Raw genomic sequence first — 56323 nt, 5'->3', positions numbered from 1 at the left:
GCTTTAGCCCGCTCGTGGGCAGTGCGATGCTTGCACCAGAATCCGAGAAAACCTCGAGCTGACCCCTGCGCGTTATGAAATAGCTGAAGAACAGGATCAAAGCGATAGCAGCGAATGTGATCCTGACAGGGTCTTGCGGCGTAGCGATAGTGCCTAGTGCGGCCAGACCGGCGAACACTAGTAGTAAGGGATAGGTTCTGGTAGTCACGGCACATCCGGACACTTTGGACAGCATGATCGACTTGTAAACCTGACCGCGCCCCACCTTCCCTTCGTATTTGACTCGGAAGTTTGTGAGGGTTAGTGCGCCGTCGTCCGAGGTCATCACGCAACGCTCGTCAGGCAGTAGGGTTGATTGAATCTGTGCCATATCTGTCCTCCAAGCTGGATCACACGTAGAAAGTGTAGTTGCAGCTTTGGTTGTGGCGTTGCCCCTTCGTGCGGGCACATGGGAATTTGAATGCGGGACGCCACCCATCTAATGATGACGCTGGCGAGGGGGCGCCGCTGTTGGCGCTGGGGTGCGGGATGATCAGGAAGCGCTTAACGCATGATCCGTCTACAAAAAGCTTGCGCACCACGGATACATGCGCCTTCCCGTGGCACAATCCCGCTCCCCTTTGTAGAGGGCTTTTTGTAGCAGGCCGTTGATTCGCAAGGATTTTTTGAGAGATTGAAAATCCTTGTGTCGGTGGTTCGATTCCGCCCCAGGCCACCAAACAAAAGCCCTTGATTTGCAAGAATCAAGGGCTTTTTCAATTCCGTGCCGCCAAAGCAGGGTCGCACCCTGCATTGCAGGTGCTGCATGCTGAAGTCCTGCGTTGCCTTGGTGCTGGCTGCCGCCTGCACCGCGCACCGCATTCCTTGTTGTCTCTCCCCACGTTCCCATGCCCCTTCTGCAGGACACCACCCTTGGTATCGACTTTGGCACTTCCAACTCTGCGATGGCGGTGCGCCAAGGCGCGGGGCCGTCGCGGATGGTGGCGCTGGAGGGCGACGCACACACACTGCCCACGGCGCTGTTCTTCAACGCCGAAGACCAGCGCACTCACTTCGGGCGCGATGCAGTGGCGCAATACCTGGCTGGCACGGAAGGGCGATTGATGCGCTCGCTCAAGAGTCTGCTGGGCAGTGCGCTGCTGCAGGACAAGACGGCGGTGCACAACCAGTTGATCAGCTACCAGGACATCATCGGCCTCTTCTTGCGGATGCTGGCGCAAAAGGCCCGCGACGAACTGGGTGGCATGCCCGGGCGGGTGGTGATGGGGCGGCCGGTGCATTTTGTGGATGGTGATGCCGAGCGCGATCAGCAGGCTGAGGATGCGCTGCGCCAGGCCGCGCTGTCTGCAGGATTCGAGAACGTGAGCTTCCAGTTCGAGCCCATTGCGGCCGCGCTGGACTACGAGCAGCGCATCGACCGGGAGTCGCTGGTGCTGGTGGTGGACATTGGTGGCGGCACCTCGGACTTCACCGTGGTGCGCCTGGGGCCCGAGCGCATGGCTCGCGCCGACCGCAGCAGCGATGTGCTGGCCACTACCGGCGTGCACATCGGCGGCACGGACTTTGACCGGCGCCTGAGTCTGGACCTGCTCATGCCGCTGCTGGGCTTTCGCCACATCGGCCCGTCGGGGCGGGAGGTGCCCAGCCGGGTGTTTTTTGACCTCTCGACCTGGCACCTGATCCAGTGGCTGTATTCGCCGCGCGCACTGCGCGACGCGCAAAATCTGCGCACCGACTATGCCGATGCCGCGCTGCACGCGAGGTTGATGCGAGTGCTCCATGAGCGGCTGGGCCACCGCCTGGCCAATACGGTAGAGCAGGCCAAGATCGCCGCTTCGCTGGCCGATGCCGAGGCGCCCATGTCCCTCGACTGGGTAGAGTCAGGGCTCAGCGCCTCCGTCACGCCGCCCGGGCTGGCGCAGTCCTTGGCGCAGCCGCTGGAACAGGTCGTGGCTTGCGCAGGTGACTGCCTGCAGCTTGCGGGCCTTGGCGATGGGAGTGTGGACGCGATCTACCTGACCGGGGGCTCGTCGGCGCTGCGGCCACTGCGCCGGGCGCTGCGCACGGCCTTCCCGGCAACCCCGCAAGTGGAGGGTGATCTGTTTGGCGGGGTGGCTGCGGGCCTGGCGGTTTCGCGGTAGTCACGCATCTTGGATTGCTAGCAATTGAATAGCGTTTGGGGCATGCTGCACTAGCGCTATCGCCCGAAAACATCGCAAACACCGCCCAGCAACATCTGGCGTCAGTCCTGCGGTCCGTCCTCGCGCTTCCACTCCAGCGCGGTGTCGTACAGCACGTTGCGCGACGCGCCCGTGATCTCGGCGGCCAGGCGCACGGCGGTCTTCAGGGGCAGTTCGGCCAGCAACAGGCGCAGCACGCGGTGGCTGTCGCCTGCGTCGCTGACCACAGGCACCGGGTGCAGCAGCACCACAAATTCGCCGCGGGAGCGCTGGGGCGACCCATCCAGCCAAGCGGTCAGCGCCTGTGCGGGCTGGGTGGTGACTTCTTCAAACTGTTTGGTCAGCTCGCGCGCCAGGGTGACGGGGCGCTCGCCCAATACGGCCAGGGCCTGGGCCAACTCGCCAATCCGGTGGGGGGCTTCGAGCAGCACCACGCAGCGGGGCTCATGGGCCAGGTTCTGCGCAATCACGTTCGCGCGCTCTGCGTTCTTGACGGGCAGAAAACCTGCAAACACAAAGCCGCCATGCTCGGTGCTGTGGGCCACGGCACCGGCCACGCTCAATGCGGTGGTAATGCTGCTGGCACCCGGCAGCGGCACGGCGCGCAAGCCTGCTGCCTGCACCGCTGCCACCAGGCGCGCCCCAGGGTCGCTCACGCCGGGTGTGCCTGCGTCGCTCACATAGGCCACGCGCTGTCCCTGCTGCAGCCGGTGCACCACATTCTGTGCAGCTTCGGCCTCGTTGTGCTGGTGCACAGCCAGCAACTGGCTGGCGCTCTTGTCGATGCCGTAGGCGCGCAGCATCGACTGCGTATGGCGTGTGTCTTCGCAAGCCACCGTATCCACCAGTTGCAGCACATGCAGTGCGCGCAGGGTGATGTCGGCCAGGTTGCCGATGGGTGTGGCCACCACGTACAGTGCGCCCTGCGGATAATGCTGCGCAGCGGCGGCGTCGTGCGCCGCACCCTGGGCTGAAGCGAAAGATGCGCTCAATGAATTTCCTTGGAAAAAAACCACCCGTCGTTGCCACCCCAGGGGCTGCCGAAAATGCCACCACGCGTGAGCGGGGCAACGCTGCCGAGGACCAGGCCCTGGCCCATCTGCAGGCGGCGGGCCTGCAACTGGCGGTGCGCAATTATCGGACGCCCGGGCGCGGCGGGGGCGAGATTGATCTGGTGATGCGGGACCGGGACGGCACCCTGGTGTTTGTGGAGGTTCGCAGTCGCGCGCGCAGCGGTTTTGGCGGCGCAGGTGCCAGCATCAGCGCCACCAAGCAGCAGCGCATCATCTTCGCTGCGCGGCACTACCTAATGCGCTTGCCGTCGCCACCGCCCTGCCGTTTTGACGTGGTGCTTGTGGAGGAGGGGGTGCAGTGGCTCAAGGCGGCGTTCGATGCGCAGTAGCGGCGGGCGCCATATTAGTCGCCAGCGCAATGCAGGTGGCTACCCTTTGCTACAAAAGCTGTAACACGCGGCGGGTATCATCGGGCCCTCATGCTTGAGCAACGCATCCAACAGCATTTCATCGACAGCGCCGACCTGAAGTACCAGGCCGCGCAAACCCTGAGCCATCCCATCGCCGCAGCCGTACAGGCAGTGCTGGCCTGCGTGACCAGCGGCGGCAAGGTGCTGGCCTGTGGCAACGGTCCGTCTGCCGCCGAGGCGCAACAGTTCGCCGCGTTTTGCGTGGCCGGCTTTGAGCGCGAACGCCCCGAGCTGGCCGCGCTGGCCCTCACGTCGGACAGCACCCTGCTCACGGCGGCTGCAGGCAGCAACGATGCCACCCAGCAGTTTGCGCGCCAGGTGCGTGCCCTGGGCCAGGCGGGCGATGTGCTGCTGGCCCTGACGGTGCACGGAAACGACCCCAACCTGCTGGCTGCCGCCGAAGCCGCGCACGAGCGCGACATGACCGTGGTGGTGCTTGCAGGCCGCACCGGTGGCAAGCTGGCCGCCATGCTGCGGGAGACCGACGTCTTGATCAGCGTGCCCCACGACCGTGCGGCGCGCGTGCGCGAAGTCCATACGCTGGTACTGCACTGCCTGAGCGACGGCGTGGACGCACAGTTACTTGGTGAACAGGAGATCCCACTATGAACCCGACAACCCTGAATCGCACCCGCCGCGTGGTGGGTACAGCCCTGGCGGCTGCCGCGCTGGCCGCCGCACTATCGGCTTGCGCGCCCCTGATCGTCGGCGGCGCCGTGGTCGGCGGCGTGATGGCGGTGGACCGCCGCACGGCTGGCACCCAGATCGAAGACGAGGGCATCGAGCTGCGCGCGGCCAACCGCATTCGCGAAGCCCTGGGCGACCGGGCCCATGTCAACGTGACCAGCTACAACCGCCAGGCTCTGCTGACCGGTGAAGTCGCTACGGCCCAGGACCGCCAGGCGGTGGAGCAGATGGTGTCGCAGGTGGAGAACGTGCGCTCCGTGGTCAACGATCTGGCCGTGATGCCCAGCTCTACGCTGAGCCAGCGGTCCACGGACACCTTCATCACTGGCAAGGTTCGCGCGAGCCTGGTGGACGCGCAGGACATTTCGGCCAACTCCTTCAAGGTGGTGACTGAGCGCAATATCGTCTACCTGATGGGCCGCGTCTCGCAGCGCGAGGCCAACCGCGCCACGGACATCGCCCGTGGCGTGAGCGACGTGCGCAAGGTGGTGCGTGTGTTCGAGATCGTTTCGGAGGAAGAGCTGCGCCGCATCGCGCCGCAGCCTGCGCCGGTCACCACGGACACCAAGCCGGCCGGCGGCTGAGGACAGGGTTCAGCCCAGAGGGGCCAAGTCCCAGACCACAGCGCGTGGTCTGGGACTTTTTTCTTGCAGCGCAGCGCTGGAGCTCCGCTGCGCTGCCACACGTCGCCGGCGTTGCACCCGGGGGTGAGGCTGTGACGACGCCTGCTTCGCCCGACCGCCGGGTCTGCCCTTTGTCAGGGTAGACACCGCAGGCGGCTGAGGGGGTTACTTCAAGCGCTGAATCAGGCTGGACGTATCCCAGCGGTTGCCGCCCATCTTCTGCACATCGGCATAGAACTGGTCCACCAGCGCTGTTACCGGCACGCGTGATCCGTTGCGCTTGGCTTCGTCCAGCACCAGGCCCAGGTCCTTGCGCATCCAGTCTACGGCAAAACCAAAGTCGAACTTGCCGTCCACCATGGTCTTGCCACGGTTGTCCATCTGCCAGCTCTGGGCCGCGCCCTTGCCGATCACCTCCAGCACCTGCTTCATGTCCAGCCCGGCGTTCTGGCCAAACGCCACGGCTTCCGACAGGGCCTGCACCAGCCCGGCGATGCAGATCTGGTTGACCATCTTGGCCAACTGGCCCGAGCCGCTGGCACCCAGCAGCGTGAAGGCGCGGGAGAACGCCATGGCCACGGGCTGGACGGCCTCGAAGGCTGCGGCATCGCCACCGCACATCACGGTCAGCAGGCCGTTCTGAGCGCCTGCCTGGCCGCCGGACACGGGCGCATCCACAAACTGCAGGCCGAGCGCCTGGGCGGCCGCATACAGCTCGCGCGCCACCTCGGCCGACGCCGTGGTGTGGTCCACAAAAATCGCACCGGGCTTCATGCCTGCAAAGGCGCCGTCCGCGCCCAGCGTGACCGAACGCAGGTCATCGTCATTGCCCACGCAGCAGAACACGATGTCGGCGCCTGCAGCCGCCTCGCGGGGCGTGGCTGCATGTTGGGGGGCCTTGGTGCCCGCGTACTCTGCGCACCAAGCGACCGATTTGGTCGCGGTCCGGTTGTACACGGTGACTTCATGACCGGCCAGCGCCAGGTGGCCTGCCATGGGGTAGCCCATCACGCCCAGGCCCAGAAAGGCGACTTTGCGGGAAGGGGTGGTGTCGTAGTTGCGGGGGTTAGTGCTTGGCATGGTGTGACGGCAAGATGATGCAAAAGTATGCGTGAAAACGAAAACCCGCCCAGGAGGGCGGGTGAAGCAGGGCAAAGGTGTGTGGGCCTGGCTCTGGAGTCACACAATCGCGAAATGCTCGGTGCCCTGGGCCAGGTCGGGCGACTTGGCGCGCTGGCTGTTGAGCTTGATCTGCAGGCGCAGGTCGTTGAGCGAGTCGGCATTGCGCAGCGCGTCTTCGTAGCTGATGACGTTGGCCTCGTAGGCGTCGAACAGCGCCTGGTCGAAGGTTTGCATGCCCAGGTTGCGGCTTTTCTTCATGATCTCCTTGATCTCGGAGACCTCGCCCTTGAAGATCAGGTCGGAGATCAGCGGGGTGTTGAGCATCACTTCCACCGCAGCGGCACGGCCCTTGCCGTCCTGCTTGGGGATCAGACGCTGCGAAACCATGGCGCGCAGGTTGAGCGACAGGTCCATCAACAACTGGGCGCGGCGCTCTTCGGGGAAGAAGTTGATGATCCGGTCCAGCGCCTGGTTGGCGCTGTTGGCGTGCAGCGTGGCCAAGCACAAGTGCCCGGTTTCTGCAAACGCCACCGCATGTTCCATGGTCTCGCGGTCGCGGATTTCGCCCATCAGGATCACCTCGGGCGCTTGGCGCAGCGTGTTCTTCAGGGCTGCTTCCCAGCTGTCGGTATCCAGGCCCACTTCGCGCTGCGTCACCACGCAGTTCTTGTGCGGGTGCACGAATTCAATGGGGTCTTCCACCGTGATGATGTGGCCGAACGAGTTCTCATTGCGCCAGTCCACCATGGCGGCCAGCGTGGTGGACTTGCCCGAGCCCGTGGCACCCACCAGGATGCACAGGCCGCGTTTGGTCATCGTCACTTCCTTGAGCACCTGCGGCACACCCAGGCCGTCGATGGTGGGCAGTGTGAGCGGAATGGTCCGCAACACCATGCCGACCTTGCCCTGCTGGATGAAGGCGTTGACGCGGAAACGCCCGATGCCAGCGGGCGAAATGGCGAAGTTGCACTCCTTGGTGCGCTCGAAGTCGGCCACTTGCTTGTCGCTCATGATGGCGCGCGCCAGCGTGAGCGTGTGGTTGGGCGTGAGGGGCTGCGGTGACACCTTGGTCACCTTGCCATCGACCTTGATGGCGGGCGGAAACTCTGCCGTGATGAACAAGTCGCTGCCATTGCGGCTCACCATCAGCTTGAGCAGGTCATTGATGAATTTACTGGCCTGATCGCGTTCCATCAGAAGTTCTCCCGGGGGTGGTCGTCTGCCGGACGATCTTGGGTCGAGGATAGGTGCATCATTTCTGGTTATCGCTCAGGCGCGCACTCACCACGCGCAGGCGCAGCGACAGCTTGCGCGCCAGCAGTGCAATCAGACTGGCAGCCAGCTGCGGGTCCTTGGTCATCATGTCGTCCATGGCCTCGGCGGAGAGCACGGCGATCTCGCAATCGGTCAGTGTGGTGCAGGCCGAAAAGCGAATGCCGCTGTCCAGCAGCGACATCTCGCCCAGGATGTCCCCCGGGCGTGTCTCGGCCAGGCGCAGTTGTTCGCCCCAGGGCTGCACGCGGTCCACGGCGATGGTGCCGGTGAGCAGCACCACCATGAAGTTGCCGTACTCGTCCTGGCGGATCACGTCGCGGTTGGAGGGGATGGCCGCAAACTCAAAAAAGCGCTCCATGCGCTCCACGGCGTCCTTGTCCAGGTGCGCCATGTATTTGTCCTTGGCCCACAGGCCTTGCAGCAGCTTGCCGCCCCGGCTGGTGGGCAGGCGCTTGGCGCCCACTTCCACAGCACGAGCCTCCCAGGGCACCAGCATGGAGTCGTCCACACCCTGGCCCGCAAATGCCGTGGAAAACAGCACGGAGTCCGTGTGGTCGTCCGATGATTTGCCGCTGCGGGTTTTCAATTTCAGAAGGCTCAAAATGCCTTTCATATCGCGCTCCGGTATGCGGCGCCTGCGGGGGCCACAAGTTCGTTCATGGGGGTGTGCTGTCGGGGGCTCAGCCGGGGAAGTTCTCGGGGATCTTGGCCTTGCTGCGTGCTTCAGCCGGGCTGATGATGTTGCGGCGCACGAGGTCCGTCAGGTTCTGGTCCAGCGTCTGCATGCCCACGCTGTTGCTGGTCTGGATGGTGGAATACATCTGCGCCACCTTGGCCTCGCGGATCAGGTTGCGGATGGCGCTGGTGCCCAGCATGATCTCGTGCGCAGCCACGCGGCCAGAGCCGTCCTTGGTCTTGCACAGCGTCTGCGAGATCACGGCCTGCAGCGATTCGGACAACATCGCACGGACCATTTCCTTTTCTTCGGCCGGGAACACGTCGATGATCCGGTCGATGGTCTTGGCGGCGCTCGATGTGTGCAGCGTGCCGAACACCAAGTGGCCCGTTTCCGCAGCCGTCATGGCCAGACGGATGGTTTCCAGGTCGCGCATTTCGCCCACCAGGATGGCGTCCGGGTCTTCACGCAGTGCGGACTTCAGGGCCGCCGCGAACGACAGCGTCATCGGGCCGACTTCGCGCTGGTTGATCAGGCACTTCTTGGACTCGTGCACGAATTCGATCGGGTCTTCCACCGTGAGGATGTGGCCGTATTCGGATTCGTTGAGGTAGTTGACCATGGCGGCCAACGTGGTGGACTTGCCCGAGCCCGTGGGGCCGGTCACCAGCACCAGGCCCCGTGGCTTCAAGGCCAGGTCGCCAAAGATCTTGGGGGCGTTGAGCTGCTCCAGCGTCAGGATCTTGCTCGGAATCGTCCGGAACACGGCGGCCGCGCCCCGGTTCTGGTTGAAGGCGTTGACGCGGAAACGGGCCAGGCCTTCGATCTCGAACGAAAAGTCCACCTCCAGGAACTCTTCATACGTCTTGCGCTGCGCGTCGCTCATGATGTCGTACACCATGGCGTGCACCGTCTTGTGGTCCAGCGCATCCACGTTGATGCGCCGCACGTCGCCGTGGACCCGGATCATGGGCGGTAGACCGGCGGAGAGGTGCAGGTCGGAGGCCTTGTTCTTCACGCTGAACGCGAGCAATTGGGTAATGTCCACGGAGTCCCTCTATCGTTTGGTACGCTTGCCAAACATTATGACCACGATTGCTAACAACCTCCAACAGGTTATGGGCCGGATCGCCCAGGCGTGCCGGGCTGCCGGGCGCGACCCGGGCCAGGTGGGCCTGCTGGCCGTTTCCAAGACCTTTGGCGCCGATGCGGTGCTGGAGGCGGTGGCCGCAGGCCAGCGCGCCTTTGGCGAGAACTACATCCAGGAGGGCGTGGACAAGATTGCCGCCGTGCGTGCTGCCTTGCCCGGCGTGGCGCTGCAGTGGCATTGCATCGGCCCCATCCAGAGCAACAAGACCCGCCTGGTGGCCGAGCACTTTGACTGGGTGCATACGGTGGACCGGCTCAAGATCGCCGAGCGCCTGTCGGCCCAGCGGCCCGATCACCTGCCGCCGCTGCAGATATGTATCCAGGTCAACATTGACGGCGGGCCCACCAAGTCGGGCGTGGCTCCAGCCGAAGTCCTGGACTTGGTGCGCGCTGTCGCAAAACTGCCACGCCTGGTGGTACGGGGGCTCATGAGCATTCCGGACCATGCTCCCGAATTTGAAGCGCAACTGGCAATCCACGCTAGCGCCAGAAGGCTTTTCGACGAGATATCGGCGGTGGAAGAGCCAGGCCTTGGGCAGTTCGACACCCTGTCCCTGGGCATGACGGCCGATCTGGAGGCCGCCATCCAGGCAGGCAGCACCCTGGTGCGCGTGGGCACCGGCATCTTCGGCGGGCGGACTTACTCCGCCTGACGGTCGGGGCGCATCAGCCAGCGAAGCGCGCCACGCAATCCAGCGCCGCTGTCACGTCCGCCTCGCTCACATCCAGGTGCGTCACCCAGCGCAGCCGCGTGGCGCCGCCATACAGGCTGCTGGTCACGCGCACGCCGTGCTGCGCCAGCCAGGCGGTGAAGGCGGTTGCCACATCGGCATGCAGGTCGGTGAACAGGATGTTGGTCTGCCAGGGAAGCACCGTGATGCGGCCCTGCAGCACAGGGTGGCTGCGGTTGGCTTCGGCCAGCCCTTGGGCCAGCCGGTCCAGGCGGGCGTGGTCCTCCGCCAGGCGCCGCACATGGTGCTGCAGCGCATAGTGGCCCGCAGCGGCCAGCACTCCGGCCTGGCGCATGCCACCGCCCAAGATCTTGCGGGTGCGGCGCGCCTGCCGGATGAAGTCGCGCGAGCCCAGCACCAGCGAGCCCACGGGTGCACCCAGGCCCTTGCTCAGGCACAGCGACGCGGAATCAAAGTGGCTGCACAGCGCGCGCGCTTCGTCGTACACATCGGTGCCGTTGCGCGCGGCATTGGCCGTGGCGGCGTTGAACATGCGTGCGCCGTCCAGGTGCATGGCCAGCCCCCGGCTGCGCGCCAGCTGTGCCACCTCGGCGATGTAGGCGGGCGGCAGCACCTGGCCGCCGGTGGTGTTCTCCAGCACCACCAGCCGGGTACGCGCAAAGTGCGGGTCGTCCGGTTTGATGGCGGCCGCGATGTCGGCCAGGCGCAGCGTGCCGTCGGGCTGGGTCTCGACGGGCTGTGGCTGGATGGACCCTAGCACTGCCATGCCACCAGCCTCCCAGCGGTAGGTGTGCCAGCTCTGGCCCACGATGGCCTCGTCGCCGCGCTGGCAGTGGCCCCACAGCGCGATCAGGTTGGTCTGCGTGCCCGAGGGGGCGAACAATGCAGCCTCAAAACCCAGCAGATCGGCCGCATGCTCTTGCAGTGCGTTCACCGAAGGGTCGTCGGCAAAGACATCGTCGCCCAGCGGGGCCTTGAACATGGCCTCGCGCATGGCGGGCGTGGGCTGGGTGACGGTGTCGCTGCGAAAGTCGGGCATGGGCGCGGTCCTTGTGGGTCGGGTCAACGAATGCAATGACCGGCCATGGTAGCGGCGGCCCGTGGCGAATGCCGCTGTGGGGGTAACGGCGCGCTTCAGCGCCGTGGCGTCAAGGCCGGGTCATCTTGCAGTCCGTACCTTGCGCCAACTCATTGCCCGTGTAGGCCGCATCGGTCCTGAAGCCGTAGTTCGTTCCTTCCCAGCCGACCTTCACCGCCTTGCCGTCCACCGGCGCGATGGTGTTGACCACCTGGGGCAGCAGCAGCTGGTGGTCTTCGCCGCGCATGCGCACGGGGCCCACCACCGAGTCGATGGTCAGGTCTTCCAGCGCACGGGCTACCTTCACCGGGTCGGTGGACTGGGCCTTGTTGATGGCGGCGGCGAGGAAGCGCGGCGTCATCTCGATGCGCGGCGCGAGGAAGTCCTTGCCCGTCTTGGCCTTGTAGGTCTTGGCCAGCGCGTCCACCTTGGGGGTGTCGGCCTGGCCGGGGTGCCATTCGGCCACCCAGGTCAGCTGGCCCTGCTTGGCCTGCGACACGGCCAGCACCGTGCCGGGGATGGAGCCCGCGCTGTGGTTGAAGTAGCGCAGGTTGTAGCCCGCGTCGCCCGCCGCCTTGAGCAGCAGCGTCATGTCCTGCCCCCAGTTGCCGCTGATGACCGAATCGGCCTCGCTGCTCTTGACCTTGGCGAGGTAGGGCGCGAAGTCCTTCACGCGGCCGATGGGGTGCAGTGCCTCACCCACAAACTGGATGTCGGGCCGCGCCAGGCCCACCATCTCGCGGCCATAGTGCGCCCACTGCTTGCCGTGGGCGTAGTCCTGGTTGAGCAGGTACACCTTCTTGATGTCCGGCTGCTTCTTGATGTAGTTGGCAATCGCCTTCATCTTCATGGCCGTGTTGGCCTCGAACTGGAAGTGCCAGAAGTTGCAGGCCTTGCCCGTCAGCTCGGGGTCGATGGAGGAGTGGTTCAGCACCAGGATCTCCTTGCCCGGGTTGCGCTGGTTGTGGCGCGCTGCCGCCTGCACCAGCGCCGTGACCACGGAGGAGCCCGAGCCGCCCGTCACGATGGCCTTGGCTCCCTGGTCAATGGCGGCCTGCAGCGCGCTCTGGCTCTCCTGCGCCGAGAGCTTGCTGTCGAACTGCAGCAGCTGCAGCTTGGTGCCCTTGAGCACGCCGCCCTTGGCGTTGATGTCCTCGATGGCGTACTGCGTGTGGGTGAGCATCAGCTCACCCACGTTGGCGAACGGGCCCGACAGCGGGTCGATGTAGGCGACCTTGAAGGTCTCCTGCGCGCTGGCTGCTGTGCCGATCAGCAGGGCCGCCGCGGCGGCCAGGGGGGTGAGGAACACGGTTTTCATGGGTTTTGTCTCCGGTGGTTGTCGTTTTGGTGAAGGGGCGTAGCGCAGCTGCTGGCGTCAGGCTGGGTTGCGCTTGCGGGTTCGCCGCAGCCCCAGCACACGCCAGGCCAGTTGCGCCAGCTCCTGCGCCACCTCGTCCTGTGACAGGCGGCCGTCAGGGCGGTACCAGTTGTAGAGAAAGCCGGGCAGGCTGCAGGCGGCCAGCGCGGTGATCTTGGTGTCGTTGAACTCGAACATGCCGTCGTCGCGGCCCATTTCGAGCAGCGCGCACAGCCGGTCGTAGAAGTGGTTCGCCAGGTCCTTTTGCGCCGCCAGGTACTCGGGCCGGTACACCTGCGGCTCGCGGTACGGGAAGAAGGCCGAGGGGTGGTGCTCCAGCGTGGCGCGGATCAGCCGCTCGATGCCTTCCGTCACCTTCACATGGGCAGGCCGGTCATCGTCCGCCGCAAAGTCCATCGCGGTGAAACACGCCACGGCAGGCGCCCACGACAGCGTCTCGAAGATCTCCTGCTTGTTGCGAAAGTAGTAGTACACAAAGGGCTTGGTCACGCCCAGCTGCTGCACGATCTGCTCAATGGTGGTGTTGGCGTAGCCCTGCGCATCGAACAGCGCCTCGGCCGCGCGCAAGATGCGTTCGCGCTTTTCGTCCGACCCGGCCGTGGCGGCCTTCTGGCGGCCGCTGGCCTGCACGGGGGGCTGCTGGTTCATTGGTGTCCTTTGCGCGACGTTCGATTTATACCCATGGGTAGCATTGTTCTACCGAGCGGTATATATTGGCAAGACGCTGGCGGGTGAGGGCGCTCAGAGAAAACCCTGAGTGGCCGCCAAGAACCAGCGATTCCAGACACCTCGGAGACAACGCCATGCCTTATGCCGCACCGCAGCTGCCGCTGCACGAACACCTGCGCCGCCACGCGCGCGAAACGCCCGACCGCATCGCCTACCTCTGGTACGGCCAGCCCCTCAACTGGGCGCAGCTTGATGCGGCCAGTGATGCATTTGCCGCGCGCCTGCAGGCGCTGGGTGTGGCCAAGGGCGAGCCCGTGGCGCTGTTCATGAACAACTGCCCGCAGTACGTGATGGCGCACTACGGCATCCAGAAGATCGGTGCCATCGTCTGCCCCTGTGGGCCGCTGAACAAGGAGCACGAGCTGGAATACCAGCTCACCGACCTGCAGGCGCGCGTGATCGTCGCGGCCGATGTGCTGCTGCCTGTGGTGGACAAGGTGCGCGCCAAGACGGCGCTGCAGCATGTGTTTGTGGTGCGTTATGCCGAGCTGCTGCCCGAGAGCGCGCCCAGCATCGACGTGCCCGCCGAGCTGCTGGCAATGCGCGCAGCCATGGCGCCTGCTCCCGCGGGCTGCGAAGATTTTCTGGCGGCCACGCGCACAGGCGCTCGGCCAGCGCCCGTCGCGCTGTCGATGGACGACATCTCGCTCATGACCTACACCTCGGGCACCACCGGGTTGCCGAAGGGCGCGATGCTGAGCTACGGCAACGCCACGTTCAAGACCGCTGCATCGGCCGACTGCAACGGCATGACGCCGCACGAAACGCTGTTGGCCGTGGCGCCGCTGTACCACATCGCCGGCATGGTGATGGGCGTGAACCTGCCCGTCTACACCGGCGCCACGGCCGTGCTGCTGTACCGCTTTGACCCACTGGGCGTGGCCCAGGCGCTGGAGCGCCACCGCGTGACCTGGTGGTACAGCATCGCGCCCATGAATGGCGCGCTCATGCAGGTGCCCGGCGCACACGAGATGGACTGGAGCGCGCTGCGCCGCAACCCGGTCACCAGCTTTGGCATCACCTTTACCGAGGCGTTGGCCCAGCAGTGGCAGCAGTTCGCGCCGAATTGCATCTCGCACGAGGCGGCCTACGGGCTGTCCGAAACCCACACGGTGGACACCGCCATGCCTGTGGACGCCATCCGCTGGGGCACCCAGGGCAAGCCCGTGCCGGGCAACACCCTGCGCATCGTCGACCCCGACACCGGCGCGCCCCTGCCCACCGGCGAGGTGGGCGAGATCACCATCCACGGCCCCGGCAACTTCCAGGGGTACTGGAACAAGCCCGAGGCCACGGCCAAGACCCTGCGGGACGGCTGGGTCTACACCGGCGACATGGGCAAGATCGATGCGGACGGCTATGTCACCTTCATCGGCCGCTTCAAGGAAATGATCAAGGTCTCGGGCTACAGCGTGTTCCCCGAAGAGGTCGAGACCCTGCTCATCAAGCACCCCGCCGTGGCCCAGGCCGCCGTGATTGGCGTGCCCGATGCGGAAAAGGGTGAGGTGGTGCGCGCCTTCATCGTCAAGAAGCCCGGCCAGGAGGTGGACGCCGCCAGTCTGGTGGCCTGGTGCCGCGAGAACATGGCGCCCTACAAAGCCCCGCGCGAAGTGCGCTTCATCGATGCGCTGCCCGCCACCGGCGCTGGCAAAGTGCTGCGCCGCCTGCTTCGGGATGCATGAAACACCCCCTGAGTCGCCTGCGGCGCCTTCCCCCTCTCTCTACGCGCTTCGCGCTAGGGAGGGGGACGCTCCAACCGCGGCGGGGCGGCCCTTGCGCGGGAGTCCTGGTGTGGGCCCCGTCAGTTGCAAGCGCAGTTCTATGAGTCCATCAACTAGAAACAATGGCCGCCAGCGCTTATCAGTCAAGCGCTAAAAGCTAAAAAAAAGAATCAAAACCATGACCTTGCCCCTCTTCGCCAAAGTCCTGATCGCCAACCGGGGAGAGATCGCACTGCGCACTGTGCGCGCCCTGCACGACCTGGGCATTGCCAGCGTGGCCGTGTATGCCGACGATGACGCCACCAGCCCCCATGTCCACGTAGCCAGTGCGGCCGTGGCGCTGGGCGCCACCGGCCCGGCGGCGTACCTGGACGGTGCGCGCCTCATCGCCATTGCGAAGGCGCAGGGCTGCGACGCCGTGCACCCGGGCTACGGCTTCTTGAGCGAGCGCGCCGACTTTGCCCGCGCCTGCGCCGAGGCGGGGCTGCGCTTCATCGGCCCCACGCCTGCGCAGCTCGCGCTGTTCGGCGACAAGGCGCAGGCCCGTGCGCTGGCGCAGCAGCAGGGCGTGCCGCTCATGCCCGGCACGCAGACGGCGGTGACGCTGCAGGAGGCGCAGGCCTTCTTCGCGCAGCACGCCCATGCCGGCATCGTCATCAAGGCCATCGGCGGTGGCGGCGGGCGCGGCATGCGCGCGGTGGCGTCGGCCGATGACTTGCCCGCTGCCTACGCGCGCTGCCGCAGCGAGGCGCAGGCCGCCTTTGGTGTGGACGGCGTGTACGTGGAGCGCCTGATGGGCAACGCCCGCCACATCGAGGTGCAGGTGCTGGGCGACGGGCGCGAGGTGATCGCGCTGGGCGAGCGCGAGTGCACGCTGCAGCGGCGCTTTCAGAAGGTGGTGGAGATCTCGCCCAGCCCCTCGCTGCCCGCGCCGCTGCGCGAACGCATCACCACCGCCGCGCTGTCCATGGCGCGGGCCGTGGCCTACGAGGGCCTGGGCACCTTCGAGTTTCTGGTGGATCTGGCCTCGAACGACCTGCCGTTTGTGTTCATCGAATGCAACCCACGCCTGCAGGTGGAGCACACCATCACCGAAGAAGTGACCGGCGTGGATCTGGTGCAGGCGCAGATCGCGCTGGCCGCAGGCCGCACGCTGCAGGACATCGGCCTCGACCCCGCCGCACCGCCCGCCGTGTTGGGCTTTGCCGTGCAGTGGCGCATCAACGCCGAGACGCTGGATGCGCAGGGCGGCGCCACCCCCGGCAGCGGCACACTCAGCCGCTTTGATCTGCCCACAGGCCCCGGCGTGCGCGTGGACACGCACGGCGCAGCGGGCGCCACGCCATCGCCGCACTACGACACGCTGCTGGCCAAACTCATCGTGCACACGCGCAGCCCGCACTTTGCGGATGCGCTGCGCCGCTCGCAGCGCGCTCTGGCCGAGTGCCGCATCGAGGGCGTGGCCACCAACCTGGCGCTGCTGCAGGCCCTGGCCGCACGGCCCGAAATGGAAAGCCAGCATGTGCACACACGCTGGCTGGAGTCGGTGTTGCCAGACCTTCTGATCGCTATTAAAAATATAGTTGCTGCGGCAAGTTCGACTAGCGCTAGCGGCCAAAAAGACTCATATTCCTCAGTGCCTGCACCTGAAGGCGCAGTGCTCGCCCCCATGCCCGCCCGCCTGGTGCAGCTGAGCGTGGCCGAAGGCGACGTGGTCGCTGCCGGCGCCGAGCTGGCCTTGCTCGAAGCCATGAAGATGGAGCATGTGCTGCTGGCCCCGCACGCAGGCCGCGTGGGCGCGCTGCTGGCCGTGGCCGGTGGCTACGTCGCGCAGGGGCAGCCGCTGCTGGTGCTGGACGCGGTGGATGATGCTGCCGATGTCGAAGTGCAGGGCAGCGCTGCGCACGACCCCGACCACATCCGTGCCGACCTGCAACGTGTGATCGACCGCCACGCCTTCACGCTCGACGCCGCGCGCCCCGACGCCATGGCCAAGCGCCACGCCCAAGGCGGCCGCTCCGCGCGCGAGAACATTGCCGACCTGTGCGACGACGGCAGCTTCATCGAATATGGTGCCCTCGCCATCGCCGCGCAAACGCGCCGCCGCAGCAAGGAAGACCTCATCGCCAACACGCCCGCCGACGGCATGGTTACGGGCATCGGCGGCATCAATGGCGCATTGTTCGGGCCTGAAAAATCCCGCGCAGTGGTCATGTCCTACGACGCCACCGTGCTCGCGGGCACCCAGGGCGCACGCAACCACGCCAAGACCGACCGCATGCTCGGCATCGCGCTGGCGCAGAAGCTGCCCGTGGTGCTGTTTGCCGAGGGCGGCGGCGGGCGCCCGGGCGACACCGACATGCCCGTGGTGGCGGGGCTGCATGTGCACACGTTTGCGAGCTACGCGGCGCTGTCGGGCCAGGTGCCGGTCATCGGCATCGCGGCAGGGCGCTGCTTTGCAGGCAACGCCGCCTTGCTGGGTTGCAGCGACGTGATCATTGCCACGCGCGGCAGCAACATCGGCATGGGCGGCCCGGCCATGATCGAAGGCGGCGGTCTGGGCGTGTTCAAGCCCGAGCAGATCGGCCCGAGCCGCGTGCAACATGCCAACGGCGTTATCGACGTGTTGGTGGAGAACGAGGCCGAGGCCGTGGCCGCTGCGTGCCACTATCTGTCGTTCTTCCAGGGCCGCACATCGCAGTGGTCCGCACCCGACCAGCGCCTGCTGCGCGCCGTGGTGCCCGAGAACCGCCTGCGCGTGTACGACACCCGCACGGCGATGACCGGTCTGGTGGACGAGGGCAGCCTGCTGCTGCTGCGCACCGGCTTTGGCGCGGGCATCCACACCGCACTCGCGCGCATCGAAGGCCGCCCCGTGGGCCTGCTGGCCAACAACCCGCAACACCTGGGTGGCGCCATCGACGCCGATGCGGCTGACAAGGGTGCGCGCTTCATGCAGCTGTGCAACGCACACGGCCTGCCCATCGTGAGCCTGGTGGACACGCCCGGCTTCATGGTCGGCCCTGAGGTGGAGGCCACGGCCCAGGTGCGCCACGTGAGCCGCCTGTTCGTCACCGCTGCCAGCCTGCGCGTGCCCACCTTCAGCGTGGTGCTGCGCAAGGGTTACGGCCTGGGCGCCATGGGCATGACGGCCGGGGGGTTCCATTCGCCCGTGTTCACTGTCGCCTGGCCTACCGGCGAGTTCGGTGCCATGGGCCTCGAAGGCGCCGTGCGCCTGGGCTTTCGCAAGGAGCTGGAGGCCCTGCCCGAGGGCACCGAGCGCGACGCCCTGTTTGCCAAGCTGCTGGCCAAGTCCTACGCCAACGGCGAGGCGATGCACATGGCCGCCACGCTGGAGATCGACGCGGTGATCGACCCGGCCGAAACGCGGGCATGGCTGGCGCGGGGGCTGGCGTCGGCGCAGGTGGGGCCGGTGGGGCACCGGTTCATCGACACCTGGTAGCCCCTGCGCGGGCCGCGCTGTGCATGCTAAGCTGGCCCGCCTTGCCCACCCCGTGCCGGGGTGGCGCCCCTGTTTGATGGAGACTTTGCACCATGCCCGGACTGCTGCCCGATATCGACCCTGATGGCCTGCTCGAATTTTCGGTGGTCTACACCGACCGCGCGCTCAACCACATGTCCAAACGCTTCACCGGCGTAGTGCAGGACATTTTGGGCACGCTGAAAGAGGTCTACCACGCCCACACCGCCGTGCTGGTGCCTGGCAGCGGCACCTTCGGCATGGAAGCCGTGGCGCGCCAGTTCGCCAACCGCGAGAAGGTGCTCATCGTGCGCAATGGCTGGTTCAGCTACCGCTGGACGCAGATCTTTGACGCCGACAAAGGCCTGGGTGGCGGCTCCGTGGTGTGCAAGGCGCGCCAGCAGGGCAGCGGCCCGCAGGCGCCCTGGGCTCCATGCCCCGCTGAAGAAGTTGCCGCCACCATCCGGGCCGAAAAGCCCAAGGTCGTGTTCGCCCCCCATGTGGAGACCGCCAGCGGCATCATCCTGAGTGACGACTACCTGCGCACCATCACAGCCGCCGCGCACGAAGTGGGCGCGCTGTTTGTGCTGGACTGTGTAGCGTCCGGCGCGATGTGGGTGGACATGCAGGCCACGGGCGTGGATGTGCTCATCAGCGCACCGCAAAAGGGCTGGAGCGGATCGCCTTGCTGCGCCATGGTGATGCTGTCCGAGCGTGCGCGCGAAGCCATCGAGGGCACCACGAGCAGCAGCTTTTCGTGCGACCTCAAGAAGTGGATGCAGATTGCCGAGGGCTACGAAAAGGGCCAGCACGCGTACCACACCACTATGCCCACGGATGCGCTGGTGCGTCTGCGCGAGGTGATGGCCGAGACGCGCGCCTACGGCTTTGCCAAGGTGCGCGAAGAACAGATCGAACTGGGTGCCAAGGTGCGCGCACTGCTCGAATCGCGCGGTTTTCCTAGCGTGGCGGCCGATGGCTTCAAGGCGCCGGGCGTGGTGGTGAGCTACACCACCGACCCTGGCATCCAAAACGGCAAGAAGTTCATGGAAGTGGGGCTGCAGACCGCTGCGGGTGTGCCGCTGCAGTGCGATGAAGGGCCGGACTTCAAGACCTTCCGCATCGGCCTGTTCGGGCTGGAGAAGTGGCACAACGTGGACCGCACAGTGGGCCATTTGTCGAAAGCGTTGGACCAGATTGCGGCAGCACCCTGACCCGCGTTAGGGCGCTGCAGTGAGCAGACCCGCGCGCGGCTTGTCGGCATGAGCAGCAGCGCTCCTCCATCCCACTCAAACGCCGACGACCCGGCGCGCGCCCTGCGGCGTGCCAAGCGACAAGCCCTGGGCCTGTTGCTGCTGGTCACGGCCGTGTTTGTGGCCACCAGCGTGGTCGAACGCGGCCTGTGGCTCAACGGCGTCAAGGCCATGGCCGAGGCTGCCATGGTGGGTGCGCTGGCGGACTGGTTTGCGGTGGTGGCGCTGTTCCGCCGCCCGCTGGGCCTTCCCATTCCGCACACGGCGGTCATCGCGCGCAACCAGGCGCGCATCGGCCGCAACCTCGCCACCTTTGTGCGCGACAAGTTCCTGGATGTGCCCTCGCTGGTGGCGCTGATCCGCCGGCACGACCCTGCCGAGCGTCTGGCGCAGTGGCTGACTGCCCCCGGCAACGCCACGCTGCTGGGCCACCAGGCCACGCGCCTGGCGTCGGCCGCACTGGAGATGGTGCAGGACGCGCAGGTAGAGCGCTTCATCCACAAGGCCGCGCGTGCCTTGATCGGGCAGGTGGATATGTCGCGTGCCCTGGCGGCGGTGCTCGATACCCTGACCCACAACGGCCGTCACCAGGCGCTGCTGGACGACGTGCTGGCCAAGCTCATCGAACTGCTGCAGAACGAGCAGACCCGCACCTGGGTCGCGCAGTCCATCGTGGCCTGGCTCAAGAAGGACCACCCGCGCACCGAGAAGTTGCTGCCCAGCGACTGGCTGGGCGACAAGGGCTCGGCCCTGCTGGCCCGCGCGCTGGAGAGCCTGATGGCCGATGTGGCCGCCAACCCGCAGCATGCACTGCGTGCGCAGTTTGATGTGGCGGTGCAGCGCTATATCGAGCGCCTGCGCAGCGACCCGGAATGGGCGCGCAAGGGCGAGGAGATCCGCACCTGGCTGCAGACGGATACCACCGTGGGCGGCTACGTGCAGGCGCTGTGGCTGGACCTGCGCGGTGCGCTGCGGCGTGATTTGGCCGATGCCGATTCGGTGGTGGCGCGGCAGGTGGGCAAGCTGGGGTTGTGGCTGGGTGAGTCGCTGGCGGGGGACGCGGCGCTGCGGCAGTCGTTCAATGACCGGCTGGAGCGGTGGGCGCAGGGGTTGGCGCCGGATGTGTCGGCGTTCATTGCGCAGCACATTGAGGACACCGTGCGGCGATGGGATACCGAAGCAATGACGCAGCTGATTGAGCTGAACATTGGGAAGGATTTGCAGTACATCCGCATCAACGGGACCGTGGTGGGTGGCCTCATCGGGCTGGTGCTGTTTGCGGTGTCGCACGTGGGGGAGATTTGGCGGGCGGTGGTGGGCAGTTGACCACCCGTTCGGGCTGAGCCCGTCGAAGCCGGGGCACCCCACTCCACCCGTTCGGGTTGAGCTTGTCGAAACCGGGGAGTGCTCGCATGCCTTGCTGATTTGGCTGCATGCCTTTGCTGAGGACGGAGGCCGAGAGTCGCCCGGCGTGCGAGTAACTTTCTTTTGCTTCGCCAAAAGAAAGTCACCAAAGAAAAGGCGACCCCCAGTCTGCGACCCCCACGCGGTGCGTGGGGGCAACCTGCGTCGGGGCGGTTGTGGGGTGCGCCGTGGAACTCGCTTTGCGCTGCGCGCGCCGCTCGGACAACCACGGCGAGTCAGAGCACGAAGCATGGGCGCTGCGACGCCCATGCCACCCCGCAACCGCCCCGCCGCAGGCGCAGTCAGCAGGGGGGTGGGAGCCGAACAGCCAACAGCCGAACAGCCACACGGGCCATCGCGTTGCTCGGCCGCGCCCGCGCTGCGCTGCTAGCGTGCAGCCTCATCCGCCGCCATGTTGGCCGCGTGTTCTTCCTGCAGATGCTGCGCAATTTGCGCCCAGGCCAGCTTGGCCTCTGCGTCTTGCGCCCAGGCATAGCAACTGGCGATGTGCATGGCCGTCACTGCATGGTGCGGGTCGAGCGCAAAGGCCACCTCGCACTGCAGCGCCGCCTGTCGCCACATCGCGGTCGCATCTTCGGATCCTTCTTTCTGCAACGCATGGGCTTCGGCCACCCACGCCTGACCCAGTCTGAAGGCTGCTGCGTGATGCGCGGGGTCGGCTTCATGCGCCCGTTGAAACAACGCCCCCGCCTTCCGCCACAACGCCCGCGCTGCGGCAAAGTCTTGCGTGGCCACGGCCTGCGCTTGGGCGACGAGGGCGTTGCCGGATTGGAGGAGGGTGGAGGGGGAGTCGCTGGGCATGGGGTCTTACAGGCGAGGGATAAGGTTGAGGATTGTCGGAGGTTTTGCTGGCCGCTATCGGCCACGAGCAGCGCTCCACCCCTTCGGCGTACCTTTGTCAGGTTTCGAGAAGTGCTCCGACCATCTTTGAACCCAAGAAGCCTCCATCGATAAGCCCGCACCGACTGGAAATCTCCCTCCTGAGGTGCATCGCCTTTGCGCTCTCAACTTCTGTTGGCACGGACCAAAACGACGGGGCCTTGATGCCCGGGAAAAAGACCGCCACGATCAAAGCTTCGCCCCCACTCTTCGTGACAAGTTCGACGTGGTTCTTTGGGAAACGCCCTATCGTCGTGTAGGAGCGCACTGAACTGAACTGATTTAGAGGGTAGTGATTTTGGATGGACGAAAAGAACGCGGAGACGGTATGGATGGTCACTTGCCTAGTTTGTGGATCAATCTCAATCCAACGGCGACTTTGTACCGCTTTGATCCACCAACTTACAAGAGTCACCAAGGTCAATATTGAAGCAATAACCAGCACAGATTTGGTCAGCTCTCCAAGTGCGATGGCGCGCAAGGCTTCCAAAACTAGAGCGCCAATGAGCATGTACAGCAGAAGGTACGAAACTTGGCTGCGCGCGTGAATTGGCATTTTCTAGGCGGCTTTCAGTTTGGAGGGTGAACCCGTCCAGCGCACATAACAGGAGTGGCTGGCAGAGCGCTGGATACTGTAGCTTCTACCAAAAAAAATCTGGTGCGAGCGAAATCACCGTTGGTCTGGGTCAGGCGATGAAACTGTGGCAGTTTGCAATTTCTAGTCAAGGGAGTACGGGGCTGCGCACTCAATTTGAAAGTGCTGCCACCGCTCAAAACCTCGGCAAATCCGGATGCTTGATCTGCCCCCCGCGCACCAACATCTTCCCGTACTCCGCACACCGGTTCAGCGTCGGAATCACCTTCCCCGGGTTCAGCAACCCCGCCGGGTCAAACGCATGCTTGAGCCCGAACATCTGCGCGTTCTCCGCCGCAGAGAACTGCACGCACATGCTGTTGAGCTTCTCCACGCCCACGCCATGCTCACCCGTCACGGTGCCGCCCATCGCCACGCTGGTTTCCAGAATCTCCGCGCCAAAAAGCTCGCAGCGGTGTAGCTGGTCGGCGTCGTTCGCGTCGAACAGGATCAGCGGGTGCAGGTTCCCGTCGCCCGCGTGGAACACGTTGGCGCAGCGCAGCTGGTATTTCTTTTCCATCTCCTGAATGGCGAGCAGGATGTCGGCCAGGCGCTTGCGCGGGATGGTGGAGTCCATGCACATGTAGTCGGGGCTGATGCGGCCGCTGGCGGGGAAGGCGTTCTTGCGGCCGCTCCAGAAGCGCAGGCGTTCGGCTTCGTCGTTGCTGACCGAGATGGCGGTGGCGCCGGCAGCGCGCAGCACCTCGCTCATGCGGCCGATTTCTTCTTCCACCTCTTCGGGCGTGCCGTCGCTCTCGCACAGCAAGATGGCTTCGGCCGTGAGGTCATAGCCTGCGTGTACAAAATCTTCCACGGCAGCCGTCATGGGCTTGTCCATCATCTCCAGCCCGGCGGGGATGATGCCTGCCGCAATCACGGCAGCGACGGCGTCGCCCGCTTTGCGCACATCGTCAAAGCTGGCCATGATGCAGCGCGCCAGCTGCGGCTTGGGGATCAGCTTCACCGTCACTTCGGTGGTCACGGCCAGCATGCCTTCGCTGCCGATCACGGCGGCCAGCAGGTCGTAGCCGGGGGCGTCCAGGGCCTCGCTGCCGAATTCGACGGGCTCGCCTTCCACCGTGAAGCCCTTGACCTTGAGCACGTTGTGCACCGTCAGGCCGTATTTCAGGCAGTGCACGCCGCCCGAGTTCTCGGCCACGTTGCCGCCGATGGTGCAGGCGATCTGGCTACTGGGGTCGGGCGCGTAGTACAGGCCGTAGGGGGCAGCGGCCTCGCTGATGGCCAGGTTGCGCACGCCGCACTGGACCACGGCCGTGCGGCTTTCGGGGTTGAGGTCGAGGATGCGGTTGAACTTGGCCAGCGACATGGTCACGCCCATGGCGTGCGGCATGGCGCCGCCGGACAGGCCCGTGCCCGCGCCGCGTGCCACCACGGGCACTTGCAGCTGGTGGCACACGCGCAGCACGGCCTGCACTTCGTCGTAGGTTTCCGGCAGGCACACCACCAGCGGGCGCTGGCGGTAGGCGGTGAGGCCATCGCATTCATACGGCGTGGTGTCTTCGCTGTGCCAGAGCAGAGCGTGGGCTGGCACCACGCGGCTCAGGGCCTGGACAACTTCGGCCTGGCGTGCGGCGCGTTCGGCGGGTGTCGGGAGCGGGGCGGAAGAAGTGGCGGTGATCATGGCCGCCACTGTAGGGGATGGGGACGGGCGGGGTGTGAGGTTTTCTGCAGGTGTTTGTGAAAAACACCGAAATGCTCATTAATTGATAGCTTTTGGCGCTTGATGGACTAGCGCTGGGGCTGATTTTTGCCTGAGCCTGGTGGAGGAGGGCGCGGCTCGGGCGAGGGCAGCCGAGCAAGGGCCGCCCCGCAGCGAGGGCTGCGTCCCCCTTCCCGGCGCAGCCGAGAGAAGCGGGACGGCGCCCAAGGCGACTCAGGGGGATGCCTCTACTACGCCATGGTTTTGCGCAGCCATTCGGCAAACGCCGCGCATTCCCACCGGTCCATGGTGCCGGTGCGCCAGCACAGGTAGTGCGCGTGGGGGCTGGCGGTGTCGGTGTCGAACAGGCGCACCAGCGTGCCGTTCTCCAGCCAGGGCGCGCCCAGCTTGAGGCGCACCAGCGCCACGCCCATGCCTGCGGCGGCGCCGTCGCACATCAGTCCGATGTCGTTGAACTGCGAGCCCTCGCTGGGCTCGGCCCAATCGAGACCGGTGACTGCAAACCAGGTGCGCCAGGGCTCCAGCGGGCTGCGCAGCAGGGGCACGCCTTCCAGGTCCTCGGGGCGGTCAAAGGGGCCGTGCTCGCGCACGAAGGCGGGGGATGCGAGGGGGGTGACCACGTCGCGCGCCAGCTCCACATGTTCCACGTCGGCATAGTGGCCGGGGCCAAAGCGCACCATCAGGTCGGCATCCTCGGCCACCACGTCCAGCAGCGGGATGGAGACTTGCAGGGCCAGGTCGATCTCGGGGTAGGCCTCGGTGAACTGGCGCAGGCGGGGGATCAGGATGGTGCGCGCAAACGTGGGCGTCACAGCCAGCTTGAGCCGCCGCCGTCCGGGCGCGGACGCCTGGCCAGGAAAGCGCTGCAACGCCCCCAGCCCCTCGCGCACGTGGGCCAGGTAGGCGCTGCCCTCGGTGGTCAGCGAAAAATCGGCCCGGCCAAACAGCCGCACGCCCAGGATCTGCTCCAGCTGCTTGACCCGGTGGCTCACCGCGCTGGGCGTCACGCACAGCTCGTCGGCGGTCTGCGTCACGCTGCGCAGGCGAGCCAGGGCCTCGAACGTCAGCAGGCACTGGATGGGTGGGATGCGCCGGGCTGCGCTGCTGAGGAAAGAGGACGGGACTGCCGTGGCCATGGGGCAGAACGGGTTAGCGGAAGATCACGGTCTTGTGGCCGTTCAGGATCACGCGGTGCTCGCTGTGCCACTTCACGGCGCGAGCCAGCACCTGGCTTTCGGTGTCGCGGCCCCGGGCCGTGAGGTCTTCTACCGTGTCTGTGTGGTCGGCACGGGCCACGTCCTGTTCGATGATCGGACCTTCGTCCAGGTCGGCCGTCACATAGTGGGCGGTGGCACCAATCAGCTTCACGCCCCGGTCATGGGCCTGATAGTACGGCTTGGCACCCTTGAAGCTGGGCAGGAAGCTGTGGTGGATGTTGATCGCCCGACCGGCCAACTTTTGACATAGGTCAAGAGAAAGTATCTGCATGTAACGGGCCAATACCACCAACTCGGCCCCTTCGCCCTCGATAATCTCAAACTGTTTGGCTTCGGCCTGGGCTTTGGTGCTGCCCGTCATCGGGATGTGGTGGAACGGCACGTTGTAGCTGGCCGCCAACTGGTAGAAGTCGCGGTGGTTGCTGATGATGGCGCGGATGTCGATGGGCAGCAGGCCACTCTTCCAGCGGAACAGCAGGTCGTTGAGGCAGTGGCCTTCCTTGCTGACCATGAGCACGGTTTTCATGGGGGCGGCCGTGGCGTGCAGGCTCCAGTGCATGTTGTAGGGCTCGGCAAAGCTGGTCAGGCGCGCCTTGAGGGTGGGGTGGTCGTGCTGGTCGCAGGCAAACTGCACCCGCATGAAGAACAGGCCCGTGGCGTGGTCGTTGTACTGTGCGGCTTCTTCGATGTTGCCGCCATGCTCCAGCAAAAAGCCCGAGACGGCGTGCACCAGCCCCAGGCGGTCGGGGCATGACAGGGTAAGGATGTAGGCGTTGGTCATAGCTGTGCAATTGTCGCAGCAAGGGCCAAGTGCCGTGAAACCGTGAAATCAACAAGGAGCGCAAGAAGCGCAATGGGTAACGAGGGCTATGCCTCATCACTGGTCCCCTGGCGGGGCATGCTGCTGTACCTGGTGCTGGGGGTGGCCTGGGTGTTTGCGGGCGATGTGTTGCTGGCCCACTGGGTGGTCGACCCTGTCCAACTGACCCGTTTTCAGACCTGGAAGGGCTGGGGCTATGTAGTGCTGACCAGCGGCCTGGCCTGGTGGCTGCTGCGGCGCATGCGCCTCGCCGAAAAAGTGCGTATGGCCATGGCGCAGGAGCTGACGCAGATCGTGCGCCATGCGCCGGCCGGTTTTGCACGGGTGGCGCGAGACGGCAGCTTTCTGTGGGCCAACACCCGCCTGTGCGATCTGCTGGGCGCCACGCTGGCACAGACGCTGGGCCTCAATTTTCGCGATGTGATGGTCGCCCAGGATCGCGACTGGGCCGCGTCGCAACTGGAGCGCCTGCTGGCAGGCGAGATCGACCACTATGTGGGCGAGCGCCACTGCCAGCGGCTGGACAGCGGCCGCCGGGTGCCGGTGCTGTGCACCGTGACACTGGCACCCGCCGTGGGCGAGGAGCCCGCGCATCTGGTGTGTGTGGTGCAGGACCTCGACGAGATCAAGGCCGCCCGCGCCGCGCTGCAGCGCAGCGAGGCCCGCCAGCGCCTGGCGGCCACGGTGGTGGACAACACCATGGAGGGCGTGGTGGTGACCGATGCCCACAGCCGCATCCTGTCTGTCAACGCGGCGTTCACCCGGCTGCTGGGCTATACCGAGGAGGAGCTGCTGGGCAAGACCCCGCGCGTCTTCAAGTCGGGCCGCCACGACAAGGCTTTTTATGAGGCGATGTGGTCGGCGCTGACCGAGACCGGGTACTGGCAAGGCGAGATATGGAACCGCCGCAAGAACGGCGAAATCTTCCCGGAGCACATGTCCCTGTCGGCCGTGCGCGATCCGGCGGGCGAGATCACGCACTACGTGTGCATGTTCACCGACATCTCCGAAGAAAAGGCCCAGCAGCGGCAGCTTGAATACCTGGCGCACAACGACCCGCTCACGGGTTTGTCCAACCGCACTTGGTTCGGGCATCAGCTGGAGCTGGCGGTGCAGGAGGCGCAGGTCAGTGGCGAGCACATTGCCGTGCTGCTGCTCAACCTGGACCGTTTCAAGGACGTGAACGACAGCTACGGCCATGCCACGGGCGACGAGGTGCTCAAGCACATTGCGCGGCAGGTGCAGTCCGCCCTGCGGCCGGGGGATGTGCTGGGCCGCATGGCGGGCGACGAGCTGGCCGTGGTGGCGCGCAACCTGCGCCATGCCGACGGCGCTGCCGCCGTGGCGCGCCATCTGATCCGCGCGGTGGCTGAGCCCTGGCGCTCACCCGACGGGCTGGAGGTGGTGGCGGGTGTCAGCGTGGGCATCTGCATGTTCCCCGAGCACGCCAGCACCACCGAGCTGCTGCTGCAGGGCGCCCACGCGGCAGTCTATGGCGCCAAGGCGCGCGGCCGGGGCGCCTGGTGCTTCTTCCACGAGGCCATGACCCAGGCTGCCCGCGAGCGGCTGGAGCTGGAGTCGCGCCTGCGCCTGGCGCTGGCCCAGGGCCATCTGCAGATGTACTACCAGCCCCAGATCGACATTGCCACAGGGCGCATCCTGGGCGCAGAGGCCTTGGTGCGCTGGAACGACCCGCAGGAGGGGTTGATATCGCCCGCACGCTTTATCCCGGTGGCCGAGACGTCAGGCGTCATCGGCCCGCTGGGCGAATGGGTGGTGCGCGAGGTGTGCCGCCAGGGCCAGCAATGGCGCGATGAGGGACTGCCCGCACTGACCCTGGCGCTGAACGTATCGCCGCGCCAGTTCCACCTGACCGACCTGGCCGGGTGCACGGCGGCCGCGCTGCAGGCCAGCGGGTTTCCGGCGGCACTGCTGGAGCTGGAGATCACCGAAAGCGCCCTGGCCGAGCGCACCGAAGAGGCCCGCCAGATGCTGGTGCGCCTGCGTGAGCTGGGGGTGCGTATCGCGGTGGACGACTTTGGCACCGGCTATTCGTCGCTCGCGCAGCTCAAGCGTTTTCCCATCGACGTGCTCAAGATCGACCAGGGTTTCATCCGCGATATTCCGCAAAGCGAGGACGACATGGCCATCAGCGCCGCCATCATTGCCATGGGGCACAGCATGGGCCTGTCGGTGCTGGCCGAAGGGGTGGAGACCGAGGGGCAGCTGGCCTTTCTGCGCGAGCGGGGCTGCGACACCTACCAGGGCTACCTGTGCAGCCGCCCTATGCCAGCCAACGATTTTGTGGCACTGCTGCGCACGCAGGCGGCGCCTGTAGCCACCGTTCAGGGCTGAAACGGCACGCTCAGACCTTCTGTCCGAGCGGCGCCGGGCGCCACTGCTCTCGCAGCTCTGCGCACACATCACGCGGGGGCAGCGCCGGGGTGCTGATCACTGCATCAGCCTCTGCACCTGATTTGATAGCACCTTGTGCATGTTCTACCTGCGCTAGAGCCACTTTTGACAAAACATTTGCGGGCCAGTGGGTGGGGATGCCCAGGTGGCGCAGCACGTGGCCGCCGCCTGCCACCAGCAGCACTGTCTGGCCGGGGCGCAACGCCTCCAGTGCGGTCTGGGCCATGCTGGCGTCGCGGGCGATCTGGATGCGGGCCATGGGCGCGATTTGTGACTCTGGCAGCAGCCCGCAGTGGCCGTCGCGCAGCGCCTGGTACTGCTGGGCCAGCGCCGGGGCGGGCAGGTGCTGGTCCCTGGAGGTGTCGGCCATGGCGGCCCGCATGCGGACGCGGGGCAGGTTGCCACCCAGTACGGGCACCCCGGCGCCCACGGCGGCCATCACCACCGGGCCATAGGCCTGCCACGGCCAAGCGGCGTTGTCCCACTGCAGGGCGGCCCGGGCCTGGGCCTCGCTGGCATCGCGCGGCAGGTCCTGGGTGCTGTGGCCGCGCTCGGCCATCTCCATCACCACGGCCGCCAGCAGCCCCCGTGCAGCCAGCCACGCCACGGCCTCGCGCTGCAGGCGCTGGTGGTCGGGCGCATCATGCTGCTCGCCCAGCAGCAGTACATCGGCGGGCAGCAGGCTCTGCAAGCGGTCGGGCCAGAGGGGGGGCGGTTGGGAGCTGGGCGGCGTGCCGGGTGCAGGGGCATAGGCGCAGCCAGCCAGCGCCACCATGGCGCTTCCCAGCACCAGCCAGGCTCGCAGGAGGGGGAGGGACAGTCGTTGCATGGCGCCATGCTACGCGGGCCGCTCTTGACCTGGGTCAAGGTTGTGGTCATGCCCCTTCCCTACACTGCGCCATGCGCTCCCGTCCCACGCTCTCCGCCAAACTCCTTGCCATGGGCGCGGGTTTCTTGTTGGTAGCGCTTGCTTCCATCGGCCTGACACTGTGGGTGACCTGGAAGCTCGAAGGCGGCGCGGCTGCCGTCAACGAGGCGGGCCGCCTGCGCATGAACATGCTGCGCATGGTGCTGGTGCTGCAGACCGAGCCACCCGAGGCCGTGCAAGAGCGCGCCCGCCAGTTCGACGCCAGCCTGGATTTGCTGCGCACGGGCGATCCGTCGCGCCCGCTGTTTGTGCCGTGGAGCGACGAGACGCGTACGCGGTTCGATGGCATCCGTGCCCGTTGGACCGAGGCCCGCACCGGGTGGGTCAGCGCATTGCCCCCGGACCGCGCCCGGAATCTGGCGGAGGCCGATGCCTTTGTGCAGCAGGTCGATGGTTTTGTGGACGCCATCGAGATCCAGATCGCGGGCTGGACCGCCGCGCTGCACCTGTTCCAGTTGTTCATGATGGCGCTGGCCATCGTGGCGGCCGTCACCTTCATGGCCGTGAGCTACCTGCTGGTCATCAACCCGGTGGCGCGCCTGCAGCAGGCCCAGGCCCGGCTGCGCCAGGGCGAGCTCGGCACGCGGCTGCCAGTGGATACGGATGACGAGTTCGGCCAGCTGTCAGCGGGCTTCAACCTCATGGCGCACGCGCTGCAGGCTTCGCACGACGAGCTGGAGCACAAGGTGCGCGAAAAAACCGCCAGCATCGCTGTGCAGAACCAACGCCTGGCGGCGTTGTATGAGGTGAGCGCGCTGGCCAGCACGGCGGGCAGCCTGGAGCTGCTGGCCCAGGGCTTTGTGCAGCAGATCCGCCGTGTGGCGGGTGCCGATGCCGCCGCCGTGCGCTGGTCCAATGAGGCCAACGAACGCTACGTGCTGCTGGCGGGTGACGGCCTGCCGCGCACCATGGCCGAAGGCGAGCACTGCCTGCACACCGGCTCTTGCCTGTGCGGCCAGCCACAGGCCCAGGCGCGCACGCGGGTCATTCCCATCACTCCGTCCACGGCAGTCGCCTTGCCCCATTGCCGCGAGGCGGGTTTCCAGACCATGGTCACCATCCCGGTGCAGATGCAGCATCGCCTGCTGGGCGAAGTCGACCTGTTTTTCCGCTCGCCGGTGGAGCTGACCGATGAGCTGCGCGATCTGCTCGAAGCCATGACGCGCCACCTGGCCAGTGCCATGGAGGGCTTGCGCGCCACCGCGCTGGAGCGCGAGGCGGCGGTGGCCGAAGAGCGCAGCCTGCTGGCGCGCGAGCTGCACGACTCCATCGCCCAGTCGCTGGCCTTCCTGAAGATCCAGACCCAGCTGCTGCGCGATGCCGTGGCGCGCGGCGATGAGGCCAAGCGCGACCGCAGCATCGGCGAGCTGGATGTGGGTGTGCGCGAGTGTTATTCGGATGTGCGCGAGCTGCTGGTGCACTTTCGCACCCGCACCAGCGAGGAAGACATCGAGTCCGCGCTGCGCGCCACGTTGTCCAAGTTTGAGCACCAGACCGGCATGGCCACCACGCTGGGCATGGTGGGCCACGGCTTGCCGCTGGCGCAGGACGTGCAGATCCAGGTGCTGCACATGGTGCAGGAAGCCTTGTCGAACGTGCGCAAACATTCGGGCGCCACGCGGGTGGATGTGCTGGTGCACCGCCACCCGCGCTGGCGCTTTGAGGTGCAGGACAACGGCACCGGTTTTGAGGTGGCCTCCGTGCCACCTGACTCGCTGCATGTAGGCCTGGGCATCATGCGCGAGCGGGCACAGCGGATTGGCGCGGTGATCCAGGTGGAGTCCGCGCCCGGGCAAGGCACCCGCGTGTGCATCGAGCTTCCCTCGGTCGCACCTACCCAGCCTCACCAGTCCGTCGCCTCGACCCCATCAGCCGCTTCGGCATACGCCGCCGACCCCCACCACGCCCCCACGCCATGACGACCTCTGCATTGCCCGTTGCCACACCACCCGCGCCAGCGCTGGCGACACCGCCTGTCACGCTGCTGGTGGTGGACGACCACACGCTGTTCCGGCGTGGGCTGATCGCGCTGCTTGGGCAGTACGACGGCCTGTCCGTGGTGGGCGAGGCGGGGGATGCCGCGCAGGCCCTGCGGCTCGCTCCCCAGTTGCAGCCGCAGGTGATCCTGCTCGACAACCACCTGCCGGGCGTTATGGGTGTGGATGCCATCCAGGGCCTGCGCGAGGTGTCTCCCACCTCGCGAGTGCTCATGCTCACCGTGAGCGAGGACGCGCAGGACCTGGCGACCGCGCTGCGCAACGGCGCGCAGGGCTACCTGCTCAAGACCATCGACGGCGATCTGCTGGCCCAGGCCATTCGCCGCGCCGCCCGGGGCGAGCCCGTGGTCAGCCCCGAGCTGATGGGCAAGCTGGTGGCGGCGTTTCAGTCGCAGGGCGCGCCCGAGGTGGCGTCTGCGCCGCCCGTGCCCACCGACTCCACTGTGGTCGCCGCCAACGGCTTCACGCCCTTGTCGCCACGCGAGGAAGACGTGCTGCGCGAGATCGCACGCGGTGCCAGCAACAAGGAAATTGCGCGCACGCTCGACATCGCCGAGACCACCGTCAAGATCCATGTGCAGCACATTCTGCGCAAGTTGGGCCTGAGTTCGCGCGTGCAGGCTGCTGTGTACGCATCGGACCGGCAGCGCTCCGAATAGCGCTGGTCCGCACGCGCTGCGTGCATGGCGGGCTGGGTTTGTGCAGGGGCCACCGCCGCACATCGCTTGCACCATAGTTCTTTCGGACGATGCTCCGCCCCGGTTGACTAGTCCCTCTGCCGCGCCGTACACCCTCTAGTGAAGGATGTGCAAAAAGCCCCGCACACGCGACCATTCCTCTCATGCAAAAAGAGAGGAATCGCGCAATGGCCAACGCAACCCTGCCCCCGGGCGACAGCCCGCAGCGCACCCGTCAGGCTTGGTCGGTGCTCATCGTCAGCACCTTCGCCTTCACGGTCTGCTTCATGGTCTGGATGATGTTCGGCGTCATCGGCATCCCCATCAAGAAGATGCTGAACCTGAACTCCACGCAGTTCGGTCTGCTCATGTCCATGCCTGTGCTCACGGGCTCGCTGGTGCGGGTGCCGCTGGGCATCTGGACCGACAAGTTCGGTGGCCGCATCGTGATGGCCGCTGTCATGGCCACCACCGTGCCTGCCATCTGGCTCATGAGTTACGCCACCGAGTACTGGCACTTCCTCACCATCGGCCTGTTCGTGGGCCTCGCGGGGGGCTCGTTCTCGGTGGGTACGCCCTATGTGGCCCGCTGGTTCCCCAAGCACCGCCAGGGCACGGCCATGGGTGTGTATGGCGCAGGCAACTCGGGCGCCGCCGTGAACAAGTTCGTGGCCCCGGTGCTGCTGGTGGCCTTTGGCTGGACCATGGTGCCGCAGGTGTATGCGGCCATCATGCTCGGTACCCTGGTGCTGTTCTGGCTGTTCAGCTACAGCGACCCGGCCCATCTGGTGCCCAGCAACGTCAAGTTCACCGATCAGCTCAAGGCGCTGAAGGACCCCAAGGTCCTCAAGTACTGCCAGTACTACAGCATCGTCTTTGGCGGCTATGTGGCGCTGTCGCTGTGGATGGTGCAGTACTACGTGGGCGAGTTCGGTCTCGACATTCGCGTGGCGGCACTGCTGGCTGCGTGCTTCTCGCTGCCCGGTGGTGTTCTGCGCGCCATCGGCGGCATGCTGTCTGACAAGTACGGCGCCCACAGCGTGACCTGGTGGGTGATGTGGGTGAGCTGGATCTGCCTGTTCCTGCTGAGCTACCCACAGACCGATTTCACCATCGTCACCGTCAACGGCCCCAAGACCTTCCACATCGGCCTGAACGTGTATCTGTTCACCGGTCTCATGTTTCTGTTGGGCATCTGCTGGGCCTTCGGCAAGGCCAGTGTCTTCAAGTACATCAGCGACGACTACCCCCAGAACATCGGTGCCATCAGCGGCATCGTGGGCCTGGCAGGTGGCATGGGCGGGTTCGTGCTGCCGATCCTGTTCGGTGCGCTGATGGACCTCACCGGCATCCGCTCCAGCGCATTCATGCTGATGTATGGCGTGGTGTGGGTCTCGCTCATCTGGATGTACTTCACTGAAGTGCGTCATACCCCCGTCATGGGTGCACAGGGCGCCGCAGCCTCTGCGGCCACCCGCTAATTTTTTGCAAAGGACCCTCACCATGTCTGCCACCACCACCAGCGGGCGCCAGGGGCGTCTGCTCACCCTCTGGGCCCCGGAGGACAAATCGTTCTGGGAGCGCGAAGGCGAAGCCATCGCCAAGCTCAACCTGTGGATCTCGGTGCCCGCGCTGTTTCTGGCCTTTGCCATCTGGCAGGTCTGGAGCGTGGTCGCCGTGAGCCTGCCGGGCCTCGGGTTCAAGTATTCGACCAACCAGCTGTTCTGGCTGGCCGCAGCGCCCGCGCTCTCGGGCGCCACGCTGCGCATCTTCTACTCTTTCATGGTGCCGCTGGTCGGTGGCCGCCGCTGGACGGCGATCTCCACCGCCTCGCTGCTCATCCCTGCGATTGGCATCGGTTTTGCGGTGCAGGACAACACCACGGCCTACCCCACCATGCTCATCCTGGCGCTGCTGTGTGGCCTGGGCGGCGGCAACTTCAGCTCCAGCATGGCCAACATCAGCTTTTTCTTTCCGAAGGAGCGCAAGGGCTCGGCGCTGGGTGTGAATGCGGGCCTCGGTAACCTGGGCGTGTCGGTGGTGCAGTTCCTGAGTCCGCTGGTGGTCACGGCCGGCATCTTCGGCATCTTTGGTGGTGAAGGCCAGACCATTGTGAAGAACGGCCAGACCGTTCAGGTGTGGACGCAGAACGCCGCCTTCATCTGGGTGCCATGGATTGCGCTGACGGCGCTGGCCGCCTGGTTTGGCATGAACGACATTGCCGACGCGCGGGCCTCGTTCGCAGCGCAGGCCGCTATCTTCCGGCGCAAGCACAACTGGCTGATGTGTGTGCTGTACCTCGGCACCTTTGGCTCGTTCATCGGCTATGCCGCAGGATTCCCGCTGCTCATCAAGAGCCAGTTCCCTGGCGTCAACCCCTTGGCCTACGCCTGGCTGGGGCCGCTGGTGGGCGCGGTGGTCCGGCCGTTTGGCGGGTGGCTGGCCGACAAGCTCGGCGGCGCACGCGTCACGCTGTGGAACTTCATCGTCATGGCGATTGCTGTGGTGGGCGTCACGGTGTTCCTGCCCTCGGCGGGCTACGAAGGCCAGTTTGCAGGCTTCTTCGTTTGCTTCCTGGTGCTGTTCCTTACCACTGGCATCGGCAACGGCTCCACCTTCCGCATGATCCCCGTGATCTTCCTGACCGAGGCCATGCGCGGCGTGGACCCCCGCAACACCGCTGCTGTGGCCCAGGCCAACAAGGAGGGCAACACCCTGGGCGCCGCCACACTGGGCTTCACGGCCGCCATGGCTGCCTACGGTGGGTTCTTCATTCCCAAGAGCTACGGCAGCTCCATCGCGCTGACCGGCAGCCCCCATGCCGCGCTGTGGACGTTCTTCGCCTTCTACCTCGTTTGCATCGTGATCACTTGGTGGCACTACGCGCGCAAGAACGCCGCCATGCCTTGCTGATGACCCCTGAACAGAACAGAACAAGGAGCCCCCGATGAGCCATTTCCTCGACCGCCTTTCGTACTTCTCCCAACCCCGCGAGACCTTTGCCCAGGGCCATGGCGAAACCAACGGTGAAGACCGCACCTGGGAAGACGCCTACCGCGACCGCTGGGCACACGACAAGATCGTGCGCTCCACGCACGGCGTGAACTGCACGGGCAGCTGCTCGTGGAAGATCTACGTCAAGGGCGGCATCGTCACCTGGGAAACCCAGCAGACCGACTACCCCCGAACCCGGCCTGACCTGCCCAACCACGAGCCCCGTGGCTGCGCGCGTGGCGCCAGCTACAGCTGGTATCTGTACAGCGCCAACCGCGTCAAATACCCCATGGTGCGTGGTCGCCTGCTCAAGCACTGGCGCGCTGCCATCGCCTTGGCCAAGAGCCCGGTGGATGCCTGGGCCAGCATCGTCGAAAACGATGCCTCCAAGCGCGAATGGCAAAAGCAGCGCGGCCTGGGCGGCTTCGTGCGCAGTACCTGGGAAGAAGTCAACCAGATGATTGCTGCGGCCAACGTGTACACCATCAAGAAGCACGGGCCGGACCGCATCATCGGCTTTTCGCCCATTCCGGCGATGTCGATGATTTCGTACGCCGCTGGCAGCCGTTACCTCAGCCTGATTGGCGGCGTGTGCATGAGCTTTTACGACTGGTACTGCGACCTGCCCCCCAGCAGCCCGCAGACCTGGGGCGAGCAGACCGACGTGCCTGAATCGGCCGACTGGTACAACAGCTCGTATATCATTGCCTGGGGCTCCAACGTGCCCCAGACGCGCACGCCCGACGCGCACTTCTTGACCGAGGTGCGCTACAAAGGCACCAAGGTCGTGTCCATCACGCCCGACTATTCCGAAGTTGCCAAGCTGGGCGATTTGTGGATGCACCCCAAGCAGGGGACGGACGCCGCCGTGGCCATGGCCATGGGCCATGTGATCCTGAAGGAGTTTTACTTCAAGGATGGCGGCAAAGGACGCAGCCCGTACTTTGATGACTATGCACGCCGCTACACCGACCTGCCGCTGCTGGTGGTGCTGAAGGAAAAGACGCTGCCCGATGGCCGCACGGTGATGGTGCCCGACCGCTATGTGCGCGCCAGCGACTTCCCCGGCCAGCTCGACCAGTCCAACAACCCTGACTGGAAGACCGTGGGCTACGACGAGCTGGGTCAGGTCACGCTGCCCAATGGCTCCATCGGCTTCCGGTGGGGGGCCGATGGCCGCGCCGACCAGGGCCTGTGGAACCTGGAGAACAAGGAAGCGCGCACCGGCAACACCGTCAAGCTCAAGCTCTCGGTGATCGAGGACGGCGCGCAGGCCCATGAAGTGGCTGATGTGGCCTTCCCGTACTTTGGCGGCGTGGCAACGCCCAACTTCACGGCCAACGAACAAGGCGGCGACGTGATGGTGCGCCGCGTGCCGGTGTCCCACCTGGAGCTGGCCGGGCACGAAGCCCAGGGCCGGGTGATGGTGGCCACCGTGTTCGACCTGCTGGCTGGCAACTACGGCATTGACCGGGGTCTGCCCGGCGAAGAGCAGGGCGTTACCTACGACAGCGACCGCCCCTACACGCCCGCCTGGCAGGAAAAGATCACCGGTGTGCCGCGCGATCAGATCATCACCGTGGCCCGCCAGTTTGCCGACAACGCGCACAAGACACAGGGCAAGTCCATGGTGATCATCGGCGCGGCCATGAACCACTGGTACCACAGCGACATGAACTACCGCGGCATCATCAACATGCTGATGCTGTGCGGCTGTATTGGCCAGAGCGGTGGCGGCTGGGCGCATTATGTGGGCCAGGAAAAGCTGCGGCCCCAGACCGGCTGGACGGCACTGGCCTTTGCGCTGGACTGGATCCGCCCGCCCCGCCAGATGAACAGCACGAGCTTCTTCTACGCCCACACCGACCAGTGGCGCTACGAGAAGCTGGGCATGGAGGAAATCCTCTCGCCCCTGGCCGATGCCAGCGCCTACCACGGTGCGCAGATCGACTACAACGTGCGCGCCGAGCGCATGGGCTGGCTGCCATCAGCCCCCCAGCTCAAGACCAGCCCGCTACAGGTGGCCAAGGACGCCGCAGCCAGGGGCATGGACGCCAAGGACTACGTGGTCCAGTCACTGAAAGACGGCAGCCTGGAGATGAGCTGCGAAGACCCGGACCACCCCGCCAACTGGCCGCGCAACATGTTCGTGTGGCGCTCCAACATCCTGGGCTCGTCGGGCAAGGGGCATGAGTACTTCCTCAAGCACCTGCTGGGGACCACCCATGGCGTGCAGGGCAAGGATCTGGGCAAGGACGAAGCCAAGCCCGAGGAAGTGCAGTGGCACGCCAACGCACCCGAAGGCAAGCTGGACCTGCTGGTCACGCTCGACTTCCGCATGAGCACCACCTGTCTGTACTCCGACATCGTGCTGCCCACTGCCACCTGGTACGAGAAGAACGACCTCAACACCAGCGACATGCATCCCTTCATCCATCCGCTGTCGACAGCGGTGGACCCGGCCTGGCAGGCCAAGAGCGACTGGGAGATCTACAAGGGTTTCGCCAAGGCCGTGAGCGAGGTCAGCGTGGGCCATCTGGGCGTCGAAAAGGACGTGGTGCTCACACCCATCATGCACGACACGGCTGGCGAAATGGCACAGCCCTATGGTGTGCGCGACTGGAAGCGGGGCGAGTGCGAACTCATCCCCGGCAAGACGGCGCCGCAGGTCACGGTGGTCGAGCGCGACTACCCTAACCTCTACAAACGCTTTACCGCGCTGGGCCCGCTGATGGAGAAGGTGGGCAACGGCGGCAAGGGCATTGGCTGGAACACGCAGACCGAGGTGGGCCAGCTGGGTGACCTGAACGGCCGCGTCAAGGAAGAGGGCGTGACACAGGGCATGCCCCGCATCGTGACCGACATCGACGCCACCGAAGTGGTGATGATGCTGGCCCCCGAAACCAACGGCCACGTGGCCTGCAAGGCCTGGGAGGCCCTGGGCAAGCAGACCGGGCGCGACCACGTGCACCTGGCGCTGCACCGCGAGGACGAGAAGATCCGCTTCCGCGACATCCAGGCGCAGCCGCGCAAGATCATCAGCTCGCCCACCTGGTCCGGCCTGGAGAGCGAGAAGGTCAGCTACAACGCGGGCTACACCAACGTGCACGAGTACATCCCGTGGCGCACCCTCACGGGCCGCCAGCAGTTCTACCAGGACCACCCGTGGATGCGTGACTTCGGCGAAGGCTTTGTGAGCTACCGTCCACCGGTACACCTCAAGACACTGGAAGAAGTCGAAGGCAAGAAGCCCAACGGTAACCGCGAGATTGCGCTGAACTTCATCACGCCGCACCAGAAGTGGGGCATCCACAGCACGTACAGCGACAACCTGATGATGCTCACGCTCAACCGGGGTGGCTCCGTGGTGTGGCTGAGCGAAGACGACGCCAAGGTCGCGGGCATCGTGGACAACGACTGGGTCGAACTCTTCAACGCCAACGGCGCCATTGCGGCCCGTGCGGTGGTGAGCCAGCGTGTGAACCCCGGCATGGTGATGATGTACCACTCGCAAGAGAAGATCATTAACACCCCCGGCTCCGAGATTACCGGCACCCGTGGCGGTATCCACAACTCGGTCACGCGCATCGTGCTCAAGCCCACCCACATGATTGGCGGCTACGCACAGTACAGCTACGGCTTCAACTACTACGGAACCATCGGCACCAACCGCGACGAGTTCGTGCTGGTGCGCAAGATGGACCGCGTGGACTGGCTCGACGATGAGCCTGTGTCCAGCACCGCAGCCCACGCCTGAAGCCAAGGAGAAACACGATGAAAATTCGCGCACAAATCGGCATGGTGCTGAACCTGGACAAGTGCATTGGTTGCCACACCTGTTCCGTCACCTGCAAGAACGTCTGGACCAGCCGCCCCGGGGTGGAATACGCCTGGTTCAACAACGTCGAAACCAAGCCAGGCATCGGCTACCCCAAGGAATGGGAAAACCAGGACAAGTGGAACGGCGGCTGGGTGCGAAGCCCTGACGGCTCCATCGCCCCCCGCCAGGGCGGTAAGTGGAAGCTGCTCCTGCGCATCTTCGCCAACCCCAACCTGCCGCAGATCGACGACTACTACGAGCCCTTCACGTTCGACTACGACCACCTGCAGTCGGCGCCTGAAAGCAAGGCCGCACCTACGGCCCGCCCGCGCAGCCTGATCACCGGCAAGCGCATGGAGAAGATCGAGTGGGGCCCGAACTGGGAAGAAATCCTGGGCGGTGAGTTCAGCAAGCGCAGCAAGGACAAGAACTTCGACGATGTGCAAAAGGACATCTACGGCCAGTTCGAAAACACCTTCATGATGTACCTGCCCCGCCTGTGCGAGCACTGCTTGAACCCGGCGTGCGTGGCATCGTGCCCTAGCGGCTCGATCTACAAGCGCGAGGAAGACGGCATCGTGCTGATCGACCAGGACAAATGCCGCGGCTGGCGCATGTGCGTCTCAGGCTGCCCCTACAAGAAGATTTATTACAACTGGCAATCGGGCAAGGCCGAGAAGTGCATCTTCTGCTACCCCCGCATCGAAGCGGGCCAGCCGACCGTGTGCTCGGAAACCTGCGTGGGCCGCATCCGCTACCTGGGCGTGCTGCTGTATGACGCAGACCGCATCCAGGAAGCCGCCAGCGTGGAGCGCGACCGCGACCTGTACCAGGCGCAGCTCGACATCTTCCTGAACCCGAACGACCCCGACGTCATCAAGCAGGCCCGCATCGACGGTATCCCGGACAGCTGGATGGACGCCGCCCGCAACAGCCCCGTCTACAAGATGGCGGTGGATTGGAAGGTGGCCCTGCCGCTGCACCCCGAGTACCGCACGCTGCCCATGGTCTGGTATGTGCCACCGCTGTCGCCCATCACGGCGGCCGCCAATGCCGGCCATGTGGGTGTGAATGGCGAGATCCCGGACGTGTCGCAACTGCGCATTCCTGTGCAGTACCTCGCCAACCTGCTGACCGCTGGTGACACCGGCCCCGTGGTGCGGGCGCTGGAACGCATGCTGGCCATGCGCACCTACCAGCGAGACAAGCATGTGGAGCAGCGCCAGAACCTGTCGGTGCTCAAGCAGGCGGGCCTGTCGATGGCCGAGGTCGAAGAGATGTACCACGTGATGGCGATTGCCAACTACGAGGACCGCTTCGTCATTCCGTCAGCCCATCGCGAGTACGCCGAGAACGCGTTTGACATCCGGGGTGGTTGCGGCTTCTCGTTTGGCAACGGTTGCTCCGATGGCGCCACTGAGACCAGCATGTTCGGCGGCAAGAAGCCCCGCACGATCCCGATCAAGGCCACGGTCTGATCGCACACAGGAAGGAATCACCATGTTCAAGAAGAACCCGACCTCCGTGCGCCTGACCCTGCGCGCCCTGGGCTACCTGCTGAGCTACCCCGATGCGCAATTGCGCAGCGTGATGCCGCAGCTCATCGATGCGCTGCAGACCGAGCAAGCCCTGACGGCCGAGCGCATGGAGGAGCTGAACGCGGTGTGCGAGCACCTGGCTGCACTCGACCCGCTCGAAGCCGAAGCCCGCTACGTGGACAACTTCGATCGCGGCCGCCAGACTTCTTTGCACCTGTTCGAGCATGTGCACGGCGACTCGCGCGACCGGGGCCCGGCGCTCATCGACCTGCTGCAGACCTACGAAAAGGCCGGCCTGCAGTTTCAGGCGGAGGAGCTGCCCGACCACCTGCCCGTGGTGCTGGAGTTCGCCTCCACCCAGCCGCCCGAAGTGGCCAGGGAGTTCCTGGGCGAAATGGCCCACATCCTGAATGCCTTGTTCAGCGCATTGGTCGCGCGCAACAGCCCCTATGCCAGCGTGATCGCCGCCGTGCTCGAAGTGTCGGGCCAGCGCGTGCAGTCCGTGGCGCTCACTCCCGAGCCACCCATGGATGAAGTCTGGGCTGAGCCCGAAGCGTTTGGCGGTTGCAGCACCCAGGGCCAGTCCAAGCCCGACCAACCGCAGCCTCTGCATTTTGTTCGTACCCCCCGCGCCGAGCGGGCACCCGAAGGAGTCTCAGCATGACCGCCTGGCTTGACACCCTGTTGTTTGGCATCTATCCCTATATTTGCCTGGCCGTTTTCTTCATTGGCAGCTGGGTGCGGTTTGACCGTGACCAGTACACCTGGAAGAGTGATTCATCGCAGCTGCTGCGCACCGGCAGCCTGCGCTGGGGCAGCAACCTGTTTCACATCGGCGTTTTGTTCCTGTTCTTTGGCCACACGGTCGGTATGCTCACGCCCCACTTCTTGTACGAGCACTTCATCAGTGCGGGGGCCAAGCAGATCATGGCCATGGTGACGGGCGGCTTCGCTGGCGTGCTGGGCTTCATCGGCCTGTCCATCCTGCTGCACCGCCGCCTGTCGGACGCGCGCATCCGCGCCACGTCCAAGACCAGCGACATCTTGATCCTCGTGCTGCTGTGGATGCAACTGGCGCTGGGCCTGGCGACCATTCCCATGTCGGCGCAGCATCTGGATGGCTCCATGATGATGAAACTGGCCGAGTGGGGGCAGCGCGTGGTGACCTTCCGCAGCGGCGGGGTGGAGCTGCTGGCCGAGGCGGGCTGGATCTTCAAGGCCCACATGTTCCTCGGCATGACGATTTTCCTGGTCTTCCCGTTCACCCGCCTAGTGCATGTGTGGAGCGGCTTTGGCACGCTGGCCTATGTGCTGCGTCCCTACCAGGTGGTGCGTGCGCGCCGCCTGAATCTGCCCCCAGGCCACATGCAGTCGCAAGACCGCCGCGCCTGAAATACACCGACTATCAAGGAGCACACCATGAGCGGATGTGGAACCGGGAGCTGCGGATGCGGCTCCACCGACAGCACTGTTGCGGCAGCCCCTGCCAGCACGCTGACCCCCACGCAGGCTGCCGCCTACGAGGCCCTGGCTGCAACCATGGCCGATGTGCCCCTGCAAGCCCCCCCGACACCCGTGGCGGGCGCAATGGGCGGGGCGGTGGCGGCAATCGCACGCATCAACGGCGTGGCACTCAATGCCCCGCACGAGCGGCTGGACGAAGAGGCACTGCGCCAACGCGCTTGCACCGAGCTGCTGCGCCAGGCCGCCCAGCAGGCGGGGCTGCTGTCGGCAGACGATGTGCCGGGTGTCCAGGGCGCCATCAGCACAGAGGCTTCCAACGCCATCGAGCAACTGCTGGACACTGAGCTGCCCATTCCCGATCCGTCGGAGGAGGCCTGCCGCCGATACCACGAGGCCCACCCCGCAGCCCATGCCCAAGGTGAGCGCGCGCAACTGCGCCATGTGCTGTTTGCGGTGACGCCAGGCGTTGACGTGAAACAGCTGCGCCTGCGGGCCGAGGCCTTGCTCATTGAATTGCGCTGCGCCGACGATGGCGGCGCCCAGTTCGCCAAGGCCGCCGCCCAGTGGTCCAACTGCCCCAGTGGCCAGCAAGGCGGTGACCTGGGCTGGCTGACCCGCGCCGACTGTGCTCCCGAGTTCGCGCGCGAGGTGTTTGGCAGCGCCGAGATCGGCGTGCTGGCGCGCCTGGTGCACAGCCGCTTCGGCCTGCATGTGGTGGAGGTGGTGGCCCGCGACCCGGGGCAACAGCCCTCGTTCGAGGACGTGCGCCAAGCCATCGCGCTCACCCTGCGCCAGCAGGCCTGGGTGAACGCGCTGCGCCAGTACCTGCAGCTGCTGGCGGGCGCCGCCGTGGTCGAAGGGGTGGCGCTGGACGCGGCCGACACACCACTCGTACAGTAGTTGCTCCGCCCACCACCTTTACCCGATTGCCTGCCCATGCCCGACGAGTTGCTGGACCGCTTGCGCCGCTTTCATGACGACGCTTTCCCCCAGTACCGCCAGCAGTTCCAGGCGCTGGTGGACGAAGGGCAGCATCCCACCACCTTGTTCATCGGGTGTTCCGACTCCCGCCTGGTGCCCTACCTGCTGACAGGTGCGGGGCCGGGCGAGTTGTTTCTGGTGCGCAATGTGGGGGCGTTCATCCCACCGTACGACGGGTCGCATGGCCACCATGGCACCACGGCGGCCATCGAGTTTGCGGTGCTCAACCTGCAGGTGCGCCGCATCGTGGTGTGCGGCCACAGTCACTGTGGGGCCATCAAGGCGATGTATGGTGAGGTGTCGCCCGAGGCTCCCAACCTCAACCGCTGGCTGGACCTGGGGCGCGAGGCCCTGTTGCCCATGCAGCCAGGCCCCGAGGTATTGCGCCGCACTGAACAGCGCGCGGTGGTGCTGCAGTTGGAGCGCCTCATGGAGTACCCCATGGTGCGCAGCCGGGTGCAGTCGGGCCAGATCAGCCTGCACGGTTGGCACTATGTGATCGAGGACGGCGAAGTGCATGTGTTCGACGTCCAGACCGGTGGATTTGTGCCCGCGTCGCAGTCGGACCACAGCGGCACCGGCCCCTACCAGCCCTACGTGGAGCACGATGGGCAGGTGCTGGTGGACGAGTGAGCAGTCAGCTGCTTGCCATGCGTCGGCATTCGGAGTGGAATGAGCGCTCCTTGATGGAACGCAACCCCGTTTCAGTGTGAAACCCAAATCATCGGCCCCATGAAACGCGAACCCCAGCCCCCTCTCAGCCTCATCTCTTCCCTGCAGCCCATCAGCCTGGATGTGCTGCGGGAGAAATACCTCAAACCTGGCGAAACCACTGCCGACGAGCTGTACCAGCGCGTGGCGCGGGCCCTGGCCTCGGTCGAAAAACCAGAGCTTCGCGACAAATACGAAGCCCTGTTCCTGGCCAACCTGAAGGCAGGCGCCATCGGCGCTGGCCGCATCATGAGCGCAGCGGGCACGGACATCCAGGCCACACTCATCAACTGCTTCGTGCAGCCCGTGGGTGACTGCATCCAAGGCGTGGACGACGAGGGCTTTCCTGGCATTTACGAGGCATTGCGCGAGGCCGCAGAGACCATGCGCCGTGGTGGGGGGGTAGGCTATGACTTCTCCCGCATCCGGCCCAAGGGCGCGCAGGTCAAGGCCACGGCCTCGATGGCGTCGGGGCCGTGCAGCTACATGAACGTGTTCGACCAGTCCTGCTCCACCGTGGAGAGCGCTGGCGCGCGCCGCGGCGCCCAGATGGGCGTGTTGCGCATCGACCACCCCGATGTGCACGAGTTCATCACCGCCAAGCGCACGCCAGGCCGCTGGAACAACTTCAACGTGTCGGTGGGTGTGTCAGACGAATTCATCCACGCGGTGCAGAACAACGCGCCGTGGGAGCTGGTGCACAAGGCCCGCCCCGGTGCCGCCCTGCTGGCACAGGGCGCCCGCCAGCGTGCCGATGGCCTGTGGGTGTATGCCACCGTGCCCGCGCGCGAGCTGTGGGACACGATCATGCAATCGGCCTACGACTTTGCCGAGCCTGGCATCCTGTTTCTGGGCCGCATCAACGAAGACAACAACCTGCACTACTGCGAGGAGATCGCGGCGACGAACCCATGCGGTGAGCAGCCACTTCCCTCCTACGGCTGCTGTGACCTGGGGCCCATCATCCTCACGCGCTTCGTACGTCATCCGTTCGGGTTCGGCGGTGTGGCCGCGTTTGACTTTGATGCCTTTACCAGCGCCGTGGCACTGCAGGTGCGCGCGCTCGACAACGTGCTGGATGTGACCTACTGGCCGCTGCCGCAGCAGCGCGACGAGGCCATGGCCAAGCGCCGCATCGGTGTGGGCTTTACGGGCATGGGCAACACGCTGGCCATGCTGTGCCTGCGCTATGACCTGCCCGAGGGGCGCACCATGGCCGCCCGCATTGCCGAATCCATGCGCGATGCGGCCTATGCGGCGTCAGTGGAGCTGGCGCGCGAGAAAGGGGCGTTCCCGAAGTTTGACGCGCGGGGGTACCTGGCGCAGGGCACCTTTGCGAGCCGGTTGCCCGAATCGCTCAAGGCGTTGATCCATGAGCACGGCATTCGCAACAGCCACCTGCTGTCCATCGCCCCCACGGGCACGGTGAGCCTGGCGTTTGCCGACAACGCCTCCAACGGCATCGAGCCGCCGTTTTCGTGGATGTACAAGCGCAAGAAGCGCGAGTCTGATGGCAGCACCACCGAGTACGCGGTGGAGGACCACGCCTGGCGCGTGTACCGCGAGCTGGGCGGGGATGTACAGGCGTTGCCGGACTATTTCGTCTCTGCCCTCGCCATGCCCGCCGAAGGCCACATCGCCATGATGGAGGCCGTGCAGCCGTTTGTGGACACGGCCATCTCCAAGACCGTCAACATTCCCGCTGACTACCCCTACGAAGGATTCAAGGACCTGTACCTCCAGGCCTGGCGCGCCAAGCTCAAGGGTCTGGCCACCTACCGGCCCAACAGCATTCTGGGTTCGGTGCTCGAAACCCATGCGGTACCTGCGCCCGCGCCCGCTGCTGCGCCTGTGGCGCCACCCGCACCCCCGGTGGACCCCATGCGCACCGTGATCGAAAGCCGTCCGCAAGGGGGCCTCTCGGCGGTGGCGGAAAAGCTTGAATACTGGACGCAGGAAGGTCACAAGACGCTGTACCTCATCGTTTCCTTCCTGCCGGTGCCCACGGGCGTGGGCACCGGCACGGTCGACCGCGCCATCGAGTTCTTCATGCCGGTGGGCCAGAGCGGCGAGTCGCAGCAGTGGATCACGTCCAGCATGCGCATGTTGTCGCTGGCGGCGCGGGGCGGCTTTCTGGAGAGGGCGCTGTCTGACATGCGCAAGGTGGCCTGGGACCGCGGGCCTGTGCGCCTTGGTACGCACCGCAAGGACGATGGCACGCTGGTGCCCATGTGGCACGACTCCGAAGTGGCGGCCATGGCCTATGCCATCCAGAACATCCTGGCGCGCCGCGTGGCCGACCCGATGCAGCAGCAACTGCCGCTGGACGAGCCCGCCCCACCGCCCGTGGCCGTGCCACAGGCCATGGCGGGCAAGAAGTGCAGCGAGTGTGGGGCCCATGCGGTCATCCGCAAGGACGGTTGCGACTACTGCACGCAGTGTGGGCACCTGGGGAGCTGTGGATGAACGGGCAGGTTCAACACCGGCCTTTCCGGCGCACACGTTAAGCATTGGAAGGATTCCCCATGTCTGTCATCCCCTGGCCGTTGAACCCATCGTCCCGTGCGCGGCCGGCTGCGGCGCTGGCCAGTGCGCCTGACGATGTGGCCGGGCTGGCGGCGGCGCTGATCCAGTCGCGCCAGACCATCCTGCCCAAGCGCCTGGGCGGGCCCGGCCCCAACGCGGCCGAGCTGGCGCAGATCCTCCAGGCCGCAGCCCACGCGCCAGACCACGGCCAGCTGCTTCCGTGGCGCTTCATCCTCGTGCCGCAGGCCGCGCGCCAGCCACTGGCCGATGTGTTTGCGCAGGCCCTGCTGAAGCGCGACTCTGCCGCCACCCCCGAGCAGGCCGAGCAGGCACGCGAGAAGGCGTACCGCTCCCCGGTGTTGCTGTTGGCGGTGGTGGATGCCGAGCGGGGCGACGCCGAGATTGATCTGGCCGAGCGCACCGTCTCTGCCGGCTGTGCCGTGCAGAACATGCTGCTGATGGCCACTGCGCAGGGCTACGGTTCGGCGCTGACCAGCGGCAAGGCGCTGAAGGCGGCCAGCCTGCGTGCCCTGTTTCGGCTGGCGGCGTCTGAGCAGGCCCTGTGTTTCATCAGCATTGGCACCGTGTTGTCGCGCAAGGCGGCGCGCGCTCGCCCTGCGGCAGGTGCCTATGTGAGCACGCTGGATAGCGAACGGGGCGTGGTGCCCGGTTTTTGAAGCCGGTACTTCAGCCCCTACCTTTCTTGGATTGCGAGACTTCTTCATGGATATTTCCAGTTTTGACGATCTGCTGCAGGCCGCACGCATGCAGCCGGAGCCGCAGCGCCTGTTGTTTGTGTTTGCGGCGGTAGAGCTGCCGGACGATGCCACCCCCGCGCAGCGCGCGCGCTTTGAAGTCGGGCAGGGCGGTGCCCTGGTGCCGCTGATGTGTGTGGACAAGACACCGCAGGAACTGGCTTCGTTCGACGCACTGGTGGGCGAGGCCCGCCAGTTCACCGCCCCGGGTCACGACTGGGCGATCGTGTTTGCGGCGGCGATGTCCGGCACGCTGAACCAGGCCCCCACCAGCGCCGATGCCGAGGCGCCCTTGCAGCGCATGGTGGATGCGATCAAGGGTGGGGCGCATGGGGCGTTCATTCCGTTTGACCGCCAGGGTCACCCTGTGCGGTTTGGCTGAGGCCTGCCATGGCACACGCGTCCGTACCCGCGTCCGCATCCGCATCTGCACCCGTATCGGCATCCGTATCTGCCGCTGCGCCAAGTCATCTGCCCGGCTTCAGCGCACCGGCCGTGGGCTTTGAGCAGCCTTTTGCCATGCTGGAGGCCTGCCACGAACGCGTGCAGCGCACGCTGGATTTGCTGGGCCGCTTGCGTGAGCATGTGCGAAAGCAGGGCGTGGACCACGATGCCCGCCAGGCCGCGCGGGATGTGCTGCGTTATTTCGACATCGCGGCGCCGCTGCACCATCAGGACGAAGAACTGCATGTGTTCCCCCTGCTGCTCGCCCAGGCCACGCCCGAGGTCCGGGCGCTGGTCACACGCTTGCAGCACGACCACGTGGCCATGACCACCGACTGGGCAGCGGCCCGCGATGTGCTGCAAGCGTTGCTGGACGAAAGCGCCACCGGCTTCAAGCCCCAGGACGAGGCCGCGCTGGACCGTTTTGCCATGCGGTATGACGACCACATCGCCGCCGAAGAAGGCGTGGCCTACCCTGCTGCTGCCGCTTTGCTGCCACCCGCAGCCCTTGCCGCGATGGGGCGGGAGATGGCTGCGCGGCGGGGTGCTGCCTGATTTGCTATTAAAAATATAGCTTCTTGCGCATATTCGACTAGCGCATCAGGCCGCTGGGGCTGAAATTTCGAAGCAAGCCGCTCCCCAGGGCTCCTTGGCGCCCCGTACCACGCGGCCGTTGCCCGGTGGCGATGCCAGCCGTTCCGTCTAGGCAGTGCCTTGGCGGCTGCAGGGGCGGTGGCTCGCGCGATACTGCGGGGTTGCGCGTGCGACCCGCCGCGCCTGTTTGCTTGCCTGCCGTTTCCCGTATGTGCCCCCTCTTTATTGTTCGTACCCTGGCCACCCTGGCCCTGGCGTGGGCTGCTGCTGCCGCCTGTGTGGCCCTGCAGACCCCGCTGCCCTGGATGATTGGTCCGCTGCTGGCCACCTCTGTCGTGTCGATGGTCGGTGGGCCCACCGAAAGCTGGGGGCCGTTGCGCAATGCCGGGCAATGGACCATTGGCGCCGCATTGGGCCTGTATTTCACGCCCCAGGTGGTCGCGCTGATCGGCGGCCTGTGGTGGGCCATCGTGCTGGGCATTGTGTGGGCGCTGTTCCTGGGCTGGCTGTTTGGTGCGTGGCTGTACCGGGTGCATGCGCCACGCATGCACGGCGTGCCCGCCCCCATGCTGCGCGCCACCAGCTACTTTGCCGGCGCGATCGGCGCGGCGTCCGAGATGACCTTGTTGTCCGAGCGCGAAAACGCGCGCACCGACCTGGTGGCTGCCAGCCACAGCCTGCGGCTGTTGATCGTTACCGTGACCATTCCATTTGCGCTGCAGTTCAGTGGTCTGCATGGCCTCGATATCCTGCCGCCCACGCTGCGGGTGGTGAACTGGCCGGGGCTGGCGCTGATGGCGCTGCTCACCGGTGCGGGCGCGCTGCTCATGGACCGCCTGGGCCGCGCCAACCCGTGGTTCATGGGTGCCATGCTGGTGTCCATGGGCTTGACCATGGCGGGCCAGAGCCTGTCGGCAGTGCCCCAGGGCATGGTCAATGCTGCCCAGCTCGTGATCGGGGTGAGCCTGGGCGTGCGGTTTCGCGCGGAGTTTTTGCACACCGCGCCACGATGGCTGGCATCGGTGGCGCTGGGCACCGTGGTGCTGATGGGTGTTTGCGCACTGTTTGCCGGCGCGCTGGCATGGTCGACGGGGCTGCCCTGGGTCACCCTGCTGCTGGGAACCTCACCCGGCGGGATTACCGAAATGGCCATCACGGCCAAAGTGCTGCAGCTGGGGGTGCCCGTGGTGACGGCGTTCCAGGTGTGCCGGCTGATTGCGGTGCTGATGCTGGTGGACCCGCTGTACCGGCGGATTTATCCGCCCAGCGCACACGAAGGCTCGGTAGGCTGAGCTAACGCACCGGCCTTTGTCGCGGTGTCAGTGCACCACCACCGGGTTCTGCGCCAGGCCCGCGTAGCGGTCCAGTGCGTCTTCCACTTCTTCCTGGGTCGGCGTGTCCCGCTGCCAGGCCAGGATCTGTTCCTGGAACATCTCGGCCCAAGAGCCGTCCAGGTAGACCTCTTTGCCGGAGCGTTTGTCCACGATCTCAAAACCATGGCGCGCAAGCTGGGGAATGGCAGGGGCGGTGTCGTTGAGCACCTGGGTGCTCTTTTTCTCCACGGCGTCGGGCAGCATGTGGACCACCACGAAGGATTCTGAGTCGTAGAGCATGTGCATCGTGTTCCCCTTGTCGATATAGATGTCAGATGACAGCGGGTGCGCAGAGTTCAAGGGGCCCGGGTAAAGCCCGTGGCTTTTGTCCCCCTGCTGCGTTGCAGTATTTCATGAAAAACGGAGCACTCCGGGTTCGCGGGGCTTTTTTGCCCGGATGGCGTATGGGCGCAACACTCCGTGCGGCGCGAGCCATCGGAGGCAGTGCTTTGAACGGACTTTCAGGGTGGGCTGCTGGCGCGCAGCAGCAGGTCGGCGAAATCGCCGTTGGCCTGGGTGAGCTTGATGCGCACGGGCAGATAACCCAGCCCCGGCGCCACCCAGAGTTCGGCCTTCTGGTCGTAGTCCTTGCGGGGCAGGCGCAGCAGCTTGAGGGCAGGCGTGGGTCCGGCGGGCAGGTCCAGGGTTTCGGGGCCTTCCACGGTGAAGGTCCAACGGTCGGCGCTGCGGGCGCTCACGGTGGTCAGCGTGATCTGGGTGCCCTGCACAAAGCGGCCCGGGTCTGCGGCCAGCATGGCGCCCAGCTGGATGAACAGGCTCAGGCGGTCTTGCACGCCTGGCCCTGCCGCAGCGTCGGGCGTGTTGGCGCTGAAGGTGACTCGGCCTTTGGCGTAGTCGAAATGGGCGGCCTGCTCGCTGCGGGATTTGTCAGAGAACTTTTCGGGCAGCAGTCCTTGCCCTGTGATGGTGCCCACGCTGCGCTGCGTGCGGGTGCCCACCAGGAAGGCGCTGATCTCCTGGCGCGCCTCGTAGCGATTGCCGTCGTGCTGCCACAGCAGTTCGGCCCGGGCGCTGTAGGCGAACTTTTTGGCCTGGCCGCTCACATCAAACGCGAGGCGCGTGGGGTCGGGCATGCGCACGGGCGGCGGTGGGGTGCTGGCACTGCGGCCGGTGCCTCCGGGAGGGCGGATGTCCACGCCCGTGCCGGTCTGGGCGTCTTCGGTGGCAGGCTCTGGCGGGGTTGCGGATGCTGATGCCGGAGGCGCGGGCGCCGGGGCGGCGTCGTTGGCAGGTGTCTCAGGAGTTGCACTGGCTACAGTGGTTGCGGCACCGGTGTCCGCAGGCGCGTCGGCCCCCGCGACGGGAGCAACCGCCGGTACGGGATCGGGACGGTCCAGGGCTGCAGGGGCTGGAGGGCGCTTGGGGGAGGGCGTCTTTTTACGGGCTGGGGGCTGCGGTGCGGCTACGGGCACGGCGGTCACGCCGGAGGGCGCAACGGCCGGTGGGGGCGGTGCGGGCGCGATGCTGCGCGTGCTGAACACCTGGCTGGACGGCTGCGCAGGGCTGTCCCAGGCCAGGGGCATGCCGCTGAGCACCAGCCAGTGCAGGGCCAGCACCAGGGCCGTGATGAGAACCAGCGCGCGCCGTGGCATCTGCTCGCTGCTTGCGTGTGGGTAACGGGGCCGTCAGGCGCTGCCCGCGCCCAGGTCGCTGGACAGCTGGGCTGCGGCCGCGCGCAGTGGCGCATCAATGGCGCCGCCCCATTCGGGGTCAAAGGTGGCGATGGAGCCCAGGGTGGTGATGCCCAGCTCCAGGTGGCCATCGGCGTCGAACACTGGAGCGCAGAAGGCGACGATGCCGGGCAGCAGCGTGTCCACCACGCGGGCGGCGCCGCGCTCGCGCACCTCGGCCAGCAGGGCGTTCACCTCGGCCATGGTGGCGGGCAGGTCGGTGCGGCGCATCTTCACGGCGCGGGCCAGCTCGTCTTTCAGCAGCGGAGCCACCACCTCGGCCGACATGTAGGCCGCAAAACACCGGCCTGTGGCCGACGACAGCAGCGGCATCACATCGCCCAGCCGCAGGTTGGCGGTGACGGCCTGGGGCGACTCCTCCCAATGCACGATGGTGGGGCCGTGATTGCCCCACACCGCCAGCGCCAGTGTGTGGCCGATGGTTTCCATCAGCGCGGGCATGCGTTCGCGGGCCAGGCGCACGCCATCGAGCCGCGTCAGCGACGCCAGCCCCAGCTTGAGCGCCGCAGGCCCCAAGTCATAGCGCGCCGTGCGCGGGTCTTGTGTGACCAGGCCCAGGCGCTGAAAGCTCACCAGGTACCGGTGCGCCTTGGCTGCGCTCATGCCCGCAGAGGCCGCCACATCCTTGAGCATGAGCGGCCCGCGCGAGCGTGTCAGCCCCTCCAGCAGGGCAAAACCCACCTCGACCGATTGAATTCCTGCACGTTCTTTGTCCATGTGCACTAAAATTTGCGAGTTTTGTTTAGTTAAATCAATTTACCCAAGCGTAATCTTCGCTAGCGGTGCCCATCAACCCTTCTGAGACAAAGGTCCTGCCACCATGAAACTCGCTACCTACAAAGACGGCTCGCGCGACGGCCAACTGGTTGTCGTCTCCCGCGACCTGGGCACAGCCCATTATGCGACCGGCATTGCCAGCAAGATGCAGCAGGTGCTGGACGACTGGGGCTTCATCTCGCCCCAGCTGCAGGACCTGTACGACCAGCTCAACAGCGGCCGCGCGCGCCACGCCTTCCCCTTCGACCCCGCCCAGTGCATGGCCCCGTTGCCCCGCGCCTACCAGTGGGCGGATGGCTCGGCCTACATCAACCACGTGGAACTGGTGCGAAAAGCGCGCAACTCCGAGGTGCCGGAGAGCTTCTACACCGACCCGCTGATGTACCAGGGCGGCAGCGACGACTTCATCGGCCCCTGCGACGACGTGGTGGTACCCAGCGAAGCCATGGGCATCGACTTCGAGGCCGAGATCGCCGTCATCACCGGTGACGTGAAGATGGGCACCAACGCCGACCAGGCGCTGGACGGCATCCGCCTGGTGATGATTGCCAACGACGTGAGCCTGCGCAACCTGATTCCCGCCGAGCTTGCCAAGGGTTTCGGTTTCTTCCAAGCCAAGCCCGCCACCGCCTTCGGCCCCGTAGCCGTCACGCTGGACGAGCTGGGCGATGCCTGGGACCACGGCCGCGTCAACCTCACCGTGCAGTCCACCTGGAACGGCCGCAAGGTCGGCATGTGCGACGCGGGCCCCGAGATGACCTTCCACTTCGGCCAGCTGATTGCCCACATCGCCAAGACGCGCAACGTGCGCGCCGGCTCTATCGTGGGCAGCGGCACCGTCAGCAACAAGGGCGTGGAGCAGAACGGCCGCATGGAGTGGCCCAAGGGCTACAGCTGCATCGCCGAAAAGCGCTGCATCGAAACCATCCAGGACGGCAAGCCCAGCACCGAGTTCATGAAGTTTGGCGACACCATCCGCATCGAGGTCAAGGGCAAGGACGGCGCGAGCATCTTTGGTGCCATCGACCAAACAATTGCAGCCCCGGCCGCCTGAGTGCCTCGCAGAGCGAAATTTGAATAAAAACGGCTGCTTGCGATAGATGAACATGCGCCTGCAGCTATCAAATTCATAGTATCAGCGAGACAATCCCATGCAACGCCGCACCCTCTTGTCCGCCCTGGCCGCCGTAGGCGCCACCACCACCGCACCCTGGGCCACCGCCCAACCTGCCTGGCCCGACCAGCCCCTGCGCTGGGTGGTGCCGTACCCGGCCGGTGGGGGCACCGACGTGCTGGCGCGCACCGTGGCCGAGGCCATGCGCCAGACGCTGGGCCAGCAGATCGTGGTGGACAACCGCCCCGGCGCGTCCACCAACATCGGCGCGCAGATGGTGGCCACCGCCAAGCCCGACGGCAACACCTTCATGTCGGCCGACAACGCCGTGCTGGCCTTCAACGAACACCTGTTCACCAAGCTGCCGTTCAACCCAGAAAAGGACTTCACCTACGTGGGCGGCATCAGCCGCTTCCCGCTGGCGCTGGTGGTGCACCCGGCGTTCGAAGCCAAGACGGTGAAGGAATTCCTCGCTTACGCACGCGCCAACCCCGGCAAGCTCAACTACGCATCGCCCGGCAACGGCTCGCCGCACCACCTGGCGATGGAGATGTTCAAGAACCGCACCAAGGCCTTTCTCACCCACATCCCCTATCGCGGCGCCGCGCCCGCGCTGCAGGATGTAATGGGTGGCCAGGTGCCCTGCATGTTCCTGGACCTGGCCGCCGGCCTGCCGGTGATCACCTCGGGCAAGGTGCGCGCCTTGGCCATTGGCTCGGCCAAGCGCGTGGCCGCGTTGCCGGACGTGCCCACCTTGGCCGAAGCCGGTGTGCCCAACACCGAGGTGTTCGCGTTCCAGGGCATCCTGGCGCCCGCCGGTCTGCCTGCCGCCATCACGGCGCGCCTGAACGGTGACCTGAACAAGGCCCTGCTGAACCCTGCCGTGGTCAAGCGCATGAACGACTTCGGCATGGAAGCCCTGCCCGGCACGCCCGAACAGTTCCGCGCCATGGCGCGGGCCGAGTCCAAGCGCTGGGGCGAGATCATCAGGGCGGCGGGCGTGAAGTTGGACTGATCACGCAGCACTTGGGCGCACTCGGTGGCTTGGCTCTGCCGAGCCTCTCCACCCCTTCAGCCTGGCAGGCCGCTGGCCCAAGCAGGCCCATCCACTATTCAGGCAGGTGGCACACCGCCTCGATGTTGTTGCCCTCGGGGTCGATCACAAAGGCGCCGTAATAGTGGGGGTGGTAGTCGGGCCGCAGGCCCGGGGCTCCGTTGTCTTGGCCCCCGGCTTCCATGGCGGCGCGGTAAAAGGCATCGACCTGGGCCCGCGTTGCCGCCCGCCACGCCAGATGGCAGCCCGTGGTGGCGGGTGGGCCACCAAAGGGCGAGGGGCCGTCGATGAACCACACATCCGCCTTTTTGCCGTCGGGTTCGACCGGGTCCGGGTAGGCAAAGCCCAGCATGTTCGAGCCGTAGTTGCCTTCAAAGCAAAGGCTGTAGCCCAAAGGCGCGAGGGCGGCGGCGTAGAACGCCTTGGTGCGGGCGATGTCGGTGACGCGGAAGGTCATGTGGTCCAGCATGGGAGGTCTCCTCGGGTTGTGGTGCCCTGATTTATACCTGAAAGACTGTTTATAAATACAGTATTTTTCAGTCCGACACACAATCTGTCGCGCGGGTGGTGCTACGCCCCCTGCATGGCCCGCAGTTCTTCAGACCCACCCCTCCAGCACCAGCTTGCCCCGCGCCTTGCCGCTCTCGATCAGCGCATGCGCGCGCTTCAGATTCTCGGCATTGATCGTTCCAAAGCGCTGGTCCAGCGTCGTGCGAATCAGCCCCGCATCCACCAACTGAGCCACCTCGGTCAGCAGGCGGTGCTGGCCGATCATGTCGGCGGTGCCGAACAGGGCGCGGGTGAACATCAGCTCCCAGTGCACCGACACGGACTTGCGCTTGAACTTCGTCACGTCGAGCGACACCGGATCATCGATCAGCGCGAACTGGGCCTGCGGCGCGATGGCCTCGACGATCTGGTCGAAGTGCGCGTCGGTCTGCGTGAGGCTCACGACGATGTCCACCGTGGGGTGGCCGATGCGGGCCAGCTCCTCAGTGAGCGGTTTGCTGTGGTCGATGACGTGGTGGGCGCCCAGGTCGCGCACCCACTGCTGCGTTTCGGGGCGCGATGCGGTGCCGATGATCGTGAGGCTGGTGAGCCGCGCCGCCAGCTGCGTGAGGATGGAGCCCACGCCGCCGCTCGCGCCAATGATGAGCAGGGTCTTGTGGGTGGGCTGCTTGCCAGGGGCCACACCGAGGCGGTCAAACAGCAGCTCCCACGCGGTGATGGTGGTCAGCGGCAGTGCGGCGGCCTCGGCAAAGTCCAGCGACTTCGGCGCGTGGCCCACGATGCGCTCGTCCACCAGGTGCAGTTCGCTGTTGGTGCCCTGGCGTGCGATGGAGCCTGCGTACCAGACGCGGTCGCCGGGCTGGAACAGCGTCACCTCCGGCCCCACGGCGCGCACGATGCCGCTGGCGTCCCAGCCCAGCACCTTGTAGTCGGGGCCGTCACCGCTGCGCGAGCTGCTTTTGCGCACCTTGGTGTCCACGGGGTTCACAGAGACGGCGTGCACCTCTACCAGCAGGTCGCGGCCAGCGGCCACGGGGTCGGGCAGGGTGATGTCGAGCAGCGACTCGGGGTGGTCAATGGGGTGGGCGGTTTGGTAGCCGATGGCTTTCATGGGTGGTCCTGTGTCTGAAAGGAGATGCCCCGATGATTGGCCTTTTGGGTTTGTTTTTAAATAGACGACAGATTGAATGAATATTCAATCGAAAATTGAAAATGGGACCAACAACACCCCAACCCGCGATGAAAAGCCTGCAAGACCTCGACATCTTTGTGCGCACGGTGGACAGCGGCAGTCTGTCGGCCACGGCCCGGGCGCTGGACTTGACCCCTGCGGCGGCCAGCGCGGCGCTCAAGCGGCTGGAGGCGGAGCTGGGCGTGCTGCTGTTTGTGCGCTCCACGCGCAGCCTGCGGCTCACGCCAGAGGGCACGTTGTTTCTGGAGCACTGCCGCCCCGCGCTGGCCGCGCTGCAGCAGGTGCAGGGGCAGCTGGCCAGCGGCCGGGCGGGTGCGCTGAGCGGCACGCTGCAACTGGCGGCGCCATCCGACCTGGGGCGCAATGTGTTGTTGCCCTGGCTCGACGAGTTCCAAGCCGAGCACCCGGGCATCACCGTCCGACTACAACTGTCGGACCGCATGGCCAACGTGTACAGCGAGCCTGTGGACGCCGCCTTTCGCTATGGCAATCCCCAGGATTCGAGCCTGGTCGCACTGCCGCTGGCGGCAGAGCACCGGCGGGTGCTGTGTGCGGCCCCGGCCT

The 56323-nt window shown here is 65.9% G+C and carries 48 protein-coding genes (1 of these 48 cut by a window edge); 28 read left to right on the top strand and 20 right to left on the bottom strand.

Annotation, left to right across the window (positions count from 1 at the left end; genetic code table 11):
• Positions 1-370 carry the 5' portion of a hypothetical protein gene (locus ISS20_RS04685; RefSeq protein WP_291434166.1) on the bottom strand. Its footprint begins 62 nt before the window's first position, so 370 of the gene's 432 nt are visible here — the first part of the coding sequence; it begins with the start codon at positions 368-370; the stop codon falls past the left edge of the window.
• Between the two features lie 517 nt (positions 371-887).
• Between ISS20_RS04685 and ISS20_RS04680 the strand changes: the two genes are divergently transcribed.
• Positions 888-2141, top strand: coding sequence for an Hsp70 family protein (locus tag ISS20_RS04680; protein ID WP_291434164.1), 1254 nt, complete (start codon positions 888-890; stop codon positions 2139-2141).
• Between the two features lie 101 nt (positions 2142-2242).
• Here ISS20_RS04680 and rsmI read toward each other — a convergent pair whose 3' ends face one another.
• The gene (rsmI, locus tag ISS20_RS04675) at positions 2243-3172 is read right to left on the bottom strand and encodes a 16S rRNA (cytidine(1402)-2'-O)-methyltransferase (RefSeq protein ID WP_291434163.1); all 930 of its coding nucleotides are present in this window, start codon (positions 3170-3172) and stop codon (positions 2243-2245) included.
• On the opposite strand from rsmI, the gene ISS20_RS04670 reads away from it, so the two are divergent.
• From ISS20_RS04670 to ISS20_RS04660, 3 genes are all read left to right on the top strand, one after another.
• Positions 3172-3582, top strand: coding sequence for a YraN family protein (locus ISS20_RS04670; protein ID WP_291434162.1), 411 nt, complete (start codon positions 3172-3174; stop codon positions 3580-3582). The genes rsmI and ISS20_RS04670 overlap by 1 nt on opposite strands.
• Positions 3583-3672: 90 nt before the next feature.
• Positions 3673-4272 carry an SIS domain-containing protein gene (locus ISS20_RS04665; RefSeq protein ID WP_291434160.1) on the top strand — a complete coding sequence of 200 codons (600 nt, stop codon included), beginning with the start codon at positions 3673-3675 and terminating at the stop codon, positions 4270-4272.
• Entirely contained in the window at positions 4269-4934 is a 666-nt protein-coding gene (locus tag ISS20_RS04660) for a BON domain-containing protein (protein ID WP_291434158.1), read from the top strand. The genes ISS20_RS04665 and ISS20_RS04660 overlap by 4 nt, the downstream gene beginning before the upstream one ends.
• Before the next feature lie 204 nt (positions 4935-5138).
• Here ISS20_RS04660 and ISS20_RS04655 read toward each other — a convergent pair whose 3' ends face one another.
• From ISS20_RS04655 to ISS20_RS04640, 4 genes are all read right to left on the bottom strand, one after another.
• Positions 5139-6053: an NAD(P)-dependent oxidoreductase gene (locus ISS20_RS04655; protein ID WP_291434156.1), complete on the bottom strand. Its 915-nt coding sequence runs from the start codon at positions 6051-6053 to the stop codon at positions 5139-5141.
• Between the two features lie 99 nt (positions 6054-6152).
• Positions 6153-7289: a PilT/PilU family type 4a pilus ATPase gene (locus ISS20_RS04650; protein ID WP_291434155.1), complete on the bottom strand. Its 1137-nt coding sequence runs from the start codon at positions 7287-7289 to the stop codon at positions 6153-6155.
• Between the two features lie 58 nt (positions 7290-7347).
• A complete protein-coding gene (locus ISS20_RS04645; RefSeq protein WP_291434154.1) occupies positions 7348-7983 on the bottom strand; it encodes a cyclic nucleotide-binding domain-containing protein in 636 nt (211 codons plus the stop codon).
• Between the two features lie 67 nt (positions 7984-8050).
• A complete protein-coding gene (locus ISS20_RS04640) occupies positions 8051-9094 on the bottom strand; it encodes a type IV pilus twitching motility protein PilT (protein ID WP_015012257.1) in 1044 nt (347 codons plus the stop codon).
• A gap of 37 nt (positions 9095-9131) precedes the next feature.
• On the opposite strand from ISS20_RS04640, the gene ISS20_RS04635 reads away from it, so the two are divergent.
• Positions 9132-9848 (top strand): YggS family pyridoxal phosphate-dependent enzyme, encoded by a 717-nt coding sequence (locus tag ISS20_RS04635; RefSeq protein ID WP_291434151.1) that lies wholly within the window; start codon positions 9132-9134, stop codon positions 9846-9848.
• A gap of 13 nt (positions 9849-9861) precedes the next feature.
• Here ISS20_RS04635 and ltaE read toward each other — a convergent pair whose 3' ends face one another.
• From ltaE to ISS20_RS04620, 3 genes are all read right to left on the bottom strand, one after another.
• A complete protein-coding gene (gene ltaE / locus ISS20_RS04630) occupies positions 9862-10926 on the bottom strand; it encodes a low-specificity L-threonine aldolase (protein ID WP_291434149.1) in 1065 nt (354 codons plus the stop codon).
• Positions 10927-11035: 109 nt separating this feature from the next.
• Entirely contained in the window at positions 11036-12283 is a 1248-nt protein-coding gene (locus tag ISS20_RS04625; protein ID WP_291434147.1) for a branched-chain amino acid ABC transporter substrate-binding protein, read from the bottom strand.
• 57 nt (positions 12284-12340) lie between these two features.
• On the bottom strand, positions 12341-12991 hold the full coding sequence (locus tag ISS20_RS04620; RefSeq protein WP_291434145.1) for a TetR/AcrR family transcriptional regulator: 651 nt from the start codon (positions 12989-12991) through the stop codon (positions 12341-12343).
• Positions 12992-13146: 155 nt separating this feature from the next.
• Between ISS20_RS04620 and ISS20_RS04615 the strand changes: the two genes are divergently transcribed.
• From ISS20_RS04615 to ISS20_RS04600, 4 genes are all read left to right on the top strand, one after another.
• Positions 13147-14754, top strand: coding sequence for an AMP-binding protein (locus tag ISS20_RS04615; protein WP_291434143.1), 1608 nt, complete (start codon positions 13147-13149; stop codon positions 14752-14754).
• Between the two features lie 217 nt (positions 14755-14971).
• The gene (locus tag ISS20_RS04610) at positions 14972-18256 is read left to right on the top strand and encodes a carboxyl transferase domain-containing protein (RefSeq protein WP_291434141.1); all 3285 of its coding nucleotides are present in this window, start codon (positions 14972-14974) and stop codon (positions 18254-18256) included.
• A gap of 92 nt (positions 18257-18348) precedes the next feature.
• Positions 18349-19488, top strand: coding sequence for an aminotransferase class V-fold PLP-dependent enzyme (locus ISS20_RS04605; RefSeq protein WP_291434139.1), 1140 nt, complete (start codon positions 18349-18351; stop codon positions 19486-19488).
• Positions 19489-19536: 48 nt separating this feature from the next.
• On the top strand, positions 19537-20853 hold the full coding sequence (locus ISS20_RS04600; RefSeq protein ID WP_291434137.1) for a DUF445 family protein: 1317 nt from the start codon (positions 19537-19539) through the stop codon (positions 20851-20853).
• A 465-nt stretch (positions 20854-21318) separates the two neighbouring features.
• On the opposite strand, the gene ISS20_RS04595 is transcribed toward ISS20_RS04600, so the two are convergent.
• The 5 genes from ISS20_RS04595 to purU all read right to left on the bottom strand — a co-directional run bounded on the left by ISS20_RS04595 (position 21319) and on the right by purU (position 26144).
• The gene (locus ISS20_RS04595) at positions 21319-21753 is read right to left on the bottom strand and encodes a hypothetical protein (protein WP_291434136.1); all 435 of its coding nucleotides are present in this window, start codon (positions 21751-21753) and stop codon (positions 21319-21321) included.
• A gap of 97 nt (positions 21754-21850) precedes the next feature.
• Positions 21851-22387 carry a hypothetical protein gene (locus ISS20_RS04590; RefSeq protein ID WP_291434134.1) on the bottom strand — a complete coding sequence of 179 codons (537 nt, stop codon included), beginning with the start codon at positions 22385-22387 and terminating at the stop codon, positions 21851-21853.
• Positions 22388-22601: 214 nt separating this feature from the next.
• Positions 22602-24107, bottom strand: coding sequence for an FAD-linked oxidase C-terminal domain-containing protein (locus ISS20_RS04585; protein ID WP_291434132.1), 1506 nt, complete (start codon positions 24105-24107; stop codon positions 22602-22604).
• Positions 24108-24376: 269 nt separating this feature from the next.
• Positions 24377-25282: a LysR substrate-binding domain-containing protein gene (locus ISS20_RS04580; RefSeq protein ID WP_291434130.1), complete on the bottom strand. Its 906-nt coding sequence runs from the start codon at positions 25280-25282 to the stop codon at positions 24377-24379.
• A gap of 13 nt (positions 25283-25295) precedes the next feature.
• Positions 25296-26144, bottom strand: coding sequence for a formyltetrahydrofolate deformylase (purU, locus tag ISS20_RS04575; RefSeq protein WP_056059864.1), 849 nt, complete (start codon positions 26142-26144; stop codon positions 25296-25298).
• Between the two features lie 72 nt (positions 26145-26216).
• On the opposite strand from purU, the gene ISS20_RS04570 reads away from it, so the two are divergent.
• Positions 26217-28538, top strand: a complete 2322-nt coding sequence (locus tag ISS20_RS04570; RefSeq protein ID WP_291434127.1) for a bifunctional diguanylate cyclase/phosphodiesterase — start codon at positions 26217-26219, stop codon at positions 28536-28538.
• 10 nt (positions 28539-28548) lie between these two features.
• Here ISS20_RS04570 and ISS20_RS04565 read toward each other — a convergent pair whose 3' ends face one another.
• Positions 28549-29427 (bottom strand): ChaN family lipoprotein, encoded by an 879-nt coding sequence (locus ISS20_RS04565; protein ID WP_291434125.1) that lies wholly within the window; start codon positions 29425-29427, stop codon positions 28549-28551.
• Between the two features lie 71 nt (positions 29428-29498).
• Here ISS20_RS04565 and ISS20_RS04560 point away from each other — a divergent pair, with 71 nt between their 5' ends.
• The 15 genes from ISS20_RS04560 (at position 29499) to ISS20_RS04490 (ending at position 49319) form a co-directional block, all read left to right on the top strand.
• A complete protein-coding gene (locus ISS20_RS04560) occupies positions 29499-31445 on the top strand; it encodes a type IV pili methyl-accepting chemotaxis transducer N-terminal domain-containing protein (RefSeq protein WP_291434123.1) in 1947 nt (648 codons plus the stop codon).
• On the top strand, positions 31442-32182 hold the full coding sequence (locus ISS20_RS04555) for a response regulator (RefSeq protein WP_291434121.1): 741 nt from the start codon (positions 31442-31444) through the stop codon (positions 32180-32182). The genes ISS20_RS04560 and ISS20_RS04555 overlap by 4 nt, the downstream gene beginning before the upstream one ends.
• 206 nt (positions 32183-32388) lie before the next feature.
• Complete coding sequence (locus ISS20_RS04550) at positions 32389-33681, top strand: nitrate/nitrite transporter (RefSeq protein WP_291434120.1); 1293 nt, start codon at positions 32389-32391, stop codon at positions 33679-33681.
• 22 nt (positions 33682-33703) lie between these two features.
• Entirely contained in the window at positions 33704-35113 is a 1410-nt protein-coding gene (locus ISS20_RS04545; RefSeq protein WP_291434118.1) for a NarK family nitrate/nitrite MFS transporter, read from the top strand.
• 34 nt (positions 35114-35147) lie between these two features.
• On the top strand, positions 35148-38951 hold the full coding sequence (locus tag ISS20_RS04540; RefSeq protein ID WP_291434116.1) for a nitrate reductase subunit alpha: 3804 nt from the start codon (positions 35148-35150) through the stop codon (positions 38949-38951).
• A 17-nt stretch (positions 38952-38968) separates the two neighbouring features.
• Entirely contained in the window at positions 38969-40492 is a 1524-nt protein-coding gene (narH, locus tag ISS20_RS04535) for a nitrate reductase subunit beta (protein WP_291434114.1), read from the top strand.
• Positions 40493-40514: 22 nt separating this feature from the next.
• The gene (gene narJ, locus ISS20_RS04530) at positions 40515-41216 is read left to right on the top strand and encodes a nitrate reductase molybdenum cofactor assembly chaperone (protein ID WP_291434112.1); all 702 of its coding nucleotides are present in this window, start codon (positions 40515-40517) and stop codon (positions 41214-41216) included.
• On the top strand, positions 41213-41944 hold the full coding sequence (gene narI, locus ISS20_RS04525; RefSeq protein ID WP_291434111.1) for a respiratory nitrate reductase subunit gamma: 732 nt from the start codon (positions 41213-41215) through the stop codon (positions 41942-41944). Before narJ ends, narI begins: the two co-directional genes overlap by 4 nt.
• Before the next feature lie 195 nt (positions 41945-42139).
• The gene (locus ISS20_RS04520) at positions 42140-42916 is read left to right on the top strand and encodes a peptidylprolyl isomerase (protein WP_291434181.1); all 777 of its coding nucleotides are present in this window, start codon (positions 42140-42142) and stop codon (positions 42914-42916) included.
• A gap of 36 nt (positions 42917-42952) precedes the next feature.
• Positions 42953-43630 carry a carbonic anhydrase gene (locus tag ISS20_RS04515; RefSeq protein WP_015012284.1) on the top strand — a complete coding sequence of 226 codons (678 nt, stop codon included), beginning with the start codon at positions 42953-42955 and terminating at the stop codon, positions 43628-43630.
• Positions 43631-43729: 99 nt separating this feature from the next.
• Positions 43730-46174: an adenosylcobalamin-dependent ribonucleoside-diphosphate reductase gene (locus tag ISS20_RS04510; RefSeq protein ID WP_291434109.1), complete on the top strand. Its 2445-nt coding sequence runs from the start codon at positions 43730-43732 to the stop codon at positions 46172-46174.
• 59 nt (positions 46175-46233) lie between these two features.
• Positions 46234-46911, top strand: a complete 678-nt coding sequence (locus tag ISS20_RS04505) for a nitroreductase (RefSeq protein WP_291434107.1) — start codon at positions 46234-46236, stop codon at positions 46909-46911.
• 46 nt (positions 46912-46957) lie between these two features.
• Complete coding sequence (locus tag ISS20_RS04500) at positions 46958-47371, top strand: ribonucleotide reductase subunit alpha (RefSeq protein ID WP_291434106.1); 414 nt, start codon at positions 46958-46960, stop codon at positions 47369-47371.
• Positions 47372-47508: 137 nt separating this feature from the next.
• Positions 47509-47988, top strand: coding sequence for a hemerythrin domain-containing protein (locus tag ISS20_RS04495; protein WP_291434178.1), 480 nt, complete (start codon positions 47509-47511; stop codon positions 47986-47988).
• Positions 47989-48236: 248 nt separating this feature from the next.
• On the top strand, positions 48237-49319 hold the full coding sequence (locus ISS20_RS04490) for an AbrB family transcriptional regulator (protein WP_291434104.1): 1083 nt from the start codon (positions 48237-48239) through the stop codon (positions 49317-49319).
• Positions 49320-49346: 27 nt separating this feature from the next.
• Here ISS20_RS04490 and ISS20_RS04485 read toward each other — a convergent pair whose 3' ends face one another.
• From ISS20_RS04485 to ISS20_RS04475, 3 genes are all read right to left on the bottom strand, one after another.
• Entirely contained in the window at positions 49347-49646 is a 300-nt protein-coding gene (locus ISS20_RS04485) for a DUF3567 domain-containing protein (RefSeq protein WP_291434102.1), read from the bottom strand.
• Positions 49647-49861: 215 nt separating this feature from the next.
• Positions 49862-51013 (bottom strand): DUF3108 domain-containing protein, encoded by a 1152-nt coding sequence (locus ISS20_RS04480; RefSeq protein WP_291434100.1) that lies wholly within the window; start codon positions 51011-51013, stop codon positions 49862-49864.
• A gap of 33 nt (positions 51014-51046) precedes the next feature.
• Complete coding sequence (locus ISS20_RS04475) at positions 51047-51829, bottom strand: IclR family transcriptional regulator (RefSeq protein ID WP_291434098.1); 783 nt, start codon at positions 51827-51829, stop codon at positions 51047-51049.
• 103 nt (positions 51830-51932) lie between these two features.
• On the opposite strand from ISS20_RS04475, the gene ISS20_RS04470 reads away from it, so the two are divergent.
• Positions 51933-52943 carry a fumarylacetoacetate hydrolase family protein gene (locus tag ISS20_RS04470; RefSeq protein WP_291434095.1) on the top strand — a complete coding sequence of 337 codons (1011 nt, stop codon included), beginning with the start codon at positions 51933-51935 and terminating at the stop codon, positions 52941-52943.
• A 97-nt stretch (positions 52944-53040) separates the two neighbouring features.
• Positions 53041-54018, top strand: a complete 978-nt coding sequence (locus ISS20_RS04465; protein ID WP_291434093.1) for a tripartite tricarboxylate transporter substrate binding protein — start codon at positions 53041-53043, stop codon at positions 54016-54018.
• Between the two features lie 94 nt (positions 54019-54112).
• On the opposite strand, the gene ISS20_RS04460 is transcribed toward ISS20_RS04465, so the two are convergent.
• Together ISS20_RS04460 and ISS20_RS04455 are read right to left on the bottom strand one after the other, a co-directional pair.
• Positions 54113-54526, bottom strand: a complete 414-nt coding sequence (locus ISS20_RS04460) for a VOC family protein (protein ID WP_291434091.1) — start codon at positions 54524-54526, stop codon at positions 54113-54115.
• A gap of 129 nt (positions 54527-54655) precedes the next feature.
• Positions 54656-55678 (bottom strand): zinc-binding alcohol dehydrogenase family protein, encoded by a 1023-nt coding sequence (locus ISS20_RS04455; protein ID WP_291434089.1) that lies wholly within the window; start codon positions 55676-55678, stop codon positions 54656-54658.
• 128 nt (positions 55679-55806) lie between these two features.
• On the opposite strand from ISS20_RS04455, the gene ISS20_RS04450 reads away from it, so the two are divergent.
• A partial coding sequence (locus ISS20_RS04450) for a LysR family transcriptional regulator (protein ID WP_291434087.1) occupies positions 55807-56323 on the top strand: 517 nt, incomplete at its 3' end.

Source organism: Acidovorax sp., assembly GCF_016783915.1.
Lineage (GTDB): Bacteria > Pseudomonadota > Gammaproteobacteria > Burkholderiales > Burkholderiaceae_C > Acidovorax.
The sequence above is the reverse complement of the archived record's forward strand: the minus strand, read 5'-3'. Positions and strand labels throughout refer to the sequence as shown.

What these genes read in the sequence shown, in the direction of transcription:
- ISS20_RS04565 (WP_291434125.1), bottom strand. Translation starts at nt 29,427, where the DNA reads ATGCAACGACTGTCCCTCCCCCTCCTGCGAGCCTGGCTGGTGCTGGGA.
- ISS20_RS04480 (WP_291434100.1), bottom strand. Translation starts at nt 51,013, where the DNA reads ATGCCACGGCGCGCGCTGGTTCTCATCACGGCCCTGGTGCTGGCCCTG.
- ISS20_RS04500 (WP_291434106.1), top strand. Translation starts at nt 46,958, where the DNA reads ATGGATATTTCCAGTTTTGACGATCTGCTGCAGGCCGCACGCATGCAG.
- ISS20_RS04520 (WP_291434181.1), top strand. Translation starts at nt 42,140, where the DNA reads ATGGGCGGGGCGGTGGCGGCAATCGCACGCATCAACGGCGTGGCACTC.
- ISS20_RS04610 (WP_291434141.1), top strand. Translation starts at nt 14,972, where the DNA reads ATGACCTTGCCCCTCTTCGCCAAAGTCCTGATCGCCAACCGGGGAGAG.
- ISS20_RS04550 (WP_291434120.1), top strand. Translation starts at nt 32,389, where the DNA reads ATGGCCAACGCAACCCTGCCCCCGGGCGACAGCCCGCAGCGCACCCGT.
- ISS20_RS04505 (WP_291434107.1), top strand. Translation starts at nt 46,234, where the DNA reads ATGTCTGTCATCCCCTGGCCGTTGAACCCATCGTCCCGTGCGCGGCCG.
- ISS20_RS04540 (WP_291434116.1), top strand. Translation starts at nt 35,148, where the DNA reads ATGAGCCATTTCCTCGACCGCCTTTCGTACTTCTCCCAACCCCGCGAG.
- narH (WP_291434114.1), top strand. Translation starts at nt 38,969, where the DNA reads ATGAAAATTCGCGCACAAATCGGCATGGTGCTGAACCTGGACAAGTGC.
- narI (WP_291434111.1), top strand. Translation starts at nt 41,213, where the DNA reads ATGACCGCCTGGCTTGACACCCTGTTGTTTGGCATCTATCCCTATATT.
- ISS20_RS04635 (WP_291434151.1), top strand. Translation starts at nt 9,132, where the DNA reads ATGACCACGATTGCTAACAACCTCCAACAGGTTATGGGCCGGATCGCC.
- ISS20_RS04580 (WP_291434130.1), bottom strand. Translation starts at nt 25,282, where the DNA reads ATGGCCACGGCAGTCCCGTCCTCTTTCCTCAGCAGCGCAGCCCGGCGC.
- ISS20_RS04680 (WP_291434164.1), top strand. Translation starts at nt 888, where the DNA reads ATGCCCCTTCTGCAGGACACCACCCTTGGTATCGACTTTGGCACTTCC.
- ISS20_RS04650 (WP_291434155.1), bottom strand. Translation starts at nt 7,289, where the DNA reads ATGGAACGCGATCAGGCCAGTAAATTCATCAATGACCTGCTCAAGCTG.
- ISS20_RS04665 (WP_291434160.1), top strand. Translation starts at nt 3,673, where the DNA reads ATGCTTGAGCAACGCATCCAACAGCATTTCATCGACAGCGCCGACCTG.
- ISS20_RS04655 (WP_291434156.1), bottom strand. Translation starts at nt 6,053, where the DNA reads ATGCCAAGCACTAACCCCCGCAACTACGACACCACCCCTTCCCGCAAA.
- ISS20_RS04490 (WP_291434104.1), top strand. Translation starts at nt 48,237, where the DNA reads ATGTGCCCCCTCTTTATTGTTCGTACCCTGGCCACCCTGGCCCTGGCG.
- ISS20_RS04570 (WP_291434127.1), top strand. Translation starts at nt 26,217, where the DNA reads ATGGGTAACGAGGGCTATGCCTCATCACTGGTCCCCTGGCGGGGCATG.
- ISS20_RS04465 (WP_291434093.1), top strand. Translation starts at nt 53,041, where the DNA reads ATGCAACGCCGCACCCTCTTGTCCGCCCTGGCCGCCGTAGGCGCCACC.
- ISS20_RS04600 (WP_291434137.1), top strand. Translation starts at nt 19,537, where the DNA reads ATGAGCAGCAGCGCTCCTCCATCCCACTCAAACGCCGACGACCCGGCG.
- ISS20_RS04470 (WP_291434095.1), top strand. Translation starts at nt 51,933, where the DNA reads ATGAAACTCGCTACCTACAAAGACGGCTCGCGCGACGGCCAACTGGTT.
- ISS20_RS04585 (WP_291434132.1), bottom strand. Translation starts at nt 24,107, where the DNA reads ATGATCACCGCCACTTCTTCCGCCCCGCTCCCGACACCCGCCGAACGC.
- ISS20_RS04615 (WP_291434143.1), top strand. Translation starts at nt 13,147, where the DNA reads ATGCCTTATGCCGCACCGCAGCTGCCGCTGCACGAACACCTGCGCCGC.
- ISS20_RS04560 (WP_291434123.1), top strand. Translation starts at nt 29,499, where the DNA reads ATGCGCTCCCGTCCCACGCTCTCCGCCAAACTCCTTGCCATGGGCGCG.
- ISS20_RS04555 (WP_291434121.1), top strand. Translation starts at nt 31,442, where the DNA reads ATGACGACCTCTGCATTGCCCGTTGCCACACCACCCGCGCCAGCGCTG.
- narJ (WP_291434112.1), top strand. Translation starts at nt 40,515, where the DNA reads ATGTTCAAGAAGAACCCGACCTCCGTGCGCCTGACCCTGCGCGCCCTG.
- ISS20_RS04510 (WP_291434109.1), top strand. Translation starts at nt 43,730, where the DNA reads ATGAAACGCGAACCCCAGCCCCCTCTCAGCCTCATCTCTTCCCTGCAG.
- ISS20_RS04455 (WP_291434089.1), bottom strand. Translation starts at nt 55,678, where the DNA reads ATGAAAGCCATCGGCTACCAAACCGCCCACCCCATTGACCACCCCGAG.
- ISS20_RS04605 (WP_291434139.1), top strand. Translation starts at nt 18,349, where the DNA reads ATGCCCGGACTGCTGCCCGATATCGACCCTGATGGCCTGCTCGAATTT.
- ISS20_RS04495 (WP_291434178.1), top strand. Translation starts at nt 47,509, where the DNA reads ATGCTGGAGGCCTGCCACGAACGCGTGCAGCGCACGCTGGATTTGCTG.
- ISS20_RS04590 (WP_291434134.1), bottom strand. Translation starts at nt 22,387, where the DNA reads ATGCCAATTCACGCGCGCAGCCAAGTTTCGTACCTTCTGCTGTACATG.
- ltaE (WP_291434149.1), bottom strand. Translation starts at nt 10,926, where the DNA reads ATGCCCGACTTTCGCAGCGACACCGTCACCCAGCCCACGCCCGCCATG.
- ISS20_RS04625 (WP_291434147.1), bottom strand. Translation starts at nt 12,283, where the DNA reads ATGAAAACCGTGTTCCTCACCCCCCTGGCCGCCGCGGCGGCCCTGCTG.
- ISS20_RS04460 (WP_291434091.1), bottom strand. Translation starts at nt 54,526, where the DNA reads ATGCTGGACCACATGACCTTCCGCGTCACCGACATCGCCCGCACCAAG.
- ISS20_RS04620 (WP_291434145.1), bottom strand. Translation starts at nt 12,991, where the DNA reads ATGAACCAGCAGCCCCCCGTGCAGGCCAGCGGCCGCCAGAAGGCCGCC.
- ISS20_RS04485 (WP_291434102.1), bottom strand. Translation starts at nt 49,646, where the DNA reads ATGCACATGCTCTACGACTCAGAATCCTTCGTGGTGGTCCACATGCTG.
- ISS20_RS04545 (WP_291434118.1), top strand. Translation starts at nt 33,704, where the DNA reads ATGTCTGCCACCACCACCAGCGGGCGCCAGGGGCGTCTGCTCACCCTC.
- ISS20_RS04515 (WP_015012284.1), top strand. Translation starts at nt 42,953, where the DNA reads ATGCCCGACGAGTTGCTGGACCGCTTGCGCCGCTTTCATGACGACGCT.
- purU (WP_056059864.1), bottom strand. Translation starts at nt 26,144, where the DNA reads ATGACCAACGCCTACATCCTTACCCTGTCATGCCCCGACCGCCTGGGG.
- ISS20_RS04645 (WP_291434154.1), bottom strand. Translation starts at nt 7,983, where the DNA reads ATGAAAGGCATTTTGAGCCTTCTGAAATTGAAAACCCGCAGCGGCAAA.
- ISS20_RS04660 (WP_291434158.1), top strand. Translation starts at nt 4,269, where the DNA reads ATGAACCCGACAACCCTGAATCGCACCCGCCGCGTGGTGGGTACAGCC.
- ISS20_RS04670 (WP_291434162.1), top strand. Translation starts at nt 3,172, where the DNA reads ATGAATTTCCTTGGAAAAAAACCACCCGTCGTTGCCACCCCAGGGGCT.
- ISS20_RS04475 (WP_291434098.1), bottom strand. Translation starts at nt 51,829, where the DNA reads ATGGACAAAGAACGTGCAGGAATTCAATCGGTCGAGGTGGGTTTTGCC.
- ISS20_RS04595 (WP_291434136.1), bottom strand. Translation starts at nt 21,753, where the DNA reads ATGCCCAGCGACTCCCCCTCCACCCTCCTCCAATCCGGCAACGCCCTC.